This window comes from Microbacterium sp. EG9 (assembly GCF_059759475.1).
On the sequence record NZ_CM186217.1, the window covers coordinates 2200703 to 2255978 of the forward strand.

General features: G+C 71.6%; 54 protein-coding genes and 1 tRNA gene (2 of these 55 cut by a window edge). 23 read left to right on the top strand and 32 right to left on the bottom strand.

Annotated elements, in window-relative coordinates:
- The 4 genes from AC6CQV_RS10375 to AC6CQV_RS10390 all read right to left on the bottom strand — a co-directional run.
- On the bottom strand, positions 1 to 59 hold the beginning of the coding sequence (locus AC6CQV_RS10375) for an O-acetylhomoserine aminocarboxypropyltransferase/cysteine synthase family protein (RefSeq protein ID WP_205282415.1). It extends 1255 nt beyond the left edge of the window; the window shows 59 of its 1314 coding nt (coding positions 1-59); it begins with the start codon at positions 57 to 59; the stop codon falls past the left edge of the window.
- Positions 60 to 166: 107 nt separating this feature from the next.
- Positions 167 to 1132 carry a squalene cyclase gene (locus AC6CQV_RS10380; protein ID WP_498259419.1) on the bottom strand — a complete coding sequence of 322 codons (966 nt, stop codon included), beginning with the start codon at positions 1130 to 1132 and terminating at the stop codon, positions 167 to 169.
- A 15-nt stretch (positions 1133 to 1147) separates the two neighbouring features.
- A complete protein-coding gene (locus tag AC6CQV_RS10385; protein ID WP_498259420.1) occupies positions 1148 to 2224 on the bottom strand; it encodes a DNA glycosylase AlkZ-like family protein in 1077 nt (358 codons plus the stop codon).
- A gap of 45 nt (positions 2225 to 2269) precedes the next feature.
- Positions 2270 to 3220, bottom strand: coding sequence for an aldo/keto reductase (locus AC6CQV_RS10390; protein ID WP_060959975.1), 951 nt, complete (start codon positions 3218 to 3220; stop codon positions 2270 to 2272).
- A gap of 272 nt (positions 3221 to 3492) precedes the next feature.
- On the opposite strand from AC6CQV_RS10390, the gene AC6CQV_RS10395 reads away from it, so the two are divergent.
- The 3 genes from AC6CQV_RS10395 to AC6CQV_RS10405 all read left to right on the top strand — a co-directional run bounded on the left by AC6CQV_RS10395 (position 3493) and on the right by AC6CQV_RS10405 (position 5877).
- A complete protein-coding gene (locus AC6CQV_RS10395) occupies positions 3493 to 3984 on the top strand; it encodes an FBP domain-containing protein (protein ID WP_498259421.1) in 492 nt (163 codons plus the stop codon).
- A 70-nt stretch (positions 3985 to 4054) separates the two neighbouring features.
- Entirely contained in the window at positions 4055 to 5086 is a 1032-nt protein-coding gene (locus AC6CQV_RS10400; protein WP_191008022.1) for an LLM class flavin-dependent oxidoreductase, read from the top strand.
- Positions 5087 to 5223: 137 nt separating this feature from the next.
- A complete protein-coding gene (locus AC6CQV_RS10405) occupies positions 5224 to 5877 on the top strand; it encodes a dihydrofolate reductase family protein (RefSeq protein ID WP_061782334.1) in 654 nt (217 codons plus the stop codon).
- 295 nt (positions 5878 to 6172) lie between these two features.
- Here AC6CQV_RS10405 and AC6CQV_RS10410 read toward each other — a convergent pair whose 3' ends face one another.
- Positions 6173 to 7480, bottom strand: a complete 1308-nt coding sequence (locus AC6CQV_RS10410) for an alpha/beta hydrolase (RefSeq protein WP_498259422.1) — start codon at positions 7478 to 7480, stop codon at positions 6173 to 6175.
- A 124-nt stretch (positions 7481 to 7604) separates the two neighbouring features.
- Here AC6CQV_RS10410 and AC6CQV_RS10415 point away from each other — a divergent pair, with 124 nt between their 5' ends.
- From AC6CQV_RS10415 to cydC, 5 genes are all read left to right on the top strand, one after another.
- On the top strand, positions 7605 to 8228 hold the full coding sequence (locus AC6CQV_RS10415) for a helix-turn-helix transcriptional regulator (protein WP_101305774.1): 624 nt from the start codon (positions 7605 to 7607) through the stop codon (positions 8226 to 8228).
- 100 nt (positions 8229 to 8328) lie between these two features.
- Positions 8329 to 9774 (top strand): cytochrome ubiquinol oxidase subunit I, encoded by a 1446-nt coding sequence (locus AC6CQV_RS10420; protein ID WP_060959970.1) that lies wholly within the window; start codon positions 8329 to 8331, stop codon positions 9772 to 9774.
- An 8-nt stretch (positions 9775 to 9782) separates the two neighbouring features.
- Positions 9783 to 10817, top strand: a complete 1035-nt coding sequence (gene cydB / locus AC6CQV_RS10425; protein ID WP_060959969.1) for a cytochrome d ubiquinol oxidase subunit II — start codon at positions 9783 to 9785, stop codon at positions 10815 to 10817.
- A gap of 119 nt (positions 10818 to 10936) precedes the next feature.
- A complete protein-coding gene (gene cydD, locus AC6CQV_RS10430; protein WP_498259423.1) occupies positions 10937 to 12664 on the top strand; it encodes a thiol reductant ABC exporter subunit CydD in 1728 nt (575 codons plus the stop codon).
- Entirely contained in the window at positions 12661 to 14328 is a 1668-nt protein-coding gene (cydC, locus tag AC6CQV_RS10435) for a thiol reductant ABC exporter subunit CydC (RefSeq protein ID WP_498259424.1), read from the top strand. The genes cydD and cydC overlap by 4 nt, the downstream gene beginning before the upstream one ends.
- A gap of 21 nt (positions 14329 to 14349) precedes the next feature.
- Here the strand turns inward: cydC and moaA are convergent, their stop codons facing one another.
- On the bottom strand, positions 14350 to 15444 hold the full coding sequence (gene moaA / locus AC6CQV_RS10440; protein ID WP_060959966.1) for a GTP 3',8-cyclase MoaA: 1095 nt from the start codon (positions 15442 to 15444) through the stop codon (positions 14350 to 14352).
- 157 nt (positions 15445 to 15601) lie between these two features.
- Here moaA and AC6CQV_RS10445 point away from each other — a divergent pair, with 157 nt between their 5' ends.
- A complete protein-coding gene (locus tag AC6CQV_RS10445) occupies positions 15602 to 17098 on the top strand; it encodes an HNH endonuclease signature motif containing protein (protein ID WP_498259425.1) in 1497 nt (498 codons plus the stop codon).
- Positions 17099 to 17245: 147 nt separating this feature from the next.
- Here the strand turns inward: AC6CQV_RS10445 and AC6CQV_RS10450 are convergent, their stop codons facing one another.
- The 5 genes from AC6CQV_RS10450 to AC6CQV_RS10470 all read right to left on the bottom strand — a co-directional run bounded on the left by AC6CQV_RS10450 (position 17246) and on the right by AC6CQV_RS10470 (position 21380).
- Positions 17246 to 18001 carry a hypothetical protein gene (locus AC6CQV_RS10450; RefSeq protein WP_498259426.1) on the bottom strand — a complete coding sequence of 252 codons (756 nt, stop codon included), beginning with the start codon at positions 17999 to 18001 and terminating at the stop codon, positions 17246 to 17248.
- Positions 18002 to 18237: 236 nt separating this feature from the next.
- On the bottom strand, positions 18238 to 19335 hold the full coding sequence (locus AC6CQV_RS10455; RefSeq protein WP_498259427.1) for a sulfate/molybdate ABC transporter ATP-binding protein: 1098 nt from the start codon (positions 19333 to 19335) through the stop codon (positions 18238 to 18240).
- A gap of 2 nt (positions 19336 to 19337) precedes the next feature.
- Positions 19338 to 20156 carry an ABC transporter permease gene (locus AC6CQV_RS10460; RefSeq protein WP_498259428.1) on the bottom strand — a complete coding sequence of 273 codons (819 nt, stop codon included), beginning with the start codon at positions 20154 to 20156 and terminating at the stop codon, positions 19338 to 19340.
- A 19-nt stretch (positions 20157 to 20175) separates the two neighbouring features.
- Positions 20176 to 20985: a molybdate ABC transporter substrate-binding protein gene (gene modA, locus AC6CQV_RS10465; protein WP_498259429.1), complete on the bottom strand. Its 810-nt coding sequence runs from the start codon at positions 20983 to 20985 to the stop codon at positions 20176 to 20178.
- Positions 20985 to 21380: a TOBE domain-containing protein gene (locus tag AC6CQV_RS10470; protein WP_061782578.1), complete on the bottom strand. Its 396-nt coding sequence runs from the start codon at positions 21378 to 21380 to the stop codon at positions 20985 to 20987. The genes modA and AC6CQV_RS10470 overlap by 1 nt, the downstream gene beginning before the upstream one ends.
- Positions 21381 to 21501: 121 nt before the next feature.
- On the opposite strand from AC6CQV_RS10470, the gene AC6CQV_RS10475 reads away from it, so the two are divergent.
- Genes AC6CQV_RS10475 through AC6CQV_RS10490 form a run of 4 tightly spaced genes read left to right on the top strand, consistent with a single transcriptional unit; the run spans position 21502 to position 24573 of the window.
- The gene (locus tag AC6CQV_RS10475; protein WP_498259430.1) at positions 21502 to 22596 is read left to right on the top strand and encodes a ThiF family adenylyltransferase; all 1095 of its coding nucleotides are present in this window, start codon (positions 21502 to 21504) and stop codon (positions 22594 to 22596) included.
- On the top strand, positions 22593 to 23873 hold the full coding sequence (locus tag AC6CQV_RS10480) for a molybdopterin molybdotransferase MoeA (protein ID WP_498259431.1): 1281 nt from the start codon (positions 22593 to 22595) through the stop codon (positions 23871 to 23873). The genes AC6CQV_RS10475 and AC6CQV_RS10480 overlap by 4 nt, the downstream gene beginning before the upstream one ends.
- Complete coding sequence (moaC, locus tag AC6CQV_RS10485) at positions 23870 to 24340, top strand: cyclic pyranopterin monophosphate synthase MoaC (RefSeq protein WP_060959193.1); 471 nt, start codon at positions 23870 to 23872, stop codon at positions 24338 to 24340. Before AC6CQV_RS10480 ends, moaC begins: the two co-directional genes overlap by 4 nt.
- Positions 24340 to 24573, top strand: coding sequence for a MoaD/ThiS family protein (locus tag AC6CQV_RS10490; protein ID WP_101305768.1), 234 nt, complete (start codon positions 24340 to 24342; stop codon positions 24571 to 24573). The genes moaC and AC6CQV_RS10490 overlap by 1 nt, the downstream gene beginning before the upstream one ends.
- A 34-nt stretch (positions 24574 to 24607) precedes the next feature.
- Here AC6CQV_RS10490 and AC6CQV_RS10495 read toward each other — a convergent pair whose 3' ends face one another.
- The 7 genes from AC6CQV_RS10495 to AC6CQV_RS10525 form a co-directional block, all read right to left on the bottom strand.
- On the bottom strand, positions 24608 to 25036 hold the full coding sequence (locus tag AC6CQV_RS10495; protein WP_101305767.1) for a molybdenum cofactor biosynthesis protein MoaE: 429 nt from the start codon (positions 25034 to 25036) through the stop codon (positions 24608 to 24610).
- Positions 25033 to 25503 carry a MogA/MoaB family molybdenum cofactor biosynthesis protein gene (locus AC6CQV_RS10500; protein ID WP_191008012.1) on the bottom strand — a complete coding sequence of 157 codons (471 nt, stop codon included), beginning with the start codon at positions 25501 to 25503 and terminating at the stop codon, positions 25033 to 25035. The genes AC6CQV_RS10495 and AC6CQV_RS10500 overlap by 4 nt, the downstream gene beginning before the upstream one ends.
- A gap of 58 nt (positions 25504 to 25561) precedes the next feature.
- Positions 25562 to 26173 (bottom strand): GNAT family N-acetyltransferase, encoded by a 612-nt coding sequence (locus AC6CQV_RS10505; RefSeq protein WP_498259432.1) that lies wholly within the window; start codon positions 26171 to 26173, stop codon positions 25562 to 25564.
- Positions 26174 to 26182: 9 nt separating this feature from the next.
- Positions 26183 to 27724: an SDR family oxidoreductase gene (locus AC6CQV_RS10510; RefSeq protein WP_498259433.1), complete on the bottom strand. Its 1542-nt coding sequence runs from the start codon at positions 27722 to 27724 to the stop codon at positions 26183 to 26185.
- 113 nt (positions 27725 to 27837) lie between these two features.
- A complete protein-coding gene (locus AC6CQV_RS10515) occupies positions 27838 to 29724 on the bottom strand; it encodes a helicase HerA-like domain-containing protein (RefSeq protein ID WP_498259434.1) in 1887 nt (628 codons plus the stop codon).
- A 5-nt stretch (positions 29725 to 29729) separates the two neighbouring features.
- Entirely contained in the window at positions 29730 to 30374 is a 645-nt protein-coding gene (locus AC6CQV_RS10520) for a phosphatase PAP2 family protein (protein WP_498259435.1), read from the bottom strand.
- Between the two features lie 26 nt (positions 30375 to 30400).
- A complete protein-coding gene (locus tag AC6CQV_RS10525; RefSeq protein WP_374198328.1) occupies positions 30401 to 31741 on the bottom strand; it encodes a multidrug effflux MFS transporter in 1341 nt (446 codons plus the stop codon).
- A gap of 240 nt (positions 31742 to 31981) precedes the next feature.
- Here AC6CQV_RS10525 and AC6CQV_RS10530 point away from each other — a divergent pair, with 240 nt between their 5' ends.
- Both AC6CQV_RS10530 and AC6CQV_RS10535 read left to right on the top strand, forming a co-directional pair.
- The gene (locus AC6CQV_RS10530) at positions 31982 to 32698 is read left to right on the top strand and encodes a thioredoxin-like domain-containing protein (protein ID WP_060959198.1); all 717 of its coding nucleotides are present in this window, start codon (positions 31982 to 31984) and stop codon (positions 32696 to 32698) included.
- A complete protein-coding gene (locus AC6CQV_RS10535) occupies positions 32695 to 33369 on the top strand; it encodes a DUF305 domain-containing protein (protein WP_498259436.1) in 675 nt (224 codons plus the stop codon). Before AC6CQV_RS10530 ends, AC6CQV_RS10535 begins: the two co-directional genes overlap by 4 nt.
- A gap of 4 nt (positions 33370 to 33373) precedes the next feature.
- Here the strand turns inward: AC6CQV_RS10535 and AC6CQV_RS10540 are convergent, their stop codons facing one another.
- The 5 genes from AC6CQV_RS10540 to AC6CQV_RS10560 all read right to left on the bottom strand — a co-directional run bounded on the left by AC6CQV_RS10540 (position 33374) and on the right by AC6CQV_RS10560 (position 41775).
- Positions 33374 to 35044, bottom strand: coding sequence for an amidohydrolase (locus AC6CQV_RS10540; protein ID WP_498259437.1), 1671 nt, complete (start codon positions 35042 to 35044; stop codon positions 33374 to 33376).
- A 12-nt stretch (positions 35045 to 35056) separates the two neighbouring features.
- Entirely contained in the window at positions 35057 to 37924 is a 2868-nt protein-coding gene (locus AC6CQV_RS10545; RefSeq protein WP_498259438.1) for an HAD-IC family P-type ATPase, read from the bottom strand.
- 78 nt (positions 37925 to 38002) lie between these two features.
- A complete protein-coding gene (locus tag AC6CQV_RS10550; RefSeq protein WP_060959201.1) occupies positions 38003 to 38980 on the bottom strand; it encodes a carbohydrate ABC transporter permease in 978 nt (325 codons plus the stop codon).
- Complete coding sequence (locus tag AC6CQV_RS10555; RefSeq protein ID WP_060959202.1) at positions 38977 to 40323, bottom strand: carbohydrate ABC transporter permease; 1347 nt, start codon at positions 40321 to 40323, stop codon at positions 38977 to 38979. The genes AC6CQV_RS10550 and AC6CQV_RS10555 overlap by 4 nt, the downstream gene beginning before the upstream one ends.
- A gap of 117 nt (positions 40324 to 40440) precedes the next feature.
- A complete protein-coding gene (locus AC6CQV_RS10560; RefSeq protein WP_060959203.1) occupies positions 40441 to 41775 on the bottom strand; it encodes an ABC transporter substrate-binding protein in 1335 nt (444 codons plus the stop codon).
- A gap of 225 nt (positions 41776 to 42000) precedes the next feature.
- On the opposite strand from AC6CQV_RS10560, the gene AC6CQV_RS10565 reads away from it, so the two are divergent.
- Positions 42001 to 43020 carry a LacI family DNA-binding transcriptional regulator gene (locus AC6CQV_RS10565; RefSeq protein ID WP_101305757.1) on the top strand — a complete coding sequence of 340 codons (1020 nt, stop codon included), beginning with the start codon at positions 42001 to 42003 and terminating at the stop codon, positions 43018 to 43020.
- Positions 43021 to 43094: 74 nt separating this feature from the next.
- Here AC6CQV_RS10565 and rplL read toward each other — a convergent pair whose 3' ends face one another.
- Both rplL and rplJ read right to left on the bottom strand, forming a co-directional pair.
- Positions 43095 to 43478: a 50S ribosomal protein L7/L12 gene (gene rplL / locus AC6CQV_RS10570; RefSeq protein ID WP_060959205.1), complete on the bottom strand. Its 384-nt coding sequence runs from the start codon at positions 43476 to 43478 to the stop codon at positions 43095 to 43097.
- 50 nt (positions 43479 to 43528) lie between these two features.
- Entirely contained in the window at positions 43529 to 44017 is a 489-nt protein-coding gene (gene rplJ, locus AC6CQV_RS10575; RefSeq protein WP_060959206.1) for a 50S ribosomal protein L10, read from the bottom strand.
- A 321-nt stretch (positions 44018 to 44338) separates the two neighbouring features.
- Between rplJ and AC6CQV_RS10580 the strand changes: the two genes are divergently transcribed.
- The 4 genes from AC6CQV_RS10580 (at position 44339) to AC6CQV_RS10595 (ending at position 48545) form a co-directional block, all read left to right on the top strand.
- Positions 44339 to 45028: a YqaJ viral recombinase family protein gene (locus tag AC6CQV_RS10580; protein WP_198553677.1), complete on the top strand. Its 690-nt coding sequence runs from the start codon at positions 44339 to 44341 to the stop codon at positions 45026 to 45028.
- 168 nt (positions 45029 to 45196) lie between these two features.
- Positions 45197 to 46900 carry an MDR family MFS transporter gene (locus AC6CQV_RS10585; RefSeq protein WP_498259439.1) on the top strand — a complete coding sequence of 568 codons (1704 nt, stop codon included), beginning with the start codon at positions 45197 to 45199 and terminating at the stop codon, positions 46898 to 46900.
- A complete protein-coding gene (locus AC6CQV_RS10590; protein ID WP_060959208.1) occupies positions 46893 to 47357 on the top strand; it encodes a MarR family winged helix-turn-helix transcriptional regulator in 465 nt (154 codons plus the stop codon). Before AC6CQV_RS10585 ends, AC6CQV_RS10590 begins: the two co-directional genes overlap by 8 nt.
- Before the next feature lie 135 nt (positions 47358 to 47492).
- Positions 47493 to 48545, top strand: a complete 1053-nt coding sequence (locus AC6CQV_RS10595; RefSeq protein ID WP_060959209.1) for an NADP-dependent oxidoreductase — start codon at positions 47493 to 47495, stop codon at positions 48543 to 48545.
- A gap of 1 nt (position 48546) precedes the next feature.
- On the opposite strand, the gene AC6CQV_RS10600 is transcribed toward AC6CQV_RS10595, so the two are convergent.
- Complete coding sequence (locus AC6CQV_RS10600; protein WP_191008001.1) at positions 48547 to 49437, bottom strand: LysR family transcriptional regulator ArgP; 891 nt, start codon at positions 49435 to 49437, stop codon at positions 48547 to 48549.
- Positions 49438 to 49506: 69 nt separating this feature from the next.
- On the opposite strand from AC6CQV_RS10600, the gene AC6CQV_RS10605 reads away from it, so the two are divergent.
- Both AC6CQV_RS10605 and AC6CQV_RS10610 read left to right on the top strand, forming a co-directional pair.
- Entirely contained in the window at positions 49507 to 50133 is a 627-nt protein-coding gene (locus tag AC6CQV_RS10605) for a LysE/ArgO family amino acid transporter (RefSeq protein WP_082808076.1), read from the top strand.
- Positions 50134 to 50156: 23 nt separating this feature from the next.
- Complete coding sequence (locus tag AC6CQV_RS10610; RefSeq protein ID WP_060959211.1) at positions 50157 to 50432, top strand: acylphosphatase; 276 nt, start codon at positions 50157 to 50159, stop codon at positions 50430 to 50432.
- A gap of 56 nt (positions 50433 to 50488) precedes the next feature.
- Here the strand turns inward: AC6CQV_RS10610 and rplA are convergent, their stop codons facing one another.
- The 6 genes from rplA to AC6CQV_RS10640 all read right to left on the bottom strand — a co-directional run bounded on the left by rplA (position 50489) and on the right by AC6CQV_RS10640 (position 53907).
- Positions 50489 to 51178, bottom strand: a complete 690-nt coding sequence (gene rplA / locus AC6CQV_RS10615) for a 50S ribosomal protein L1 (protein WP_005050012.1) — start codon at positions 51176 to 51178, stop codon at positions 50489 to 50491.
- A 13-nt stretch (positions 51179 to 51191) separates the two neighbouring features.
- Positions 51192 to 51623 (bottom strand): 50S ribosomal protein L11, encoded by a 432-nt coding sequence (gene rplK, locus AC6CQV_RS10620; RefSeq protein ID WP_005050009.1) that lies wholly within the window; start codon positions 51621 to 51623, stop codon positions 51192 to 51194.
- A gap of 143 nt (positions 51624 to 51766) precedes the next feature.
- Complete coding sequence (gene nusG, locus AC6CQV_RS10625; protein WP_498259440.1) at positions 51767 to 52852, bottom strand: transcription termination/antitermination protein NusG; 1086 nt, start codon at positions 52850 to 52852, stop codon at positions 51767 to 51769.
- A 53-nt stretch (positions 52853 to 52905) separates the two neighbouring features.
- Positions 52906 to 53169: a preprotein translocase subunit SecE gene (gene secE / locus AC6CQV_RS10630; RefSeq protein ID WP_167626531.1), complete on the bottom strand. Its 264-nt coding sequence runs from the start codon at positions 53167 to 53169 to the stop codon at positions 52906 to 52908.
- Between the two features lie 94 nt (positions 53170 to 53263).
- Positions 53264 to 53336, bottom strand: a tRNA-Trp gene (locus tag AC6CQV_RS10635).
- Positions 53337 to 53472: 136 nt separating this feature from the next.
- Entirely contained in the window at positions 53473 to 53907 is a 435-nt protein-coding gene (locus tag AC6CQV_RS10640) for a pyridoxamine 5'-phosphate oxidase family protein (protein ID WP_060959214.1), read from the bottom strand.
- Between the two features lie 98 nt (positions 53908 to 54005).
- On the opposite strand from AC6CQV_RS10640, the gene AC6CQV_RS10645 reads away from it, so the two are divergent.
- Positions 54006 to 55276: the 5' portion of an HSP90 family protein gene (locus AC6CQV_RS10645; RefSeq protein ID WP_498259441.1), read on the top strand. It continues 562 nt past the right edge of the window; only the first 1271 of its 1833 coding nucleotides appear in the window; the start codon lies at positions 54006 to 54008; its stop codon lies off the right edge, out of view.

Consider the following 55276-nt stretch of genomic DNA (forward strand, 5'->3'; position numbering starts at 1 on the left):
TCGCCGTCGCGGCGTGCGCGCTCGTGCACCTGTCGGGTCGCGAATCCTCGCCTGCTCATGGCGTCCTCCTGTCCGCGCCGACGGCTCGGGACGCGTCGACGTCCCCATCGTCTCGGGACGGCGCGGTCACGGGCGAATCGCGTTTCGTCGTGTGACGCGTCGCGCGTCAGCCGTACGCGGCATCCCAGCGTCGCAGCGCACGCAGCGCGAGGAAGGTGACCCACTTCGACGGCTCGCCCACGGCGACGTCGAGCGGGAACCAGACGTCGCCGGCGAAGTGATGGCCCTGGAGCCACGTGCCGTCGGGGCGGCGGGCGGCGCGCACGATCGCGATGCTGTCGGCGGCGCGGGGATCGGGCGGGATGCCGTCGTGCATCGCAGCGGCCGTCACGTGGTCGATCGCCTTGAGCGCGGTGAAGGGCGCCCGGTAAGGATGGACGATGACGTCGGTCCACGGCCCGACCTGCTCCCCCGTCGACAGGCGGGTGCGCAGGCGGCGTGCGAGCAGGTACTCCTCGCCCCGCCGGCGCGAGGCCGCGAGGGAGGCGTCACCGGTGAGCTGCTCGTAGGCGAGGAGTCCGCGGACGGCGTTGATCGTCGAGTGGAACGACGACCGCACCGAACCGTCGACCCATTCGCAGTTCCACCCGCCGTCGGCGAGCTGGTGCGCGGGAAACCACGCCGCCAGCGCCGACATGTCGCGCCCCAGCCACGCGCCGTTGGCGAGCGTCATGGCGTTGATGCACACGTCGACCTCACCGTCCCAGTAGGGCAGATCGTCGTACTCCCACCGGGCGCTGCGTTCCAGCCGATCGGCGGTGTCTCCGAGCGCGCCCGCATCGGTGCCCCACTCGCGGAGGGTCGTCAGGGTCCAGGTGGTCGCGGTGTACGGCTGGCCGGGCGTCTGACCCTGCGTGTCGACGTCGAAGTCGGCGGGAAAGAACGCTCCCCCCGCCCACCGGCCGTCGGCATCCTGGTGCGCGAGCAGGCGCGCACCGTCGCCCTCGACGGCGATCCGCGACCGCGTGCGCGCCCACACGTCCTCCGGCAGATCGAGCAGGTCGCGCTGCACCTGCCATCGCAACGTGGGGTCTGAATCCAGCAGCCAGTCACGGACGGCGTCGTCGATCATGCGGCCCCGCTCCTCTCACCGCGCCCGCTGCACGGGCACACCCAGCCATCCGGCGAGGTCGTCGATCTCGGCATCCACCATCTCGCGCTCCTCCGGCTCCAGCGGCGTGAACTCGTGCACGGCGGTGACGACGAGGTTCTCCTTCTTCTTGTCGAGCTCGGCGTCGAGCAGCCCCACGAAACCGTCGCCGATGAGGATGGGATGCGCGAAGTATCCGTACCGGCGCTGCGCCTTCGGCTTGAACTGCTCGAGCACGAACTCGAACGCGAAGAGCTCGGTCAGGCGCGGACGGTCGAAGAGCATGCCGTCGTAGGGGTTGAGGATCGCGACGCGACCGCCGGCGTCGTCGTCGAGAGCCGCCAGCGCCGCCGGATCGACGCGCCACGACCACGACGAGCCCTCGACGGTCGCGGGCTCCCCCGCCATCCCCACCGGGGTCCACCGGGACTTCTGGCGGGCGATGCCGGCCGCCTGCAGCCGGCGCTCCTCGAGCAGCGCCGTCGCCTCGTCGGGGTCGATCACAGGGACGTCGGCGTACACGCGTTCGCCGAGGTCCCACACGCGCTGGCGGCCCTCCCGACGGACGACCGCGGTCTCGCCGATGTACGACAGCAGGTCGAGCATCCTGGGCACCTGGTTCGAGCCGTACCAGCCGGCCTCGTCTTTGTGTGCGACCTGGCTGGTGTCGTCGATCTGACCGGCCAGCAGCGGGCCGTCGGCGCGGAGGCGCGCGATCACGTCGGCGCGGAAGCGCGCGTTGGCCTCCAGCCAGCCCGCCGCCTGCGCGCGGAAGACCCGAGCGCGCATCCGCGCGAGCATCGCGGGCAGCAGGGATGCCGCGTGGAACTGGCCGTCGAATTCGAACAGCGCCCGGTCGTCCTCGACCGCCTTCACGAGCTGACCGGGCTCGTAGCCCCAGCCGATGCGGCTGAACGGGATCGTCTGCTCGGCGGGCGCGATCGTGGCCGTCGGGTCGATCTTGATGGACCCGAGCTGCTCGCCGACCTCGACCACGTCTCCGGGACGATCGGCGTCGAGCAGCTGCGCCCGCACGGCGATGCGGCGCGCCTGCTCCCGGCTCAGGTGATGCATGCCGCCACGGTACCCGCCGCATCCGACACCGCGCAGCCCGGGGGCTCACATGTCGGTGGGCGTCCACTCCGAGACCTCGTCGAGCTCGGCGACCTCGTCGGCCGTGAGCTCCACACGACCGCCGTCGAGCAGATCGGCGACCTGCGACAGCTTCGACGCCGACGCGATCGGGGCGACGACGGTCGGCTTCGCGCGCAGCCAGCCGAGGGCGGTCGCGGCGATCGAGACGTCGTGGGCCGTGCCGATGCGCTCCAGCACCTGGATGATCTGCAGGCCCTGCGGGGTCGCGTACACCGCGGCGCCCTGCGCGCGCGGGGTGTCGTGGGCCGCGGCATCCGTCGAGCGGTACTTGCCCGTCAGGAAGCCCTTCGCGAGCGAGAAGTAGGGCACCAGCGACAGGCCGAACTCCTCGGCGACCGGCACGATGTCGTCCTCGGTCTCGCGGTGCACGAGGTTGTAGTGCGGCTGGATCGCGACCGGCTCGGCGACGCCCAGCTCACGGGCGATGCGCACCCACTCGCGGATGCGGTCGGCCGAGTAGTTCGACACGGCGGTGTAGCGGACGAGGCCGTCGGACACCAGCTGGCCGAAGGCCGCGACCGTCTCTTCCAACGGCGTCTCGGCGTCGTCGAAGTGGGCGTAATAGAGGTCGATCGACTCGACGCCGAGCCGCTCGAGCGACGCCTCCGCGGCGGCGCGCACGGTGGATGCCGCGAGCCCTTTGAACTGCGGATGCTGGCTGACCTTCGTCGCGACGGTGACGTCGCCGTGGCCGCGCTCGGCCAGCCAGGCACCGATGATCGTCTCGCTCTCGCCGCCGCTGTGGCCGGGAGCCCAGGCGCTGTAGGAGTCGGCGGTGTCGATGAAGGTGCCGCCGCCGGCGTGGAACGCGTCGAGGATGCGGAAGGACTCCTCGCGGTCGGCCGTCCAGCCGAACACGTTGCCGCCGAGGGCGAGGGGGAAGACGTCGATGTCGGTGTGCGCGATGCGGGTCATACATCGATCCAACCACCGCCGTGGCGGACGTGTTCCGCGCATTCCGATCTGTTGCAGGGCCGGACGCGTACGCTGGAGGGGTGAGTATCGGGAACGGCCCCCGCCGTGCGGGCCAGAGGGAGGTCATCGGCGAGCTCTTCGCCGATGAGAGGTGACGTCGCCCCGGCGCCGTGAGCCGCGTCTCGCACGCGGCCGGCGCTGATCGTCGACCTTCCGTCACGGATGCCGCCGCGGCATCCGCCTTCGCACGACTCTCACCGAAGGGCATGCTCATGCACGCACTCACCGAAGCGCAGATCCGCGCCTCGCTCATCAACGTCACCCAGTCCGAACGCCGCAGCCTCACCCTGCCGTCCGACTTCCCGGACACGGACTGGGACTCCCGGCAGTTCTACGGCACCCGCGACCGCAAGCTGGCGCTGGTCGGCTACGTCGTCGTCGAGCTCGACGGCGAGCCCACCGGCCTGCTGCTGCGCCAGGCCGACACCCGGCCGAAGAGCCGCGCGCAATGCTCGTGGTGCGCCGACATCCACCTGCCGAACGACGTGCTGCTGTTCACCGCGAAGCGCGTGGGTGACGCCGGACGCCGCGGCGACACGGTCGGCACGCTCGCGTGCGACCGCTTCCAGTGCAACGACAACGCGCGCCGTCGTCCCGCGTCGGCCTACGTCGGGTTCGACGTGGAAGCCGCGCGCGCGGCGCGCATCGCCGCGCTGCGCGCGAACGTCGAGGCGTTCGTCCGCAGCGTGCGCGACGGGCGATAGAGGCGGACCTACGGCGGCCGCGACATCCATTCAGTGGAATGGATGCGGGAAGCGTAACGTTGCCCCCATCATGCAACGCTTCGGAACCCTCTCCTTCGGCCACTACGGCCCGCTCGGCGGCGGGCGCGAGCTCACCGCCGGCGACATGCTGCACCAGGCGATCGACCTCGCGCAGGGCATGGACGACCTCGGCGTCAACGGCGTCGCGGTGCGCGTGCACCACTTCGCGCGCCAGCAGGCCGCCCCCATGCCGCTGCTGTCGGCGATGGCCGCCAAGACGAAGCGGATCGAGGTGGGCACCGGCGTCATCGACATGCGCTACGAGAACCCGCTCTACCTCGCCGAGGAGGCCGCCGCCGTCGACCTCATCTCCGACGGGCGCCTGGCGCTCGGCGTGAGCCGCGGCTCACCCGAGACGGTCGTGCGCGGCTACGAGAAGTTCGGCTACACCGGGGCAGACCCCCGCGGGGCCGACCTCGCCCGCGAGCACATGGACCTCTTCCTCCGCGCGATCGACGGCGAGGGCCTCGCCGAGCGCGACGCGAACTCCCCGTTCGGCGGCGGCCACGGCCTGCAGCGCATCGAGCCGCATTCGCCCGGGCTGCGCTCGCGCGTGTGGTGGGGCGCGGGCTCGCGTGACACGGCCGAGTGGGCGGGGCGCACGGGCCTCAACCTCATGTCCTCGACCCTCGTCACCGAGGCGGACGGCCGCCCCTTCGACATCCTGCAGGCCGAGCAGATCGACCGCTTCCGCGCCGCCTGGGCCGAGGCCGGGCACGCCGGCACGCCCCGCGTCTCGGTGAGCCGCTCCGTGTTCCCGATCACGACCGCGGAGGACGAGCTGTACTTCGGCCACAGCCAGGAGGGCGACGGCATCGGCTACATCGACGGCTTCCGCTCGACCTTCGGCAAGACCTACGCCGCGGCGCCCGACGTGCTCGTCGAGCAGCTGCGACAGGATGCCGCGGTCATGTCCGCCGACACCCTCATGCTCACCATCCCCAGCCAGCTGGGTGTGGAGTTCAACCTGCGGATCATCGAGTCCTTCGCCCGCCACGTCGCCCCGGCGCTCGGCTGGCAGTCCACCCTCGCCTCCGCGTAGGGAGCGGATGCGGAGGAACGCATCGGATTCGGACGGCGGATGCCACGGCATCCGAATCCGGTGCGCGTCTCCGCAGACGGGCATGACGTCCGGATCGGCGATTGACGCCGCGACGGGGATGATCGACGCTGGTGACCATGAGCCGCGTCCGCCTCGACCTGAACATCTCCCTCGACGGTTTCGCCACCACCACCGACCAGACGCCCGAGAACCCGTTCGGTGAGGACTGGATGCGGCTGACGCGGGACTACACGGCGACCCGCACCTTCCGCGAGCGCGTGCTGCACGACTCGTCGGGCGCCGGCACGACCGGCGTCGACGACCGCTACGCGATGCGCTACTTCGCCGACCTGGGCGCGGAGATCATGGGCGCCGGCATGTTCGGTCTGCACGAGCACGGCGACGACCCCGAGTGGCGCGGCTGGTGGGGCGAGGAGCCGCCCTTCCGCATCCCCGTGTTCGTCCTCACCCACACACCCCGGGCATCGATCGAGATGGCCAACGGCACGAGCTTCCACTTCCTCGACGCGAGCCCGCACGACGCCCTGGCCCGGGCGCGCGCCGTCGCCGGCGGCGGCGACATCCGCATCGGCGGTGGGGCCACCACGGCGCGCGACTTCCTCGACGAAGGGCTCGTGGACGACATCCACGTGGCGGTCGTGCCGATCCTGCTGGGCCGCGGCATCCGCCTGTGGGACGACCTCCGCGGGCTGGAGAACGGCTACCGCGTGACGTCGGAAGCGGCCGAGAGCGGCGTGACCCACATCACCTTCAGCCGACCGCCGGAGTGACCTCGCGCCGCCGTCGGTGCCGGACGGACGATGAAGGCGACCGCCGTATCCCCCCAGACCGGCGATCGCCCTCATCGATGCGCTGGCCGACTTCGGGCGCCGGCTCGCGTACTGACGACGCTACGTGGTTCGACTCGTACGAGACAGCGATCGGCGCGAATCTTGCGGCATCCTCAACATTCACGCGCATACGACCCGGGAACGCCGTCCGAGGCGCTCTCGGCCTGCGGAAATCTTGCGCAGATCTTGAGGTCGCCGATCTTGACGCGACGCCGACGCGAAGGTAAAAGCGTCATCACCCGCCGGGCGTGACGGAGAGCCCGAGCACGGGATACAGCACCGCGAACCCCTCCACGAGTCCCAGCTTCAACGCGTCGCCGGTGTGACCGGCGCCGGGGATGTCGTAGCGCGTCACGGTCATCCCGGCCTTCTGCGCGGCGGCCGCGACGGCGTCGGCATGGGCGCGATAGGTCGGATCGTCCGCTCCCGCGGTGAACACCGCGGTCATGCCGGCATACGTCCCCGCCGGCGCGGCGGCCAGGACGTTGACCGGCTTGGACGCCTCGAACGCGGCCGCGTCGCCGCCGAAGATCGTCTTCGTGATGTTCGCCACCTGCTCGGAGCCCGGGAACGGCTCCCCCGAGACGTCCAGGATGTTCTTCCAGAGTCCGGGGTAGTCGGCGCCGAACGACAGCGCACAGCCGCCACCGTTGGAGTACCCCGCGATCGTCCAGTAGGCGGGGTCCTGGATGATGTTCAGGTTCGCCTTGGCCCACGCCACCACGTCCTGCGTGACGTAGGTGCGGGCGCGGCCGTAGGCGCTCGAATCGGCGCACGCGGTGTCGTTGACCGCCGAGCCCACCTGGTCCGCGACGATCACGATCGGCGCCAGGCCGTGGTTGCGCGCCGCGAAGTCGTCCAGCACGTCGCTGATCGCCGTCGGGTCGGGGTTGCCGGGGTGGCCCATCATCATGATCACCAACGGCAGCGCCGGCGCATTCGGGACGAGGGCGGCGGGCGGGAGGTAGATGCCCGCCGGACGCGCGTCGAACCCGGATGCCGTGGCGGGGATGTTCTGGGTTCCGCGCGTGCCTTTCTGCGGCATCCCCGCGGGCGGGACGAACGACTGCGCGAGCGGGACGGTGGGTGCCGCCCCCTTCGTGGCGTCGGCGTGCGGAAGGTCGATGCTGTTGTCGACCGCGATGCCGAACAGGGTGCCGAGCGTCGGGTTGAGCCCGAAGGAGGCGTTGACCCCGATCGTCGCGGAGACGAGGAAGCTGAGGACGGCCACCGCCGACACGATCCGCCGCCACGGACGGGCACCGACCATCGCCCCGATCGCCCATCCGGATGCCGCGAGCGCACCGGCCGCCCACTGGAGCACGAACGCGGGGAGCGGGTCGGCGCCGAACATCTGCGAGCGGTCCACGAGGTGCACCGCGAGCACCGCGAGGCCGGCCCCGGCGACCGCGCCGATCACCGCCCACAGGAGGGCGCGTCGATCCCACCGGCGCACGAGGACGACGGCGAGGAACACGGCGGCCACGGCGTGGACCACGATCGGAACGGCACCACCGATGATCGGCAACTGCCAGATCTGCATGCTCCGACTCTAGGGGCGCAGACCTGAGGTCGCGCTGAGCGGATGCGGAGCTTCCGCGGGACCGGAAGAAAGCGCCGGATTTCGGGGGTGGCGGTGGGGGGCGTCACCGTGAATAATGTGAGGTATGACCACAGGTCGCCCGGTTGGGTACAGCGCCATTTCCAGCTATTCACGTGTCGAGATCCTGCACCTCGTGCAGGAGCAGCCGCGTCGCACGATCACCGAGATCGTCGATGCGACGGGGCTGCATCCGAACACCGTGCGCGAGCATCTGCAGCGCCTGATCGACGAGGGATACGTCGTCTCGGCAGCGGAGCACCGCACGACCCGCGGGCGTCCGCGCGTGCTCTACAGCGCGGCCGACGGCGTGCGCGCCTCGAGCCCGATCCAGCGGCGCAAGGTGCGCGCCGCCGCCGAACGCGGCGACCTCATGCGGCGGGTGCTCCCCGGCGCGGCGCCCGAGCTCGACACCGACGCGCTGCACCAGGTCGACGCCCTGGTCGAGGACCTCATCGACGCCGGCTTCGACCCGCTCGTCGACGAGCGGGAGCTGACGGTCGACCTGACCCCGTGCGCGCACGCCTCGTCTCAGGCGGAGCACCGCGAGATGCTCTGCCAGGTGCACCTGGGCCTCATGCAGAGCGTGCTCGCCGCCGCCGGCGGACCGCTCGCGGTCGACGAGATGCGCCCCTCCTGCGACCCGCGCGAGTGCGTCGTCCAGCTGATGTTCGCCCCGGCCACGGCCTGATCAGAACCCTTTTCTTTTTCACGGCCCAGCGCCTCCAAGGCTGGGAAAACCCTGTGTAGCTTCAGTCTCGAAGAAGACTCCCGCCCTCGGAAGGATGACGATGGACTTCCTGGATCCGCTGCTGCTCGCACGATGGCAGTTCGGTCTCACGACCCTGTACCACTTCATCTTCGTGCCGCTCACGCTCGGCATGTCGCTGTTCGTCGCCATCTTCCAGACGGTCTGGCACCGCACGGGAGACGTGAAGTGGCTGCACCTCACGCGCTTCTTCGGGAAGATCTTCCTGATCAACTTCGCGATGGGCATCGTCACCGGCATCGTGCAGGAGTTCCAGTTCGGCATGAACTGGTCGAGCTACTCCCGCTTCGTCGGTGACGTCTTCGGCGCCCCGCTCGCCTTCGAGGGCCTCATGGCCTTCTTCTTCGAGGCCACGTTCATCGGTCTGTGGATCTTCGGGTGGAACAAGCTGCCCCGCCGCATCCACCTGCTCACCATCTGGATGACGGTCGTCGGCACCTGGCTGTCGGCCTACTTCATCCTCGCGGCCAACGCGTTCATGCAGAACCCCAAGGGCTACCAGATGTCGGCCGCGGGCCACCGCGCCGAGATGGCCGACTTCTGGCAGGTGCTGACCAACCCGGTCGCCCTGACGCAGTTCCCCCACACGATCTCGTCGGCCATCATGTTCTCCGCCGGCGTCGTGATCGCGGCATCCGCGTGGCACCTCGCCCGCAAGCAGAACGTCGAGATGCTGCGCCCGGCGCTGAAGTTCGGACTGTGGGCGATGATCGCCGGCTTCGTGGCCGTGTTCCTCTCGGGCGACCAGCTGGGCCTGGTGATGGTGCAGACCCAGCCCATGAAGATGGCGGCCGCGGAGGCGATGTTCAACACCGCGTGCGGTGCGGACGCCTCGTTCTCGATCTTCTCGATCGGCACGCCCGACGGCACCGGCGAGGTGTGGTCGCTGCGCGTCCCCTACGTGCTCGCCTTCCTCTCGACCCACGACTTCAACGGCTGCGTCGAGGGCATCAACGACCTCAACCAGCTCTACACGACGCAGCTGTTCCCGCAGTTCGCGGATCAGGTCGACGGCAACTTCGCCCCCGTCCTGTGGGTCACCTACTGGGCCTTCCGCTGGATGATGGGCTTCGGCCTGCTCGCCACGGCGATCGCCGTCGCCGGTCTGTGGGTGACGCGCAAGAAGGCGAAGCGCCCCGTCGCCGGCTGGATGTGGAAGCTGGCCATCTGGCAGGCTCCGCTGGCCCTGCTCGGCATCCTCGTCGGCTGGATCTTCACCGAGATGGGACGCCAGCCCTGGATCGTCTTCGGCCTCATGCTCACCGAGGACGGCGTCTCGCCCAACGTGCCCGGCTGGACCGTGCTGATCTCGCTCATCGCCTTCACCGCGATCTACGCGATCCTCGCGGTGGTCGAGTTCGGCCTCATCTTCAAGACGGTCAAGGAGGGCCCGCAGCCGCTGCCCGAGCCCGGTGACCCCGATCCGTCCGACGTCCCGGTCGATCAGACCCCGTCCACGGTCTACTAGGAGCTGACATGGACCTCGCCTATCTCTGGTTCTTCATCGTCGGAGTGCTGTTCGTCGGCTACTTCGTGCTCGACGGCTTCGACTTCGGTGTCGGCATGTCGCTGCCCTTCCTCGGCAAGGACGAGGTGTCGCGCCGCCAGGTGATCAACACGATCGGCCCCGTGTGGGACCTCAACGAGACCTGGGTCATCGTCGCCGGCGCCTGTCTGTTCGCGGCGTTCCCGGAGTGGTACGCGACGCTGTTCAGCGGGTTCTACCTGCCGCTGCTGCTGATCCTGCTGGCGCTCATCGCGCGCGGCGTCTCGTTCGAGTACCGCCACCAGCGCGACGACCTGCGGTGGAAGCGCCGCTTCGACGCGATGATCGTGGTCGGCTCGGCCGTGCCCGCCCTGCTGTGGGGCGTCGCGGTCGCGAACATCGTGCAGGGTGTGCCGATCGACGCCGACAAGAACTTCACCGGTTCGCTGTTCACGCTCCTCAACCCGTATGGGCTGTGGGTGGGCGTGACGACGCTGCTGCTGTTCTTCCTGCACGGCGTGTACTTCGTCGGCCTGAAGACCGACGGGCAGGTGCACCACGACGCGCAGGCGCTCGGCAAGAAGCTCGCGATCCCCACCGTGATCTTCGCCGCGGGCACGGTCGTCTGGACGATCTTCATCGCCGCGGGCCGCGAGGCGCCGCTGCTGTGGGCCGTCATCGCGTGCGGCGTCATCGCCGCGGTCGCGCTGCTGCTGTCGGTGTGGCTCAACATCGCCGACCGCGACGGCAAGGCCTTCGCCGCCGGCGCCGTGACGATCGTCTTCGCGGTGCTCACGCTGTGGCTGGCCCTGTTCCCGTACGTGATGCCGTCGACGACCGACGACGCGTTCAGCCTGACGATCTCCAACGCCTCCAGCACGACCATGACGCTGCAGATCATGTCGTGGGCCGCGCTGATCTTCCTGCCGCTGGTGCTCGCCTACCAGGCGTGGACCTACTGGGTGTTCCGCAAGCGCATCACCCGCTCGACGATCGAGAAGGCCGAGCTGGCCGAAGCGCACTGACACTCACCGCCGAGCCGCCACGTTCTGTTCGAGCCGACATGCTTCGGCCGGCCGGAACGTGGCGGCTCGGCCGTGTGATGGCGGCTCGCGGGGGATGAAGGATGAGGCAGGATCGAAGGATGGCAGACACACGCGTGCGACCCGTCGACCCGCGCCTGCTGCGGTACGCGTCGGCATCCCGCGCGTTCTTCGTCGCGATCGCCCTGATCGGAGCGGCGCAGACGGCCGTCGTCGTCGCGTTCGCCTGGCTGCTCACCCACGCGATCACCCGCGCGATCGAGGGGATGCCGTGGGCCGAGCTCACCGCGACGCTCCTGGCCCTCGGCGGCGTCGTGGCGGTGCGGGCACTGCTGCTGTGGGCGCGCGAGGTGCTGTCCGCGCGGGCCGCCGCGCGCGTGCAGGCCCAGCTGCGGGCGCAGCTGGTGGATGCCGTCGGCATCCTCGGCCCGGGCTGGCTCGCGGGACGCAACACGGCCCGCCTGGCCGTGACCGCGGGACGGGGGCTGGAGGCGCTCGACGCCTACTTCGGGCGCTACCTGCCGCAGCTCGTCCTCACGGCCATCGCGACGCCCGTCCTGCTGGCCGTCATGTGGTGGCAGGACTGGATCTCGGGGCTGACCGTCCTGCTGACCCTCCCCCTCATCCCCCTGTTCATGGTGCTCATCGGGCTCGCGACGCGCACCGTCCAGCAGCGGCAGTGGCGCACGCTCGGGCGGCTCGCCGCACGCTTCGCCGACACCGTCCAGGGGCTGTCGACCCTCACGGTGTTCGGCCGCCAGCACCGCGCGGCCGGCTCGATCGAGAAGGTCACCGACACCTACCGCACCGAGACGATGCGCGTGCTGCGCGTGTCGTTCCTGTCCGGCTTCGCGCTCGAGCTTTTGGCCTCGATCTCGGTGGCGATCGTCGCCGTGTCCATCGGCTTCCGCCTCATCGACGGGACGATCACGCTCGCCGTCGGCCTGTTCGTGCTGCTGCTCGCCCCCGAGGCCTACCTGCCGCTGCGCCAGGTCGGCGTGCAGTTCCACGCCGCCGCCGAGGGCGTGGCCGCGACGGAGGACGTGTTCGCGGTGCTCGACGAGGCCCGCGCGTCGGCGGCATCCGGCGGAGAGGCCGCGCGCGCCGCGGCGCCCGCGCTCCCTCCCGGGCCGCGGGGGCACCTCGTGGTCCGCGAGCTCCGCGTGCGCCGCGGGGAATCGACGCTGGCACCGGTCGACTTCGACGCCGCGCCGGGAACGGTCACGCTTCTGGAAGGGCCGAGCGGCGCGGGAAAGTCGAGCGTGTTCGCGGCGCTGCTCGGCGCCGCCAGGTTCGACGGCACGGCCGAGCTCGACGGGATGCCGGTGAGCGCGCTGCCGTCGGCGACCTGGCTCGCGTGGGCGGGGCAGCGTCCCGGACTCGTCGCCGGCACGATCGCCGCGAACGTCGCGCTCGGTGACGAGGATGCCGATGCGGCCGCCCGACACGACCTCGTCGTCCGCGCCCTGCGGATCGCGCAGGCGCACGAGCTCGACCCGGACCTCGATCTCGGAGTCCAGGGCGCGGGTCTGTCCGGAGGACAGGCCCAGCGGGTCGCCGTCGCACGCGCCGCGTACCGGCACCTGCGCGGCCACGCGTCGGTGCTGGCCCTCGACGAGCCCAGTTCGGCCCTGGATGCCGCGACGGAGGCCGCCCTCTGGCGCGGCATCCGCGAGCTCGCCGACGCCGGCGCGACGGTGCTGCTCATCTCCCACCGCCGCAGTGCACGCGAGATCGCCGACCGCGTGGTCGCCGTCACCGGCGCCGAGGTCACCCGCGCCGCCGTCCCCGCCGTTCCCGCCGTCTCCGCCGAGGAGGTGACGAGGTGACCACGACGACCGACGTGCTCCGGCGCGCGATGCCGTCGCTGCGACGGTTCTGGCCGGGCGCGGCCGCCGGCTTCCTGTCCGAGGCTTCCGCGGTCGCACTCCTCGCCTGCAGCGCGTGGCTGATCGTCCGCGCCAGCGAGCAGCCCCCCGTGATGTACCTGTCGGCCGCCGTCGTCGGCGTGCGGGCGTTCGCCCTCAGCCGCGCGGCCTTCCGCTACACCGAACGGCTCGCGAGCCACGATGCGGCCCTGCGCCAGCTCGCGGTCACGCGCACCGATCTCGTGCGACGGCTGATCCCGCTGGCCCCGGACGGCCTCACCCGCACCCGCCGCGGGTCGGTGCTGGGCGCTCTCGTCGACGACGTCGACGAGCTGCAGAACCTGCCGCTGCGGGTGGTGCTGCCACTCGTGTCGTCGGCGGCCGTCGCCCTCGGCGCCGTCGTGCTCGTCGCGGTCGTCTGGTGGCCGGCTGCGCTCACCCTCCTGGCCTGCCTGGTCGTCGCGGCGCTCGTCGCGGTCGGCTGGGGATGGCTCGCCGGCTCGCGGGCCGAGCGGTCGATCGCCCCGCTGCGGGCCCGGCTCGCCGACGCCGTCCTCGACCATCTCGCGAGCCTCGACGTGCTGACCGCGTACGGCGCGGCCGGGCGCAGCGCGGCACGGATCGCCGCCGCCGACGCGGAGCTGCGCCGCGCGGTCACCCGCCGCGCCGGCGCGCAGGCGGGCTCGACGGCTCTCGTGTCGGTGCTGGCCGGTGCCGCGTCGCTGCTCGCCGTGCTCGCGACGGTGGGCGCCGTCGGAGACGGCACGATCACCGGTCCCGCCTTCGCGGTCGTCGTGCTCGTGCCGATGGCCGTGTTCGAGGTCTTCACCGCCGTTCCCGCCGCGGCATCCGCCTGGCGTCAGGTGCGCGCGGCGGCCGCACGCATCGCCGAGGCGGTGCCCGACACGGTGCCGGCCGGCATCCCGATCGCCACCGTCCCGGCGGTCGGCACGGGCCCCGATCTGGGCGACGGCATCGTGCTCCACGGCGTGTCGGCGCGCTGGCCGTCGGCGCAGGAGGACGCGCTGCACGACCTCGACCTGTCGATCGCCCCGGGCGAGCGCGTGCTCGTGGTGGGCTCCAGCGGCGCGGGCAAGACGACCGTGGCGCACGTGCTGGTCCGCTTCCTCGACACCGTGCGCGGGCGCTACACGATCGGCGGCGTCGACGTCGCCGATCTCGATCCCGACGACGTACGGGAGACGGTCGGACTGTGCGAACAGCAGCCGATGCTCTTCGACGAGGACATCCGGCAGAATCTTCTCTTCGCCCACGACACCGCGACGGATGCCGAGCTGGAGGCCGTGCTGGAGCGGGTCGGTCTGGGCGACTGGCTGCACGAGCGCGGCGGACTGGACGCGCGCGTCGGGGAGCGCGGCGCGCTCGTGTCGGGAGGGCAGGCCCAGCGCATCGCCCTGGCGCGGGCGCTGCTGCACGGCTTCCCCGTGCTGGTGCTCGACGAGCCCACCGCCGGTGTCGACGTCGACGCCTCGGATGCGCTGCTCACCGACCTGCTGTCGGCCGTCGGTCCCGATCGAGCCGTCGTCCTGATCTCGCACGTCGAGGTGCCGGCCGGACTCGTCGACCGCACGGTGCGCCTCGCCGGAGGTCGCATCGAGGCCTGACCCGGGCGCGCCGGATGCGGCTCAGCCGCCGATCGCGTTCATCCCGCGATGCGGCTGCAGGAACGACGGATCGTCGATCGCGTGGCCGGGGAGCTTGCCCGCGACGCAGTCGTGCAGCACGGCGTCGATCGCGGCGTCGTCGGAGCCGGCCGCGCGCAGCACGGGCAGCAGGTCGTACTCGTCGTTCGAGAACAGGCAGTTGCGCAGCTGCCCGTCGGCGGTCAGCCGCAGCCGGTCGCACGCGCCGCAGAAGGGGGCCGTCACCGAGGCGATGACGCCGACCGTCGCGGGACCGCCGTCGAGGAGGAAGCGCTCCGCGGGCGCTCCGCCCCGCCCGGGGATCGGATCGAGGGTCCACCGGGCGGCGAGAGCGGCGAGGATCTCGTCGCGGGTGACCATCTGCGAGCGGTCCCACGTGTGCCCGGCATCCAAGGGCATCTGCTCGATGAAGCGCATCTCGGCGCCGTGGTCGAGCGCGAAGGCGACCAGGTCGGCGAGCTCGTCCTCGTTCACGCCGCGCATGGCGACGGCGTTGAGCTTGAGCGGTCGCAGACCCGACGCCGCGGCGGCGGCGATCCCCGCGCGCACCTCGTCCAGCCGGTCCCGCCGGGTGAGCTCGCGGAACCGCTCGCGGTCGAGCGTGTCGATCGAGATGTTGAGCCGCTGCAGTCCCGCCGCGACGAGGTCGGGCAGCACCTCCCCCAGCCGGATGCCGTTGGTCGTCAGGGCGATCTCGACGGGGCCGCTCGGACCCTCGATCGCCGCAAGGCGCCGCACGACGTCGACGATGTCGGCGCGCAGGAGCGGCTCGCCACCGGTGAGGCGGAACGTCGTGATCCCGGATGCCGCGGCCACCGCGGCCACGCGGACGATCTCGTCGGTGGAGAGGATGCTGGTGCGCGCGAGCCACTCGTTGCCCTGCTCGGGCATGCAGTAGGTGCAGCGGAGCGAGCAGCGGTCGGTGAGTGAGATGCGCAGGTCACGGTGCACCCGGCCGAAGCGGTCGACGAGCGGGGCGCCGGGCGCTGCCGGCGACGTCGACCGGGGCGCGGAAACGGCGCCGTCCTGTCGCGCGGCGTGCGTCGTTGCGCGCAGCGTGAGCGGGACGGCGACCATGCTCCGAGGCTACCCGCCCGATGGACGGCGCGGGCCGAGGGGAATGTTCTCTTGCGCTCTTCGAAGCTTTGTTCTATTATGGAGGGAAGAAACCCCGCGCGTGCCCACCTTCTGTTGCGGGTCCTGTCCTCCGGTCGTGGCCGGGTCAGGGGTGATGATGCACGCGCTGACGAGTACCCGTGAGGGTGATACGACCTGGCCCGGGTTGGATGCCGTGGTGACCGGTGTCGTGGATGCGCGGCGTCGTGCGGCTGCCGCGCAGGCCGCGGAGGCGAGGTTCCTGGCCGATGCCGTGGGACTGGTCGCGGAACGTGCCGCGGTACTCAGGCAGGAGGCGCAGCAGCGGGGTGGGTCGGTGCGGTCGTCGGATGCGGATCTGCCGTTGCGGGAAGTCGCTCTCGAGCTCGCGATGGCATTGCGGGTGTCGGATCGGGGTGTGCAACGGCGGATGTCGGAGGCCTACCTGCTGACGACCCTGTTCCCGCGGACGCTTGAGGTGTGGGCGTGCGGGGAGATCGATGCCGCTCATGCGTGGGCGATCAGCCGCACCGGCACGATGTTGACGACCGAGGAGGACCGGTCACGGTACGAAACCCTCGCTCTGCAGGCGGCCCGGTCGGAGTCGCCTGCGCGGATGAGCGCGGCGGCGAAGGCGATCGCGGCGACTATTGACCCTGCCGCGTTCACTGAGGCTGCGCAGCGAGCGTATGACGAACGCTCCGTCCGCTTGTTCCCCCTCGACGACGGGATGGCCCGGTTGATCGCGGATCTTCCCGCGCCGCTCGCCCACGCGATCCACGACACCCTGACCGCCCGGGGTCGGGCGATCCTCGATCAGACCGACGAGGACAGCGACGGTGCCGCGGATGCCGCCGACGCGGATGCCTTCGGCGGTGTCGACACCGATGTGAACACGTGCGTCGCGCGGGGCACGAGCGACACCCGGTGTGACGAGACGCTCATCACCGGCCCCACCCCCGCCACCGGCCCCGCTCGCGCCACCGACGTGACCTGCACGACCACGCCCACGGTCACGACCGCCGTGAAGGACTCCCGCACGCTCGCGCAGGTGCGCGCGGACATCCTCACCGACCTGCTCCTGACCGCTACTCCCTCCACCCGCGCCACTGGCGCCGGAGTGGAAGCGGTGACGGCGCAGATCCAGGTGACGGTCCCTGCCCTCACCCTCGCCGGTGACCCCGACGGAGGCCCGCCCCTGCTCGCCGGGTACGGGCCCATCGACCCCGCGATCGCCCGACGGTTGGCCGCCCTGGCCCCCGGGTGGGATCGGGTGTTCATCGACTCGGCCACCGGCGTCCCCGTCGCCGTCGACCGGTACCGGCCGTCCGCCGAGATCCGCCGTTACCTCGCTGCGAGGGATGAACGCTGCCGCACCCCCGGCTGCACCCGCCCCGCCCACCGGTGCGACCACGACCACACCACCGCAGCCGCAGACGGCGGCCCCACAGCACCCGACAACCTCGCCCACCTGTGCCGCCGCCACCACACCGTCAAACACCACACCGCCTGGCAGGTCCGACACCTCGGCCACGGAACCCTCCAATGGACCTCACCGGCCGGACGACACTACGAAGACCACCCACCCAGCCTCGTCCGATTCGTCCCGCACACCGACGACCCACCACCGTTCTGAGCACCACGCACGGGAAGCGTCAGCGGGGATGAGTACCGACGACACATCCTCCGACACCACCCGATCGGACAGACGGGAGTCTGCGGACGGCTGAGCCGTGAGAGTGGATCGACGACGGCCGCTTTGCCACGCGCCTGAACAGCGTTGTCAGGGCGCGAGATCGCAGTTCCGCTGAGTAACCTCCCAGCCCCCTTCTACGTAGTCGAGAGAGTCGCGCACGAGCCCGAACGACAGAAGAGTGCTGAGGACTTCGGGGTAAACCCCCTCGAGCCCCTGCTTCCAGTGCTCCGTTCGAGCAATCCCGCTGTTGTCCGCGTTCGGAAGATCCATCCGGTAGGTCTCCCAGTAGACCGGCAACTCATACTGCACCCGGCCCTGCGCGTCGGCCACGAATGTCTCACTGGGGCGCGAATCGACGTACACCGTCGGAGAAATCCCGACGGCAGGCACCCGCACGCCATTGCACGTCACCGCGACTGCGTACGCCTCGACCGACCGCGGCGCTGCAACGAGATCTATGGCGGCCAGCGGAACTGCCAACCCGCCGAGCGCACCGAGGACAACCGAAGCCGCCGCGGCGATCCAATCGAGGCGCGCATTCTTGGGCAGGCGCCTCATGACGAGTCGCTCCAGCGTCCTCGAACTCGCAAGGCCGAACGTCGCCCAGCTCACTAAGAGCATCAGCTTCATGCCGACCTCTGCGGGAATCGCCGACTTCGCGAACAGCAACAGCACCAATGGAACGACGAAGGTCGTTGCCAACCACCAGCCCCACAGCGGCCAGAGACTGACCCGGTCTTGCATCGAACGCATGAACTCTGCGGTCGCCGCGGCGACGAGGACGCCGAAAGCCAACACAGCCCAATGCCACTGCGCGACGATCACCGCCACCACGACGAACACCAGTCCAGCCCCGACCGCTGCGCCGAGCCGGATCGTGACAGGGGGTGCGCTCCGCTCGAGCAGCCGACGACGCACCCGCCGCGAGTCATATGGCATCATCGGCGCGCCCCTCCCTCGTGGGATCAGCGTGCCGTATCAGGAGACGATCACGCAAAAGCCACAAACACCGTGGGAGAGAACCCCGGCGCGCACACGTCGGCGCCTCCGCGTACCGGAACGCGTTCGAGCTGCTGAGATCACCGGGCAGCGACCCGCACGTCGGTCGCGCCGATCGACAGACGCACCTCGTCACCCTCGGCGACGTCGGCGGCGGCGAACTCGGCGATCGCGAGCTCGCAGACGACGGCGGGCTCGCGGGTGTGCAGGCGGACACCCGCGGCGGTCGCCTCGATCCGCACCACCCTGGCGTTCCAGCGGATGCCGGGTGCCGAGGCGCCCACGGCCGCCACCTCAGCCGAATCCCTCTCCCCTGCCCCCCGCGCGGACCGCACCCGGACCGCGCCGGTCGGGATCAGCGCCACGGCGTCGCCGTCGGAGAGGCCGGGCGCGGGAAGGCGCACCGCACCGGCCGTCCACACCCCCGCCTGCACCCGACCCGGCACGCGGTTGACCCCGCCGAGCGCCGCGACGAAGTCGGTCGCGGGCGTCGTGAGCACCTCGCGGGCGGGTCCCTGCTGCGACACCCGGCCGTCCTCGATCACGACGAGGCGGTCGGCGAGGGTGACGGCATCCACGACGTCATGCGTCACGAACAGCGTCGTCGTGCCGGAAGCGCGCAGATGCGCGGCGAGCACACGGCGGATATCGGCGACCGTCACCGGGTCGAGCGCGGTGAAGGGCTCGTCGAGCAGGAGCAGCCGCGGCGCGGTCGCGAGGGCGCGGGCGAGGGCCACCCGCTGCTGCTGGCCGCCGGAGAGCTCCGCGGGCCGGCGGTGGCCGACACCCGGCAGCCCGACGTTCTCGAGCCAGCGCTGCGCCTGCGCACGGCGCGCGACCCGGGCAGCCGCCCTCCCGGCATCGTCGGAGACGCGCAGCCCGAACGCGACGTTGTCGCGCGCGGACAGATGCGGGAACAGGCGCGGATCCTGGCCGAGCAGCACGACACCCCGCCGCTGCGGCGCCACCTGCACCGCGGGCGACGAGACGACCTCACCTCCGACACGCACCTCCCCGGCGCTCGCGCGCATCAGTCCCGACACGACATCCAGCAGGGTCGACTTGCCCGCGCCGCTCGGTCCCATGACGGCGACGATCTCCCCCACGGCCGCGGAAATCGCGACATCCAGCACGAACGCGTCGCGGCGCACGACGACGTGCGCGTCGAGCGCGGCCACGGTCACCGCCCCGCCCCCGGCATCGGCCGCCAGGCTCGGACGAGAAGCAGCACGCCCACCGCCGTCACCAGTAGCAGCAACGACAGGGCGACGGCGGTGCCCTGCGAGACACCCGCCCCGTTGAAGGCGGTGTAGATCGCGAGCGGCATCGTCTGCGTCACGCCCGGCGCGTTGCCCGCGAACAGCGCCGTGGCCCCGAACTCTCCGATGGCCCGCGCGAAGCACAGCACGACCCCGGCGAGCAGGCCGGGCGCGGCCAGGGGCAGCGTGATCCGCCAGAGGATCCGCCACCGTCCCGCCCCCAGCGCCGCCGCGGCATGCTCGTAGCCCACGCCGGTCGCGCGCAGGGCTCCCTCGAGCGCCAGCACGAGGAACGGGAGTGCGACGAACGTCTGCGCGATCACGACCGCGGTCGTCGTGAACGGGATGCGCAGCCCCGCCCCCGCGAGCAGCTGTCCCAGCCAGCCGTTGCGGCCGAGGAGGAACAGCAGCGCGACGCCGCCGACCATCGGCGGGAGCACGAGCGGAACCGTCACGACCGCGCGCAGCACTCCCGCCAGCCGCGGCCCCGACCGGGCGATCACGAGCGCGAGCGGCACGCCCAGCACGACGCACGCCGCCGTCGCCACGGCACCCGTTCCGAGCGAGAGGCCGAGCGCCGACACGGCGGCAGGCGAGGTGACGTCCGCCCACAGTGTGGACGGATCGACGCGACCGACGAGCGCGGTCAGCGGAAGCACGAGGAAGGCGACCCCGACAACGGCCGGCACGAGCAGCGCCTGCGGCACGAACCCGCGCGATGCGCGCTGCCCGGCGATCATCGCGGCTGCCCGGCGATCATCACGGCTGCCCGAAGCCGAGCCCGGCGAGCACCGCGCGGCCGTCGTCGGACAGCACGAAGGCGACGAACGCCTCGGCCGCCGCCGGGTTCGCGGCGCCGGCGAGGGCGACGATCGGATACGTGTTGACGACGGCGTCGGCCCCCGCGGTCGTCACGGTCTGGACGTCGGTCGTGGTCTTCGCGTCGGTGACGTAGACGAGGCCGGCATCCGCCTCGCCGCTGGCGACCTTGGTCAGCACCGCCGTCACGTTCTGCTCGTAGCTGTCGACGGACGCGGTGACGCCCGCGTCGGCCAGCAGAGTGGCGGATGCGGCGCCGCACGGCACCTCGGCGGCGCACAGCACGACCGACAGGTCGGGCGTCGCGAGATCGGCCAGCCCCGTCACGCCGCCCGGGTTGCCCTTCGGCACGACCAGCGTCAGCACGTTCGTCGCGAACGGCTGCGGCGCCGCCGCGAGCCCGGCGTCGACGACCTTCTGCATGTTCTTCTGATCGGCCGAGGCGAAGACGTCGGCCGCCGCCCCCTCGACGAGCTGGGTGGCGAGAGTGGACGAACCGTCGTAGCTGATCGGCCGGATGCTCACGCCGGGATGGGCGGCTTCGAACGCCTCGGCGAGCTGGGTGAACGCGGCCTTCAGCGACGCCGCCGCGAAGACCGTGAGCTCGCCCGACAGCGCGTCGGCCGACGCGGATGCCGGGGCGGTCGCCGCCGGCGCGGCATCCGTGGCCGCGCCGGCGGCGCCGCATCCGGCCAGCGCGAGGGCCGCCGCGGCGAGGAGGGCGAGGGCGGGACCGCGTCGCGTGCGCATCAGTGCTCCTGGGGGGTTTCGACGATGACGTTCGTGGCTTTGACGATCGCGACGGCGAGCGCACCGGCTTCGAGGCCCAGGTCGCGCACGGCCTCGGCCGACATGAGCGACACGACGCGGTGCGGCCCGGACTGGATGTCGACCTGCGCCATGACCCCGTCCATCTGCACCCGGGTGACCAGGCCCACGAAGCGGTTGCGCGCGCTCGAGAGCGCGTCGCCGGGATCCGCGGCGGCGCGGGCGGTCTCCACGGCCCGCGCGGCGAGCGCGTCGCCCGGCACGCGCGCGGGCGACTCGCCCGTCGTCGGCAGGACGCCGTGGTCGATCCAGCGACGCACGGTGTCGTCGCTCACGCCCAGCAGACGGGCGGCTTCGGTGATGCGATACGAGCGCATACGGCGACGATATCGCTCATCTGCGGAGAAAGTGACACGTACTCCCCGCATCCGCGGAAATCGCCGGGTCCGTGACACCCGTACCGGCCCCGCCGTCGATGCCGCGGTTTACGCTGACACCGTGCCCCTCGCTCCCCTCGTCGACCCTGTCCCCGCGCTGACCACGGCCGAGCGCGCGCGCACGCAGCGCCACCTCGTCCTCACCGGCATCGGCGATCTCGGTCAGCGCCGCCTCGCCGCCGCGCGCATCGCCGTCGTCGGCGCGGGCGGACTCGGCTCCCCCGTGATCATGGCCCTCGCGGCAGCCGGGGTCGGCGGTCTCACCGTGATCGACGACGACGACGTGGATCAGACCAACCTGCAGCGACAGCTCCTGCACCGCCACGCCGACATCGGCGCCCCCAAGACCGACTCGGCCGTGCGGGTGGCCGCGGACCTCTCGCCCGAGACCGTCGTCACGGCGGTGCGGGAGCGCCTGACCGCCGACAACGCCGAGCGCCTGCTCGCCGACGTCGACCTCGTCGTGGACGGCAGCGACACGTTCGCCACGCGCACCGCGGTCGCGGCGGCCTGCGAGGCCCGCGGCATCCCGCTCGTCTGGGGCGTGGTGCAGGAGTTCCACGCCCAGGTGACCGTCTTCTGGAGCGCACCGCCCGCGGGGACGGAGGCCGTCCGCCTGTCGGACCTGCACCCCGCCGACGCCGCGGGCGAGCCGCCCACTTGCGCCGAGGTGGGCGTGCTGGGCGCGCTGTGCCTGCAGGTCGGCGGCATCCTCGCGACCGAGGCGATCAAGCTCGTCGTGGGCGTCGGCGAGCCGCTGCTGGGTCGCGTGCTCGTCATCGACGCCCTTCGCGCCACCCAGACCGAGGTCGCCCTGCACGCGGCGGCGGAGCGCACCTCCGCGCCCGTGCCGCCGGCGCCCGCGACGGACGGGATCCGTGAGCTGACGGCATCCGAGATGCTCTCCGCACAGGATGCCGGGGCCACCCTCCTCGACGTGCGGGAGCCGTGGGAGACCCAGGGCGGCATCGTGGCGGGGTCGGTCCTGATCCCCCTCGGCGACCTGCTCGATGACCCGGACCGGGTCGAGGACGATCGTGTCGTGGTCATCTGCGCCCACGGCGTGCGCGCCCGCCACGCCGCCGAGGTCCTCCGCGCCCGCGGGGTCGAGGCCGACATCCTCGTCGGCGGTCTCGCCGCCTGGCAGCAGGCATGAGCGCCGCCGACACGACGCCGCCGGCGCTGCGGACCGTCGAGGAGCAGCTCGGCGATGTGCTCGCCGCGGTGCGGCCGCTCGCGGCGGCCACCGTGGCGCTGGAGGAGGCGGCGGGCCGCACGCTGCGCGCGCCGCTGCGGGCGGCCCTCGACATCCCCGTCTTCGACAACTCGGCGATGGACGGCTTCGCGGTGCGTTTCGCCGACGTCGCCGCCGCGACCGGCGACGCCCCCGCCGTGCTCCGCGTCGTCGCCGATCTGCCGGCCGGCACCAGCGACGACCCCCGTCTGGGTGCGGGCGAGGCCGCGCGCATCATGACCGGCTCCCCCGTGCCGGCGGATGCCGACGCCATCGTCCCCTTCGAGGACACCGCCGGCGGCCTGGCGGACTCGCTGCACACCGCCCGGGTGCTGCGCGCACCCGCCCGTCCGGGCGTCTTCGTCCGCCGTGCCGGCGACGACGTGCACGCCGGCGACATCCTCCTCGAGGAGGGCACCGTCCTCGGGCCGTTGCAGATCGCCGCCGCGACCGCGGCCGGGGTGACGGAGGCGTTCGTGTCGGCGCGCCCCCGCGTCGCGATCGTGTCCACCGGCAGCGAGCTGACCCCCGCCGGGACGCCCCTGCGCCGCGGCCAGATCCCCGAGTCCAACGGCGTCCTGCTCGCGGGCCTCGCCGCCGCGGCCGGTGCGGATGTCGTCGCGCGCCTCAGCGTCGACGACGAGGGCGCCGCGCTGCGCGACGCGGTGTCGGCGGCGCGTGCGGCATCCGTCGACGCCGTCGTCTTCTCGGGCGGCGTCAGTGCCGGCGCGTTCGAGGTCGTGCGCGCCGAGCTGTCCGGCGCGATGACGTTCAGCCGCATCGCCATGCAGCCCGGCAAGCCCCAGGGCTTCGGCACGCTGCCGACACCGGCCGGTGCGGCCCTGCTGTTCGGGTTGCCGGGTAACCCCGTCAGCGCGGCGGTGTCGTTCGAGGTCTTCGTCCGGCCGGCGCTGCTGGCGCTGCAGGGTCGCCGCGCGATCCACCGGCCGATCCTGCAGCTGCCCGCCGGAACGCCCTGGCGCACGCCGGAGGGACGCCGGCAGTACCTGCCCGCGGTCGTCGACACCGACCGTGACGGCTCGTGGACCGTCCGCCCGGCGACGGCGGGCGGCTCCGGGTCGCATCTCGCCGGCGGACTCGGCCGTGCCCGCGCCCTCGCGGTCGTTCCGGCCGAGGTCGTCGAGGTGCGCACCGGCGACCCGGTCGCCGTCATGCTGCTGGAAGGATGGGACGCATGAGCTTCACCCATCTGGATGCCGCCGGTCACGCACGAATGGTCGATGTGACCGAGAAGCAGCCGACGGTGCGTGCCGCGACCGCCCGCGGATTCGTCCGCTGCGCCGCGCCGGTCGTCGCCGCCCTCCGCGACGGCTCCGTCCCCAAGGGCGACGTGCTGGCCGTCGCGCGCATCGCCGGCATCCAGGCGGCCAAGCGCACGCCCGAGCTGCTGCCGCTCGCCCACGTCATCGGCGTGCACGGCGCCGTCGTCGATGCGATCGTCACGGACGAGGGCGTCGAGGTCACCGCGACCGTGCGGACGGCCGACCGCACCGGCGTCGAGATGGAGGCGCTGACGGCCGTCGCCGTCGCCGCCCTCGCGATCGTCGACATGGTCAAGGGCATGGACAAGGCGACCGCCATCGAGAACGTGCGTCTGATCGCGAAGACCGGCGGCAAGTCGGGCGACTGGACGCGGGAGGCCTGATGGCGAGGGTGCGTTACTTCGCCGCCGCCGCCGAGTTCGCGGGGCGCGACGAGGAGGTCCGCGGCGAGCACGACCTCGAGGCCCTGCGCGCCGCGTGGGCGGCGGAGTACCCCGGCCTCGGGCGCATCCTGCCGCGCTGCGCCGTGCTCGTCGACGGGCGGCGCACCGACGGCGACGCCGCGCTCGGCGACGACACCCTGATCGACGTGCTCCCGCCCTTCGCCGGAGGCTGAGCGCGGGTCGCGGAACCCCGGCGCACCGCCGCGTTCAGCCGCCGAGCCCCTTCCACGCCGCCGACCCGTCGTCGGCCAGCTGACGCTTCCACACCGGCAGCTCGCGCTTGATCGCCTCGATGATCTCCCGGCACACCTCGAACGCCTCCGCGCGGTGCGGTGTGGCCACGGCGATCGCGACCGCGATGTCGCCGACCTCGAGCCGTCCGATGCGGTGGCTCACCGCCACGATCGCGCGGCGGTCGCCGACCGCGGTGACCGCGATGTCGTGCAGCGTCGCCTCGGCGTCGGGATGGGCCGAGTATTCGAGCGCGACGACCGCCCCGTGCGCGTCGGGGTCGTGGTCGCGCACCGTGCCGATGAAGCTGGCCACGGCGCCGGCGGCGGCATCCTCGACCGCGGCGATGTGGACGGCGAGATCGAGCGGTTCGTCGGTGATGCGGGCGATGCGCACGGCCATCAGTGGTCGCCTCCGTCGAGCTGGTGGCGGACGTGGTCCGCGATGGAGAGGATCACCGGCATCCCGGATGCCACGGCGGCGGGAGAGCCGGGCAGATTGACGATGAGGGCGGTGCCGGCGACGCCGGCGAGCCCGCGCGACAGCATCCCCGCGGGCTTCTCGGCGACCGACCGGCGGCGCAGCTCCTCGGCGATGCCGGGGAGCTCCCGATCGATCACGCGAGCCGTGCCCTCGGGGGTGCGGTCGCGCCGCGCCACGCCGGTGCCGCCGGTCGTGACGACGAGGCGGGCGCCGGCGGCGATCGCCTCCCGCAGCGCGGCCTCGACGCTGTCGGCGCCGTCGGCCACCACGCGCGCGTCGGCGCACGCGAAGCCCGCCTCGCGCAGCACGCGCACGGCGACCGGGCCGCTCACGTCGTCGCGCGCCCCCGCCGCGCTCCGGTCGGACACGGTGATCACAGCGGCAGGCATCGACACGCCGCCAGCCTACGCCCCGCCCTCCCGCGGCGCGCGGGCGGACGAGCCGATGTCACAGCACGAGGCCGAACGCGGCGACGTCGGTCGGGCCGTCCAGACGCGAGAAGCAGATGCGCTCGTAGAACGCGATCGCGCCGGCGTTGCCGCCCGCGGCGACGAGGTGCAGGCCCGCGACGCCGCGGGCGCGCAGCGCGTCGACGAGCGCGGCGATGAGCCGCCGTCCCCATCCCTGACCCTGCAGCTCGGGCAGGAGGTCGATGTGCAGGTGCGCCGGATGGGTCGCGGCGTACGGTTCCGCGCCGGGGCGCCGGCTGTCGGCATACGCCAGGACGGCATCCTGCCGGGTGCCCTCCCCCTCCTCGCCACCCGCGGCGCGCCGCGGCCAGCGCGCGCCGACCCGCGGCCACCAGTCGGAGCGGAACCATTCCTCGAAGGCGTCCGTGTCATCGGTGCCGACGACGTAGCCGGCCACGCGGCCGTCGTCGGTCTCCACGACGAAGGCGAGGTCGGGATGGCGAGCCGCGTACGGCAGCACGAAGACGGCGCCCCAGATGTCGTCGTCGTCCAGGATGCCGGTGCCGTCCGCACCGGCATCCGCGGTCCGCAGGCAGACCTCGGCGAGCGCGGCCTCGTCGCCGGCGCGGAACGGTCGCAGGTGCGGCATCCCGCGATTCTATGCCGCCGGCTGCGCGGCCTCGGCGGCCGCGGTGATCCGGTTGGCCATCCCGCGGAAGATGAACCCGTGGAACGGCAGCACGGCCAGCCAGTACAGCCGCCCCGACAGCCCCGACGGGAAGAAGACCGCGCGCTGACGGTACACCGCGCCGCCGTCCGCGCCCGGCTCGCAGCCGAGGTCGAGCCAGGCCAGCCCGGGCACCTTCATCTCGGCACGCAGGCGCAGCAGCCGCCCGGGCTCCACCTTCTCGACCCGCCAGAAGTCGATCACGTCGCCGACCGCGACGCGCGTACGGTTGCGGCGACCCCGGACGAGGCCGACGCCCCCGACGAGGCGGTCCATCCACCCCCGCAGCGCCCACAGCAGGGGCGCCGAGTACCAGCCGTTCTCCCCGCCGATGCCCTCGATGACGTCCCAGAGCCGCTCCGGCGCCGCGGTGGTGGCCGCCGTGCGCACGTCGGTGTAGACCGTGCGCCCCGCCCACTCCGGGTCGGACGGCAGCGGATCCGACGGGACCCCGCTGACCTCGGCATCCTGCCAGCTCGTCTCGACGCTGTCGGCCGCGACGCGACCGAGGGCGAGTGCGACGGCGCGGCGGTACGGGGTGAGGCCGCCCTCCGGCGGCGGGATGATCGCGTCGATGTCGTGATCGTCCATGACGCACTCGTTCTGCAGCGAGGCGATGAGCGGGCGCGCGATCGAGCGCGGCACGGGTGTGACGACGTTGACCCAGTGCGAGGCGAGACCCGGGGTGAGCACCGGCAGCGGGGCGATCGGGCGTTGCGGGAGCCCGGCTTCGACCGCGTAGCCGTTCATCATCTGCCCGTAGCGCAGCACGTCGGGACCGCCGATGTCGACCGCGCGGTTGACCTCGGGGGCGACCCGCGCCGCGCCCAGGAGGTAGTACATGACGTCGCGCACCGCGATCGGCTGGATGAAGTTGCGCACCCACTTCGGCGCGGGCATGTAGGGCAGCACCTCGGTGAGGTGGCGGATCATCTCGAACGATGCGGACCCCGAGCCGATGACGACCCCGGCCTGCAGCACGAGCGTCGGCACTCCGCTGCGCAGGAACACGTCGCCCACCTCGACCCGCGAGCGCAGGTGCGGGCTCAGGGGCACCCCGTCGGGGTGCAGGCCGCCCAGGTAGACGATCCGGCCCACGGATGCCACGGCCGCCGCGGTGGCGACGGCCCGGGCGGCGGCGAGGTCGGCCTCCTCGAACCCCGCGCCCGCCGACATCGAGTGGATGAGGTAGAAGAGCACGTCGACGTCGTCGCAGGCCCGGGCGAGCGCGGGGCGATCGACCGCCGCACCGGCTACGACCTCGACCTCGTCCCCCCAGTCGAACGCCGCGAGGCGGGCGGGATCGCGCGCGAGGACCCGCACGCGGTACCCGGCCGCGATCAGCCGCGGCACGAGCCGGCCGCCGATGTAGCCGGTGGCGCCGAGCACGAGGGCGCGCGGTGCGCTGCCGTCGGCGCGCGGCACGGCCCGCAGGGCTTCTTCGCGGCCGGTGGGCGTGGACAGTTCGCTCATGCCCGCCACGCTAGCCCGCCTTCCCCCGAGCCGCCATGACGCGGCCGAGCCGCTACCGCGCGGGCGGGCCGGCGGGTAGCGGCTCGGCCGGGGGGGTAGCGGCTCGAGAAGGGCTAGCGGCGGCCGGTGCCGAAGATGCCGCGGATGACCGAGGTCAGGATGGTCTGGGTGGACTTCGCGTTCAGGACCTGTTCCAGCGGGGACTTCTGCGCGGCCCGCGAGGTGCGCGACGTGCGCGAGGCGCCCGTGCCGCCGGTGGAGCGCAGGATGCGGTCGTACTCCTTCTGCCGCTCGCGCGCGGCGGCGGCATCCGCCTTGGCCTGGGCGGCCTGCGCGGCGGCTCTCTCTGCGGCGGCATCCGCCTCCGCGGCCGCGTTCATCTTCGCGGTCAGGATCTCTCGTGCGGACTCACGGTCGATGGGCGTCCCGTACTGCGCGAGCAGGGGCGACGCGTGCACGGCCCGCTCGATGTCGGGGACGGGCGTGGGCGACATGAGCCCCTGCGGCGCGCGCAGCCGTGTCCAGGCGACGGGGGTCGGTGCCCCCTTCTCGCTCATGACGGTCACGATCGCCTCGCCCGTGCCGAGCTCCTGCAGCACGCGCTCGAGGTCGTACCCGCTCTTCGGGTAGGTGCCGACCGTGGCCCGCAGCGCCTTCGCATCGTCGGGCGTGAAGGCGCGCAGCGCATGCTGCACGCGGGAGCCGAGCTGGCCGAGCACGTCCGACGGCACGTCCTTGGGCGTCTGGGTGACGAAGAACACGCCGACGCCCTTGGAGCGGATGAGCCGCACCGTCTGCGTGATGGCCGCGAGGAACGCCTTCGACGCGTCGCGGAACAGCAGGTGCGCCTCGTCAAAGAAGAACACGAGCTTCGGCTTGTCGAGATCTCCCACCTCGGGGAGGATCTCGAACAGCTCCGCCAGCAGGTACATGAGGAACGTCGAGAACAGCGCGGGCTTGTCGGCGACGCCCGGCACCTCCAGCAGCGAGATCACGCCGCGACCGTCGGGCGCCGTGCGCAGGAAATCGCGGACGTCGAACTCCGGCTCGCCGAAGAAGACGTCGGCGCCGTCGTCGGCGAAGGTGATGAGCTTGCGGAGGATGACGCCCGCCGTCGCCGCCGACAGCCCGCCCAGCTCCTTCAGCTCGACCTTGCCCTCGTCGCTCGTGAGCCACGTGAGCACCGCCCGCAGATCGGACAGGTCGACGAGGGCGAGCCCGTTGGCGTCGGCGTAGTGGAAGACGAGGCCGAGGCTCGACTCCTGAGTCTCGTTCAGGCCGAGCACCTTGCTCAGCAGCAGCGGGCCGAACCCGGAGACGGTGGCGCGCACCGGCACGCCCATGCCCACGCCGCCGAGGGCGAAGTACTCGGTCACGGATGCCGCGGGCGCCCACTCCTGCCCGATCGCCGCCGTCCGGGCGCGCAGCTTGTCGCTGGGCTCGCCCGGCGTCGCGACACCGGACAGGTCGCCCTTCATGTCGGCCGCGAAGACGGGCACGCCCTTTGCGGCGAGCTGCTCGGCGAGCCCCTGGAGGGTGCGCGTCTTGCCCGTGCCGGTGGCACCGGCGACCAGGCCGTGGCGGTTCATCATCGCGAGCGGGATCCGGATCTGCGCCGCGGGCACCGGCTCGGTGTTCATCAGCGCGCCGAGGTCGAGCGTGAGCCCCTCGAACGTGTACCCCTTCGCGATGGCGGCGACCTGGTCGGCGTCGAGGGGGCCGGATGCCGCGGCATCCACCTCCGACGGCGCCTGCGCCGCCTGCGCCGCCTGCGCCGCCTGCGCCGCCTGCGCTTCGGGAGGAGATATCACCTCGGGAGGAGCTGATGTGCCCGCAGCATCCTCCGGGGCGGAAATCTCCTCTGCTGCTGCCGGTGCGGACGCACGGGCGGCCTGCGCGGCGGCGAGCGCCGCCTTGGCCTGGGCGAGCTTCAACGCGGCCTCTGCGGCCTCCGCTTCGGCCTGCAGACGGGCGAGCTCGGCATCGTCGACAGCACTCATGGCGCTCAGCCTAGCGAGCGGACCCGCTCGCTCTCACGGTCCAGCACGCGCGTGAAGGCGGCCGCGACGACGAGGGTGGCGCCGACGCCGACGAGGGCGCCGCCGACGGTGTCGCTCAGCCAGTGGGCGTGCACCTGGGTGCGGCTGAACGCCATCGCGAACACCCACGCGCCGCCGACGACGGCGACGGCGACCCGGGGGAAGAGGATGACGGCGATCGTGGCGACCGTGGCCGCGTTGCCGGTGTGGCCGGAGGGGAACGAGCCGTGGTCGGAGAACACGATCATGTCCTCGGGACGGGCGCGGCCGAACAGCGCCTTCAGCAGCTGGACGAGGGCGACGCTGCCGACCGAGGCGACGACGACGAACAGCGCGCCGCGCGGGCGGCGCAGCACCAGCAGGAGGGCGACGCCGCCGAGCGGTACGACGAAGGTCGCGAACCAGCCCCCGCCGAGGAAGTTCATCGCCAGGGCCGCCGGATCGAGGAAGGCGAAGCGATCGACGAACACGTTCCACCACTCGTCCACGTTGACGTCGGCCTCGACGACCACCTGGATGCCGAGCCACACCGTGGCGGCGATCAGCAGCACCCCCACGACGAGGCGCTGCAGCGCGACGGTGGTGAGGTCGTCGTCGGTCGGTGCTCTCATCGCCCCATTGTGCCCGACGGCATCCGCTACGGCGTGAGGCGCGCGACCGTCCACGGCCGCACGATCGCCCACAGCGCGGTGCAGCCGATGAGCGCGCAGCCGACCATCACCGAGGCCATGGTGGTCGCGGTGATCCCGGCATCCTTGGCCACCCAGCCGACGATCGGCGAGATGAGCCCCGCGACGCCGAAGTTGGTCGCTCCGAGGATGGATGCCGCGGTGCCGGCCGCCTTGCCGTGCCGGTCGAGTGCGAGCACCTGGACGCAGGGGAAGGTGAACCCGCACGCCGTCATGAAGACGAACAGCGGCACCATCGTGCCCCAGAGTCCGAGCCCGAGCTGGTCGAGGACGATGATCGCCACGGCCGCGAGCACCAGCACGCCGGTCGAGACGGCGAGCACCCATTGCGGTCCGAAGCGCGCCGCCAGCCGTGCGGCCACCTGGACGCCGATGACCAGACCGAGCGAGTTGGCTGCGAATAGCAGGCCGTATTGCTGGGCGTCGAAGCCGTAGGTCTCCTGGAAGAGGAACGACGAGGAGGAGAGGTAGGAGAACAGACCGCTGAACGACATGCCGCCGATGATCAGCACGCCCACGAACACCCGGTCGCTGAACACGGCTCGGTAGCGCTGCAGCACCGTGGTCGCTCCGCGCTCGCGGCGTCGTGCCGCGGGCAGGGTCTCCGGCACGAGCGCGATCGCCGCCACGAGCATGACGGCGCCGTACACGGCGAGCACCACGAAGATGCCGCGCCAGGGCATGACCGTGAGCAGCGCCGATCCGATCAGCGGCGCGACGACGGGCGCCGCGCCGGAGACGAGGGCGAGCCGGCTCAGCATGACGACCAGCCGGCGCCCGCCGAACAGGTCGCGCACGATCGCCATGGCCACGACGCCGCCCGCCGCGGCGCCGACGCCCATGAACACCCGGGCGATCGCGAGCAGCGTCAGGTCGGGGGCCAGCGCGGCCGCGACGCTCGCCACGACGTGCAGCGCCGTGACGGCGAGCAGGGGCAGGCGGCGCCCGACCTTGTCGCTGAGCGGCCCGACGATCAGCTGGCCCAGCGCGAAGCCCACCATGGTGCCGGTCAGGGTCAGCTGGATCGCGGCCGCGGAGGTGCGGAAGTCGGCCTGCAGCGTCGGGAAGGCCGGCAGGTACAGGTCGATCGTGAACGGCCCGAGGGCCGTGAGAGCGCCGAGCAGGATGATGTAGACCACGCGTCGCGGCGTGGAGATCGCATCTCCCGGGTGCAGGACGACGGGCGCCGTCGCGGGATGCGGGCCCAACGTGCGGATCGCACCGGTGGCGGTGCGCTCGGCGGCGGCGGAGGCGGGGCGGGAAGCGGGGTTGTCGCGCACGGTTTCCAGACGGGTGGGGGCGAAGGGCGGGGCGGAGCGGGCGGGGGCGGGCGAGGCCCGCCGCGGCGGCCGAGGAGGTGTCGCGGCGCCGAGCGAGGCGGGACGACATCGGCGATGAGGACTCGAAACGATTCGAGCCGGTTCCGATCCTAACCTTTTCCCCAGACTCGAAGTCATGCGTGCGCATACGATCGAAAGGTCGCTCCCTCCCGGACCGGCCCCGCCCGCCCCCGAGCCGAGGACCTCTCCATGACCCCGACGCCCTCCACCCCCCGCGGCAAGCGCGCCAGCGGCAACCCCGCGACGCAGGCCAAGATCGAGCTCACCGTCAAGCAGCAGCGTGAGCAGCAGAAGCAGGAGAAGCTGGCCGAGTACCAGCGACAGCTCGCGCGACGCCGGCGCAGCCGCCTCACCTGGTGGGTCGTCGGCAGCGTCGCCGCCGTCGCGGTCGTCGCGGTGATCGCGGCCTCGATCGTCTTCGCCCCGCGCGCCGCGACCTACCAGGCCGGTGGGACGGGCGCGACGATCGAGGGCGTCGAGACCTTCACCAACGAGACGCAGCACGTCGCGGGCACCGTCGACTATCCCCAGAACCCGCCCGCCGGCGGCCCCCACAACCAGTACTGGCTCAACTGCGGCATCTACGACCAGCCGCAGACCAACGAGAACGCGGTGCACTCGCTCGAGCACGGCGCGGTCTGGGTCACCTACGACGCCACCCAGGTCAGCGGCGCCGACCTCGACGCACTCAAGGCCCAGCTGCCGTCGACGTACGTCATCCTCTCGCCGTACGAGGGGCTGCCGACCCCCATCGTGCTCAGCGCCTGGAACGCGCAGCTGAAGCTCGACAGCGCGACCGACAGCCGCATCCCGACCTTCTTCGAGGAGTACTGGCGCAACCAGAACGTGCCCGAGCCCGGCGCCGCGTGCACCGGCGCGATCGACGGTCCCGGCAAGCGGTCGTGACCGCCCCAGCCTCGACGCGCGCCCTGCCGCCCTGGTGGGCGGTGCTCATCGTCGCCCTCGCGATCGCGGGCCTCGCCTTCGCGATCGGACGATTCTCCACGTTCGGCGCCGCGGCGGCCGCGGCGGCCCCCGCATCCGACTCGCCCGAGGCGGGGTTCGCCCGCGACATGCAGGTGCACCACGGTCAGGCCGTCGAGATGGCGATGGACATCTACCGCACGACCCGCAACGACGACGTGCGCGTGCTCGCCTACGACATCGCCACGACACAGTCGGCGCAGAAGGGCGAGTTCTACGACTGGCTCGTGAAGTGGGGGCTGCCGCAGGCGGGCGGCCCGCTGATGGGCTGGATGGATGCCGCGGACACCTCGCACCAGCACGCCGGCACGGGTGCGGCCCGCCCGTCCGAGGCCGAGCTGATGACGCAGATGGGTATGGCCAGTGCGGACGAGCTCGCCGCGCTGCGCGCGCAGACGGGCACCGCGGCGGACTGCACGTTCCTGGGGCTGATGATCCGCCACCACCAGGGGGCGCTGCCCATGGCTCAGGCGCTGCTGCAGCTCGGACACGAGCCGCGTGCGCTCACGGTGGCCCAGGGCGTGATCGACACCCAGTCCGCCGAGATCGACCTGATGACCTCGCTGCGCGCCGGCCTGGGCTGCACCGGCTGAGACCTCAGGCGCAGGCGGGACAGGCCTGCGCCGAGACGTCGGCGGAGGCGGCGCCGGAGTGCCGCCGCGCGTCGATGACGTGCCCGGCCGCGATCGTCCAAGCGTTGCGGGTACGGGCGATCTCGTCGTCGGCGCCGGCGAACGGGTCACGGTCGGCGATCGCCAGGTCGGCGGCGGCGCCGACGCGGATCCGGCCCGCCGCCCCGTCGCCGATGAGCGCGTGCGAGCCGCTCGTGTACGCCGCGAGGGCCACCGCCAGCGGCAGGGACTCGTCGGCGCCCAGCGGGTCGACGTCGGGATGGTCCGCCTCCCTCCGCGTGACGGCGACGCCGATCGCGGCCCACGGATCGGGCGCCGACACGGGCCAGTCCGATCCCATCGCCAGCGCCGCGCCCGAGCGCCACAGCGACCCGAACGGGAACTGCCACGCGCTGCGCTGCGGACCGAGCAGCGGAGCGGTGACGGTGCGCATCACCTCGCTGCGGCACGCCCAGAGCGCCTGCGCGTTGACGGTCGTCCCGGTCGCGGCGAACCGCGGGACGTCGGCGGGATCGATGACCTGCACGTGCGCGACGTGGTTGCGCACGCCGTGGGGTGCGGGCCCCGCCGCGGCGAAGGCGTCCAGCGCCTGGGCGACCGCGGCGTCGCCGATGGCGTGCACGTGCACCGGGATGCCGGCCGCGTTCACCTGCGCGACGACGGCGTGGACGACCGCGTCGGGGAAGTAGCTGAGCCCGCGCGATCCGTCCGGGTAGCCCCCGCGAAGTGCGGCCGTCTTCGACTCGACGATGCCGTCGAGCATGAGCTTGGCCGTGCGGGTGGAGAAACCCGTGGCATCCGCTCGATCGGCGCGCTCCCGCAGGCCGGCGACGAATTCCGCGACGGCGTCGACCGTCAGGTCCCGCGGCACCCAGACCGCACCGGTGGGGCGCCCGCGCATGCCCGCGGCGAGCGCGAGGAGGTACGCGTCGGTGAAGTCCGGGATGCTGCCGAACGAGGCGAGCGCCGCCTCCTGCCAGCCCGTCACGCCGAGGGAGAGCAGATGGTCGGCGGCCGTCCGGATGCCGGGGGCGAGCGCGTCGGGACCCGGCTGCGGGGCGATGCGGCCCACCAGGTCGACGGCGCCCTCTCTCAGGGTGCCCTGCGGCTCGCCGTCGGCATCCCGCACGATGCGCCCGTCGGGCGGGTCGGGCGTGGTCCGGTCGATCCCGGCGAGGGCGAGGGCGCGCGAGTTGGCCCACGCGCCGTGCCGGTCGCTGTCGAGCAGCAGCACCGGACGGTCGGGCACGACGGCGTCCAGCGCCGCGCGCGAGGGCGTGCCGCCGGCGAACCACTCGGCGCGCCAGCCGCCTCCGCGCACCCACGCCTGCGGGTCGGCGAGCGCCTCGGCGTGCGCGCGGATGCGTTCGAGGCATCCCCGCTCCGAGCCGGTGTCGTCGAGGGTGCAGTCGAGGCCCTCCAGGGCGACGAGGCCGAGGTGCACGTGCGCATCGGCGAAGGAGGGCGCGATGAGACCGCCCGCGGCATCCAGCTCGTCGGCGTGCGGCAGCCCGCGGCGCACCTCGTCGCGCGCGCCGACGGCGACGATGACGCCATCGCGCACGCCCACGGCCTCTGCGTCGATGCGCTCCACGCCGTCGAACACCGCTCCGCCGGTCACGATGAGCTCGCTCATGTCGATCCTCTCTCAGCTCGCGTGGAGCACGGGCCGGAAGAAGCGGTGCGCGGGAGGCGCCCACAGCGCGGCGAGCACGAGCGCGTGGACGGCGATCTGGGCGAGCGACCACCCGTCCCAGTCGTGGTCGACCGCGAGGCTCCACGCCTGCAGCGCGATCAGCGCCAGGGCGAGCACGCTCACGAACAGCCGCGACAGCCCGCTGCCCCGGGCCAGTCCCGACGCGGCGGCCACGGACAGCAGGCCGAACAGCACGATCCCGACGCCGATCAGCGACACGCTCATCACCATCGACCCCGGCACGTCGTAGCGGCTGAGCAGGAACAGGATGCCGAACATGGCGCTGGCCAGACCACCGAGGTAGACCAGCGCGACGGCGATCGTGACCGGCACCGGACGCGAGACCTCCCGCGTGTGCGAGACGGCATGCGCCGGAGCCGCATCGGCGAGGGCGCGCGCGACGTAGCGGCGCTGGATCGCGCGCACGACCTCGATCAGCACGATCGCGGCCACGCACGCGCCGGTCACCACGACCGCGGTGACCTGGCCGGGATCGACCAGCAGGAAGAACGACCGCGACAGCGCGACGGAGAAGATGACGACGAGGGCGACGAACATCCCCCCGACGACGGCGCCCTTGTAGCGGTTGAGCGGGCGGCTGAGCACGGCGAGGATCCAGATGCCGACGACGGCGAGGATGATGGTGGCGCCCGTGCGCAGCTCGTCGACCTCGATGCCCGCGCCGCGGACGACGAGCGTGTACGCGGTGAGGGTCAGCGCCACGATGACCCCGGTCGGGATCGCGAAGCTCAGCGAGCGACGCAGGAACCCGGGGATGTAGCGCTGCGCGTTCGGCATCAGGGCGAGGAAGAAGGCGGGGATGCCGATCGTCAGCCCATCGGTGATGGACAGCTGGCGCGGCAGGAAGGGGAACTCGAGCAGCAGGAGCCCGAAGAGCAGCGCCAGCAGCGTCGCGTACGTGGTCTTGGTCAGGAACAGCATCGAGACGCGCTCGATGTTCGCGATCACCTGCCGCCCCTCGGCGACGACGTCGGGAAGGTGCGAGAAGCGCCCGTCGAGCAGCACGAGGCGGGCGACGGCCTTCGTGGCCGCGGCGCCCGAGTTCATCGCGATGCCGATGTCGGCCGTCTTGATCGCGAGCGCGTCGTTGACCCCGTCGCCGGTCATGGCGACGGTGTGCCCGTTCGACTGCAGCGCGACGACCATCCGCTTCTTCTGATCGGGGCTCACCCGACCGAAGACGGTGTGCTGCTCCAGCACCTCGGCGAGCGCGGCGTCGTCGTCGGGGAGCTCGCGGGCGTCGTAACCCTCCGCGGCATCCACGCCGACCTCGCGCGCGATAGCCGCGACCGTGCGCGGGTTGTCGCCGGAGATGATGCGGATGCCGACCCCCTGGGCGCGGAAGTACTCGAGCGTCTGGGCGGCGTCGGCGCGCACCTTCTCGCGGAAGGTCAGCACCGCCACGGGCTCGAGCCCCTCGGGCAGTCGCTCGTGCTCGGCGTCGTCGGCGCTGAGCACGCTCGCCGCATACGCGAGCACGAGGGTGCGGCGGCCGGTGGAGGCGCGCGCGACCACCGCGGAGCCGAGCGGGTCGGCGACGTCGCTCGCGGCCGCGCCGAACACCATCTCCGGCGCACCGAGCACCCACGTGCCGGCGGCGTCGCCGTCGGCGTCGAACGAGACGGCGCTCCATTTGCGGGCCGACGAGAACGCGATGGTCTCCGCCGCCACGCGGGGGCGCGCGGCGGCTTCGGCGGCGAACGGCTCGCGCAGGGTGCGTGCGGTCGCGTTGGCGTCGGGCGCGGCGCCGTACCAGCCCAGCGTGCGGCGCCAGCCGTCGACCTCGTCGAGCAGGAACGCGTCGTCGTAGACGATCTCGCCCTCGGTGAGCGTGCCCGTCTTGTCCAGGCAGATGACGTCGACCCGGGCGAGGCCCTCCACGGCGGGCAGCTCGTTGACGAGCACCTGTCGGGCGGCCAAGCGTGCGGCGCCCACCGCGAAGGTGATCGACGTCATCAGCACGAGCCCGAGCGGGATCATCGCGGTGAGCGAGGCGATCGTGTTCACCACCGCCTGCACCCACGAGCCGGTCTCCCACGCGACGCGCCAGCCGCCCGCGACCTGCATCTGGGCGTTCAACACGAGCAGTCCGATCGGGCCGATCCCCCACCCGACCCAGGTGAGCACGCGGTTGATCGAGTCGCGCAGTTCGGAGCCCACCAGCGAGAACCGCTTCGCCTCGTCGGCGAACGCGTTCGCGTAGGCGTCGGCCCCGACGCGGATGACCTGCGCGTCGCCGTCGCCGCCGACGACGATCGACCCGGACAGCGCTTCGTCGCCGAGGCGCTTGTCCACGGCATCCGACTCGCCGGTCAGCATCGACTCGTCGATCTGCAGGCCGCGCGAGCCCACGATCCGGGCATCGGCCGGCACCTGGTCGCCGGCGCGCAGCACCAGGATGTCGCCCAGCACCACCTCCGTCTGCGCCACCTCCTGCTCGGTCCCGTCGCGGCGCACGCGCGCGGCGGCGGCGTTGAGCAGTGCGAGCTTGTCGAGCGCGGCCTTCGCGCGGAACTCCTGCACCGAGCCGATGACGGCGTTGGCCACCGCCGCGAAGCCGAAGAGGGCGTCCTGCCAGCGGCCGAGGGCGAACAGGATGCCGAAGCACGCGAAGACGATGCCGTTGAAGAGGGTGAACACGTTCGCGCGCACGATGCTGGCGGCGCTGCGGCTCGTCTCGGCCCGATAGGCGTTGGAGCGCCCGTCCGCGATGCGCGCGGCGACCTCGTCGGCGCGGAGGCCGACGGCCGGATCCACCTCTTCGAGCTCGACGCCGACGTCCTGCGCGGGGCTGGTCATGGCTTCACACTAAAGGAGCGGCGCGGCTCGTGTCCCCACGAGTTCCGCGCCGCTCCCCCGAAGGGCGGTGCCGAACGATCAGCCCTTCGTCGCCCCCGCGAGGAGCCCCCGCACGAAGAAGCGCTGCAGGGCGAAGAACACGACCAGCGGCACGATGATCGAGATGAACGTACCGGCGGCCTGCAGGAACCACTGGTCGCCCCACGTGCCCGACAGCGAGTTCAACGACTGGGTGATCGGCAGCGACGACGACGGCGCGAAGATCGTCGCGACGAGCAGGTCGTTCCACACCCAGATGAACTCGAGGACCGCGAAGGACGCCAGCGCGGGCGCGGCCAGCGGCAGGATCATCCGGAAGAAGATCTGCCCGTGTCCGGCGCCGTCCACCCGCGCCGCCTCGATGACCTCGCTGGGGATCTCCGCGATGAAGTTGTGCAGCAGGAACACCGCCAGCGGCAGGGCGAAGATCGTGTGCGCGATCCAGACCGTCGCGAAGCTGTGCTCGAGCCCGCGGAGGTCGAGGGCCGGGAAGACGGTCACGTCGCCGATCGTCATGCCGCGGGAGAACAGGCTCAGCAGCGGCACGAGAGCCATCTGCAGCGGCACGATCTGCAACGCGAACACCGCGATGAAGGCGAGGTTGCGACCCTTGAAGTCGATCCACGCGAACGCGTAGGCCAGCAGCGAGGCGACCGCGAGGGCGAAGAAGACGACCGGGATCGTGATCGCCAGCGAGTTGAGGAACGACTCCCCCAGCGTCAGCGCGGTGCCGCCGGAGGTCAGCGCCTTCTGGTAGTTCTCCAGCGTGAACGACGGGTCGGTGAACACCGTCCACCAGCCGGTGCTCTGCACGTCCGATCCGGGGCGGAACGACGTGACGAACAGGCCGAACGTGGGGATGGTCCAGAAGATCGCGATGATGAGTGCCGCGATCGTCGCGCCCTTCGACGACAGGCGCTTGCGCGCCATCGCCTCGTGCTTGCGCGTGTCGCGGGAGACCTGCCGTGCCGAACGGGTGTCGGTGACGGGCTCGATGACGTCGACGCCGGTGCTCATCGGATCTCCCTCTGCTTGCGGATCTGGATGATGTTGAAGACGATCAGCGGCGTGACGAAGATGAACAGCACGACCGCCAGCGCCGCCGCGTGGCCGTAGCTCTGGAAGCGCTGCTGCTGGTTGACCATCTCGAAGGCGAGCACCGAGGTGTTGGCGCGACCGCCGGTCATGACCGCGACGATGTCGTAGATCTTCAGCGCCGCGATGGCCACGGTGGTCACCACGACGACGATCGACGAGCGGATGCCGGGCACCGTGACGTTGCGGAACCTGTCCCAGGCGTTCGCGCCGTCGAGCTCGGCGGCTTCCATCTGCTCCGGCGGGACCGCCTTGATGGCCGCCGACAGGATGACCATGGCGAGGCCCGTCTGACTCCAGATGAACACCACCATCAGCAGCAGGCTGTTGATCAGGGGCGTCACGCTCAGCCAGGCGACGGGGTCGCCCCCGAAAGCCGTGATGATCGCGTTGAGCAGACCCAGCTGATCGCCCTGCCGGTAGTCGTACATGAACTTCCAGATGATGCCGGCGCCCACGAACGAGATGGCGAACGGCATGAAGATGAGCACCTTCAGGAACCGCTCCCCCGCGGCACGGTCGATGAACACCGCGTAGGCGAGCCCGACGATCGTGGCGATGGTGGGGCAGATCAGCACCCAGATGACGGTGTTGATCACCGACCACGTGCCTTCCGGCTGCGTGAACACCCACACGTAGTTCTCGAAGCCCACGAACTCGGCGCCCGTCTTGTCGTAGAACGACTGCACGAACGTGGCGATGAACGGGTAGATGAGACCGATCAGCAGCAGCACCGCCGCGGGAGCGGCGAACAGCACGAGCTGGAAGAGGTAGCCGGCGCCCTTGCGCGCACGGTAGTCCAGCACGAACAGCGCGCCGCCGGAGACGAGGGCGATGCCGAGCACGTAGATGAACGCGTTCGCGTAGGGCCGCAGCAGCATCAGCGCGATCACCGGGATGGCGAAGCACGCGACGAGGCGGATCCAGAAGTAGAGGCGACCGGGGCGCGGCGCGTACTCGATCAGCAGCAGGAGCACGCCGACGACCGCACCGAAGACGATCAGGATGATCGGGATCTGGACGATCGGCCCCATGACGCCGAGCCACTGGAAGAACGCGGTGAGCGAGACGCCCGGGATGACGATCTTGGCGGGATCCTCGACGGGTGCGCTCAGCAGCAGCAGGACGACGAGCGCGAGGACGACGACGAGCGCGCCGGTCGCGATACCCGCGGTGACGCGGGGAGAGAAGGCGCGGCGCCGGCCCGGCGGAGGCTTCGGGGCATCCGTCTGGGATCGCGCGGGCGCGGTGGTTGTTGCGGACATCGATGAGCCTCCGTGTGCTTCGGCGGACGCGGGACGTGGGTGACGACGAGGGCGGGCACCGCGGGCGGGATGCCGAGGCCTCGGCATCCCGCCCGCGGTGTCACGCGGTGGGTGTGACTAGTTGTTGTAGCCGGCCTGGATGTCGCTGAGGACCGTGGCCTGGTCCTTGCCGTCGATCCAGTCGACCATGCCCTTCCAGAACGAGCCGGAGCCGACAGTGGCGGGCATGAGGTCCGACGCGTCGAAGCGGACCGTGGTGTTCGGGTCCTGCAGCAGCTTCATCGCCTCGGTGAGGAACTCGCTCGAAGCCTTGCTCGGGTCCGCCTTGAGGTTGGCCGAGATGGCGCCGCCCTCGCTGACGCGGGCGTCGGCGAACTCGGGGCTGGACATGAACTCGAGCACCTTCTGCGTGGCCTCGCTGTCGGAGAAGCCGGCGACGAACTCGCCACCGACCTCGATCGTGGCCGAGCCCTCCTTGTAGCCGGGGAGCACGAAGGCGTAGACGTCACCGTCGGGCGCGACCTTCGGGGTCTCACCCGATGCCGTCTTCACGGTCAGGAAGTTGGCCGTGAGGAACGACGCCTGGTGGGTCATCGGGCAGGAGCCGTCCGCCACCTTCGCCGCGACGTCACCGAACGCGGTGCTGTTGATGCTCTTGACGTCGCCGTAGCCGGCGTTGACGTACGACGGGTTCAGCAGGATGTCGCCGACCGCGGTGAACGCGTCGGAGATCGGCTTGTCCGTGAACTTCACGGTGCCGTCGACCCACTGGTCGTACACGTCGGGACCCGACTGGCGCAGCACGAGGTCCTCGACCCAGTCGGTGCCGGGCCAGCCCGACGCGCCGCCGGACTCGAAGCCGGCGCACCAGGGCGCCGCCCCGGTCTTCTCCTGGATCGTCTTGGTCAGCGTGAGCAGCTCGTCCCACGTCTTCGGGATCTCGACGCCCCACTCCTTGAACTTCGCCGGCGAGTACCAGACGTAGCCCTTGATGTTGGCGAGCATCGGCGCCGAGTAGAACGTGCCGTCGATCGTGCCGTACTTCTTCCAGTCGGGCGACCAGTTGGCGTCGACGTTGTCTTCGACGGCCTTCGGTGCCGCCTTCACGTCGCCCGTGCCGACGAGGGTCTTCAGCAGACCCGGCTGCGGCACGATCGCGATGTCGGGAGCATCGCCACCGGTCACCTTCGTGACGATGTTGGCCTCGAAGCTCTTGTCGCCCGTGTACTCCACGGTGACCCCGCTGGTCTTGCTCCAGTCGTCGAAGACCTTCTGGAGGGCGTCGGCCTCAGAGCCGGTGATACCGCCCGCGATCCGCACGGTGCCCCCGGCCGCTGCCGATCCCCCTGTGCTGCCGCCGCTGCTGCCGCCTTCGGCGCAGCCGGCGAGAGCGAACGCCGCCACGCCCATGACGGCAAGAGGCGCAATCCAGCGCCGCCGTGACATCCCCATGTGATTCCTCCTCATTGAGTGCTCGGATGATTCCTGTGCACACGGTTCCTTCCCGGAACCGATTCCAGGCAAAGCTATTGGACACGCTCCCACGACACAAGGCAGCGATTGTCACAACCCGATAACGACAACTATCGCGCGGAACGCGCCGCCACGAAGATGAGAGCAACCGGTTCCATACTGAACCGTGAGAAAGACGATCGATCAGCTCGAGGAGGAGCGCCGATGGCGGGCATAGCGGAGGTCGCCGCCCACGCGGGCGTTTCGAAGGCCACCGCCAGTCGTGCCCTGAGCGGCGCCGGCTACGTATCCGAGAGCACGAAGTCGCGGGTGCGCGCGGCGGCCGCCGAGCTGGGCTACGTCCCGTCCGCCGGGGCCGTCGGACTCGCGACGGGCCGCACGCAGAACGTCGGCGTCGTCATGCCCTACGTCAACCGCTGGTTCTTCGCCGAGGTGCTCGAGGGCATCCAGCAGGCGCTGCTGGAACGCGGCCTCGACCTCACCCTGTACGACGCGAAGCCCGGCACCGACGGGCGCGCCCGGATCTTCGACGACTTCCTGGCGCGCAAGAGGTTCGACGGTCTGATCGCGGTGGGCCTGGAACCGGTGGACCACGAGCTCGAGCGTCTGACGCGCATCGACCGCCCGATCGTCAGCGTCGTCGGCTCGAGCGAGCTGACCAGCGTCGTCGCGGTGGACGACGCGGATGCGGCGCGGCGGGCCACCGAGCACCTCATCGCCCTCGGCCATCGCGACATCGCGTTCGTGGGCGGCGCTCCCGAGAGCCACTGGGCGCACGTCGACCAGGAGCGGCTCGCCGGCTACCGCCACGCGATGCGCGAGGCGGGCCTGTCGCAGTTCGCCCGGCACGCGCACTCCGAGGTGACGCTGCCCGACGGCTACGCCGCCTCCGCCGATCTGCTCAGCGACACGCGCCGCCGCCCGACCGCCATCGTGGGCGTCTGCGACGAGGTGGCGATCGGCGCGATCATCGCGGCCCGTCGCCTCGGCATCCAGGTGCCGTCGGCGCTGAGCGTCGTGGGGATCGACGACCACGAGTTCGCCGACATGTTCGCCCTCACCACGCTCCAGCAGGTGCCGCGGGAACAGGGCCGGGCCGCCGTGGGCGTGCTGCTGTCCGAGATCGCCGAGCCGGGCCGCGCGCGCACCGAGCTGCGTCTTCCCGCCCGGCTCGTCGTGCGCAGCTCCACGGCCCCGATCAGCGACGGCGTCGAGCGGGTCTGAGCGCGCCGCGCGGACGCGGAAGACCCCCGGGCCGAGCCCGGGGGTCTTCGCTGCAGTTCTTCGAGAAGAGCTGATTACTTGATGGTCACCGAAGCGCCGGCCTCCTCGAGGGCAGCCTTCGCCTTCTCGGCGGTCTCCTTGTTCGCGCCCTCGAGCACGGCCTTGGGGGCACCGTCGACGACGGCCTTGGCCTCGCCGAGGCCGAGCGAGGTGAGCTCGCGGACCGTCTTGATGACCTGGATCTTCTTGTCGCCGGCGGCCTCGAGGATGACGTCGAAGGAGTCCTTCTCCTCGACCTCTTCGGCGCCACCCGCGGCACCCGCGGCGCCGGCAACGGCGACGGGGGCGGCAGCGGTGACGTCGAACTTCTCCTCGAACGCCTTCACGAACTCGCTGAGCTCGACGAGGGTCAGGCCGGCAAACTGCTCGAGCAGCTCCTCAGTGGTGAGCTTCGCCATGATGTATCTCCTAGATGGGTGGGGTGTATGGGAAAGAGCTCGCCGGTCGCTTACGCGGCCTCGGCGGTCTCCAGCTTTTCGCGAAGCGCGTCGATGGTGGCCGCAGCCTTGCCCATCGTCGCCTTCATCATGCCCGCCGCCTTCGCCAGCAGAACCTCACGGCTCTCCAGGGAGGCGTACTTGTTGACCTCGTCGGCGCTCAGGGCGTTGCCCTCGAAGACGCCGCCCTTGATCACGAGAAGCGGGTTGGCCTTGGCGAAGTCACGCAGAGCCTTCGCGGTGGCGACGAAGTCGCCGTGCACGAACGCGACGGCCGAGGGGCCCTTGAGGTCCTCGTCCAGCGCCGTGATCCCCGCGTTGTTCGCGGCGATCTTGGTCAGCGTGTTCTTCACCACGGCGTAGCTCGCGTCCTGACGGATGCTGTTGCGCAGCTGCTTGAGCTGGGCGACCGTCAGACCGCGGTACTCGGTCAGCAGAACGGCAGTCGAGTTCTCGAAGTTCTTCGTGAGCTCGGCGACCGATGCATCCTTCTGCGCCATGGTCACTCCTTGATGTGAACGTGACACCCCGCGGTGGCGGAGCGTCGGCCTCGACCGGCTGTCCTGCGATACGGACCCCGCACAACGAGAAAAAGCTCCGGCGCAAGCGCACGGAGCTTCGTGTCCGGTTTCCCGGTACTGTCTGTGACACCTGCGCGGGCCCCTGCGATGCAGAGCTTCGTCGGCATCCGCTTGCGCGCACGCCGAGACCAGCGGTCTTTGGCTTCCCCCAGCATAGGCGACGCCGGCACCGTCGCCAAATCCGGGCGGCGCGGGTGTCGCGGGGCCCGGCTGTCGACGGCGCGGGTTAGCCTCGATGTCATGACTCCGGAGGCCTTCGCACGCATCGCTCCGGAACTGGCCTCCCGCATCGTCGCCGACTCGCGCGACCGCGTGGGCTGGATGCGCGCCCGCTCGCGCGGCATCACCGCGACGGATGTCGCTCAGCTGACGAGTCCCGCCGCCATCGCGCGCGCGGCCGACGCCAAGCTCGGCGCCGGGCGCGGCTTCTCGGGCAACGCGTACACCGACCACGGACGTCGCCGCGAGCCAGAGATCGCCGCCTGGGTCGCGGCGACGCACGGCATCCACCCCTCGTCGGCCCTCTTCCACGCCGTCGTCGAGAAGCGCCACCTCGCGACCCCCGACGGCATCACGGTCGATCAGGACGGTCGCGTCGTGCTCGCGGAGATCAAGACCACGAACAAGACGTGGCGCTCGATCCCCCGCACCTACCTGCGTCAGGTGTGGTGGCAGCAGCACGTGCTGGGCGCCGAGCGCACCCTGGTCGTGTGGGAGGAGCACGACGGGTTCGTGCCCGTCGGCGACGAGCCCCGGTGCGCCTGGGTCGACCGCGACGAGCGGGAGATCGGCAACCTCGTGCGCCTCGCGACCGAGCTGATCGACGAGCTCTACCGCCGCACCACCGCGCGCCGGGCCGGTGCGGCGCCGGCCGATGCCGCCGCACCGCGCGCCCGCGAGCCGTTCCGCGCCCTCGCCCTCGCCGACTGACCGCCCGCCGGATGCCGGGGCCTCGGCACGGGCAGAGCCGGGTCGGGAATAGTTGACGCAGGTCAACGTTGCTCATATAGTTGACCCAGCTCAAACGTTGACTGAGATCAACCATCCCGTCGCCCCCGGCGACTCCTCCGCATCGCCGCACCTCCAGGAAGCACCCCTATGTCAGAAACCCTCACCGACGGCGCACCGCGCATGACCCATCGGCAGGTGCTCGAAGCCCTGTCCGGTCTGCTGCTGGGCATGTTCGTGTCCATGCTGGCCTCGACCGTCGTCTCCAGCTCGCTGCCCGTGATCATCCACGACCTCGACGGCAACCAGGCCGCCTTCACGTGGGTCGTCACGGCGACCCTGCTCACGACGGCGATCTCGACCCCCATCTGGGGCAAGCTCGCCGACCTCACCAACCGCAAGGTGCTCTACCAGCTCGCGATCGTGATCTTCGTGCTCGCGACCGCCGCCGCGGGATTCTCGCAGAGCCCCGAGATGCTCATCGCGTTCCGCGCCGTGCAGGGCATCGGCGCCGGCGGCCTCGCCGCGCTCAGCCAGGTGCTCATGGCCGACATCATCAGCCCGCGCGAGCGCGGCCGCTACATGGGCCTGTTCGGCGCGGTGATGGCACTCGCCACGATCGGCGGGCCGCTGCTGGGCGGTGTGATCACCGATGCCTGGGGCTGGCGCTGGAACTTCTTCGTCTCGCTTCCGGTCGCCGTCGTCGCCCTCGTGCTCGTCCAGGCGACCCTGCACGTGCCGGCCCGCCCGAAGAAGAAGACGACGATCGACTACCTCGGCATCGTGCTGCTGTCGGCCGCCGTCTCGCTGCTGCTGGTCTGGGTCACCAACGCCGGCACGACCAAGACCGGCGACTGGTGGGATCTCGGCAACAACGACTGGTGGAGCCTCACGACGGCGCTGATGGTCGGCGGCGCGATCCTCGCCGCGATCCTGTTCGTCATCGTCGAGCTGCGCTCGCGCGAGCCGCTCGTGCCGCTGACGCTGTTCCGCAACCGCACGTTCACGCTGTCGGTCATCGCCTCCATCGCCACCGGCATCGCCATGTTCGGCGCCTCGGTGTTCCTCAGCCAGTACATGCAGCTGGCGCGCGGGGCGACCCCGACCGAGGCCGGGCTCATGACGATCCCGATGATCGGTGGCCTCCTGGTCGCCTCGGTCGGCGTCGGCACGCTGGTGACCCGCTACGGCACGTGGAAGCCGTACCTCATCGTCGGCGCCGTGCTGCTGATCGCCGGCTCGTCGCTGCTGTCGACGATCCACTACGACACGGACTTCTTCCTCGTCTCGGTGTACATGTTCCTGCTCGGTGCGGGCGTGGGCATGACGATGCAGAACCTCGTGCTGGTCGTGCAGAACACGACCCGTCCGGAGGAGATCGGTGTCGCGAGCTCCGGTGTGACGTTCTTCCGGAGCCTCGGCGGGACCATCGGCGTGTCGGTCATGGGCGCCGCCCTCGCCGCGCGCGTGGTCGACCTCGTCGCGGAGCGCAAGGAGGAGATCACCGCCGCCGTGATGGGGCTCGGCGACCAGGCCCAGTACTGGGGGCAGCAGCTGCAGTCCGGATCGCTGCCCAAGGTCTCGGCGATGCCCGATACGCTTCGTGTCGTGTTCGAGGACATCTACGCCAACGGCATCTCCCATTCCTTCCTGATCGGCGTCCCCTTCGCCGTGATCTCGCTGATCGCGATCGTCTTCCTCCCCAACAAGCCGCTCACGACGATGACCACCGTCGAGCGCCTGCAGGCGAGCGAGGCCGACCTCGCGACCGTGTCCGTCCCGGAGGCCATGGAGACGCTGACCGCGACCGGATCGGTGCGCACCGTGCGCACGGGAACCCGCGACGATGGCTGAGACCTCCGCAGCCTCCAGCTCCCGTACCGATGCGGTGCGGGAGCTGGAGGCCGAGTTCGGGGAGCTGATCACCCGCTTCCAACGGGTGATCAGCGAGATCGCGAACCGGGTGAGCCCGGGCCTGCTGCCGGGCGCGTACAAGGTGTTCACGACCATCGCCCGCCGCGACGGCGTGACCCTGTCCACGCTCGCCGATCACCTCATGATGGACAAGGGCCAGCTGAGCCGGACGATCCGTGAGCTGGAGAGCCTCGGCCTCATCTCGCGCGCCCCCGACCCCGCCGACGGCCGCTCGAGCCTGCTGTCCGCCACGGCCGAGGGCCGGGGGCGCCTCGAGGCCGCGCGGGCCCCGCAGCAGGGCCTGCTGCTGGATGCGATCGTGGACTGGCCCCTCGACGACATCCACGCGCTGACCCGCCTGCTGCACGCGCTCGGCGAGAGCGTCACGCGCCGCTGACGACGCTTAGCGGCCCGGTAGCACTCGCGTAACACGGCGGAGACATCCCCGGGGTTGACTGGTCGGCACGGGGGCACCACGCCTCCCCGGCCGCACGTGCAGCCAACGCCGACACGCACGGGAAGGAGCGACCCGATGGTCTCTCACCGTCTCACCCGATTCCGGCCTCTGCGGGGCGCCGCGGCAGCGGATGCCGCCCACACCGCCCCCGTCCCCGAGATCCCCCGGGACATGCGCGCGATGGTCTTCGACGAGGTCGGCGGCGCGGAGGTGCTGCACGAGGCCACGATCCCCGTGCCGGCTCCCGTGCTGAGCGAACTCCTCGTGCGCGTGGTCGCCGCCGGGGTCAATCCCATCGACGCCAAGACCCGCTCCGGCGCGGGGGTGTCAGGGGCCATCGACGCGTTCCCGAGCACGCTCGGCTTCGACTTCAGCGGCGTCGTCGTCTCGGCGCCCTACGAGTCGCACCCGTTCCCTCCCGGCACCGAGGTGTTCGGGATGACCCCCTTCCCCCGCTCCGGCGGATCGTACGCCGACTACGTCGTGGTGCCCACCCTCTCCGTCGCGCGCAAGCCCGCGTCGCTCTCGCACGCCGAGGCCGCGGCCGTGCCGCTGGCGGCGCTCACCGCGTGGGGACTCGTCGTCGAGACCGCGCACGCCCACGAGGGCCAGCGGGTGCTCATCCACGCCGGCGCGGGCGGTGTGGGCCACTTCGCGGTGCAGCTGGCCGCCTACTTCGGCGCACAGGTGATCGCCACCGGATCGGCCGGCAACCTCGCGTGGCTGCGCGAGCTGGGGGCATCCGTCGCCATCGACTACGCGACCACGCGCTTCGAGGACGTCGTCGGCACCGTCGACGTCGTCATCGACCTCGTCGGCAACGTGCACGACGACACGGGCACCCGGTCGCTGGGCGTGCTGCGCCCGGGCGGCCTGTACGTCCTCGTGCCCACCGGGGGCTGGCCGCAGTACGCGGATGCCGCCGCGGCCGCGGGCGTGCGGACCACCTCGTACAAGGTGGTTCCCGACGGCACCGTCCTGGCGACGCTGGCGCGTCTGCTCGACTCGGGCGCGATCCGCGTGTTCGTCGACCACGTCTACGACCTGGGCGAGGCCGCGACGGCGCACCGCGAGGTGGAGCGGGGTCACACCCGCGGGAAGATCGTCCTCGCGGTCGGCGACTGCTGACTCACCGCGACAGCACGCGGCGTCCCTCCGCGACGATCTCCCCCGCCACCGCGTCGAGCAGGGGCGAGCGCAGGTTCCACTGCTGCCAGAACAGCGCCACCGCCACCTCGGGTCCGCCCAGCGGCACGAGTGCGCCGGAGGCGAGGGCCTCGCGCGACTGCAGGCGCGGCAGCAGAGCCCATCCCAACCCGAGCTGGACGGCCGTCGCGAAGTCGTGCGACGCGGGCACGCGGTGGCGCGGCGGGGCGGTGGGGTCCACGCCCCGGGCCGTCAACCAGCGCGTCTGCAGGTCGTCGCGGCGGTCGAAGTCGATCACCGGCGCCCGCCGCAGCCCGTCGCGGTCGCCGTCGGCGTCGCCGGTCAGCCACCGATCGCGGAAGGCCGGGGTCGCGACCGCCTCGTAGACGAGCTCCCCGAGCGGGCTGACCCGGCATCCGCCGACGGGCTGCTCACGCGAGGTGACCGCCCCCATCACCGTGCCCGACTCGAGCAGGCCCGCCGTGAAGTCCTGATCGTCGCGGTGCAGGTCGAAGACCACCGGGTGGCGCGCGCTCAACCGTGCCAGCGGGGCGAGGAACCAGGTCGCCAGGGAGTCCGCGTTCACGGCGAGGGGCACGCGCGTCGTGGCGGCATCCGCGCCCAGTTCCGCGATCGCGTCGGCCTCGAGGAGCGCGAGCTGGCGGGCGTAGCGGACGACACCGTGCGCCGCCGGAGTGGCGCGCACCGGCTTCGTCCGCACGAGGAGCACCTGTCCGAGCGCGTCCTCGAGCGCCCGGATGCGTTGGCTGACGGCGGAGGGGGTGAGGTGCAGTCGGCGCGCGGCGGCTTCCAGCGTCCCCTCCTCGACGGCCGTCGCGAGGGTGAGCGCCAGCTCGGGCGAGATGCGCGACATAAGCTCAGCTTACGAGGCGTGAGAATCGTCACCTGGACTGATCACGACGATCCTCCTAGCGTCGAAGCCGTGCTCCCCACCGTCCTTGCCGGTTTCGGCCTCGGCCTGTCGCTCATCGTCGCGATCGGCGCGCAGAACCTCTTCGTGCTGCGCCAGGGCATCCGCCGCGAGCGGGTGGTGGCCGTGGCCCTCGTGTGCGCACTGTCGGATGCCGTGCTCATCGCGGTCGGCGTCTCCGGCATCGGCGCGATCCTGCACGCCGTCCCCTGGCTCATCGACGCCGTGCGGTGGGCGGGCGCCCTCTTCCTCGGCGGCTACGGGCTGCTCGCGGCGCGCCGGGCGCTGCGTCCGGCGCACGCGGCGCTGCAGGTGTCCGATGAAGGGCCCCGCGACGCCGAGCGCGCGCCGCGGCTCGCACCGATCGTCCTGACGTGCCTCGCGCTCACCTGGCTCAACCCGCACGTCTACCTCGACACCGTGTTCCTCCTCGGCTCCGTCGCGAACACGCACGGCGCGGACCGTTGGTGGTTCGCGGCGGGGGCCGCCGCGGCATCCGTCCTCTGGTTCTTCTCGCTCGCCCTCGGCGCCCGTCATCTGGGGCGCCGGCTGGCCACGCCGCGCTCCTGGCGCATCGTCGACGGCGTGATCGCGGTCGTGATGATCGCCCTCGCGGTGAGCCTCGTCTGGCCCCGCTGACGCGGTGCGGGCAGGATGGGGGGATGATGCGTGTCCACCTCGTCGCCCGCGGCGGCGTGCAGGGCGTCGGCTACCGATTCACGATGGAAGCCGTCGCCGCGCGCGCCGGGGCCACCGGATGGGTGCGCAATCGCCCCGACGGCAGCGTCGAGGCCGAGGTGGAGGGCAGCGATGCGGCCGTGGCCGACGTCGTGGACTGGGCCCGCCGCGGCCCGCGCGGCGGCTGGGTCGACGACGTGCAGGTCGAGCAGATCGCGCCCGAGGGCTCCGGCGTCTTCGAGATCCGCCGGGACGGCTGAGACGACGACGGGGCCCCACCCGAAGGTGGAGCCCCGTCGTGCGGTCGATCCGAGGATCAGACCAGGGAGTTGACGTCCAGCGGGATGCCGGGGCCGAACGTGGTCGACACGGCGCCCTTCTGGATGTAGCGGCCCTTCGAGCTCGAGGGCTTCAGGCGCACGATCTCCTCGACCGCGGCGGTGAAGTTCTCCTCCAGCTGCTCGGCCGTGAAGGAGGCCTTGCCGACGACGAAGTGCACGTTGGCGTGCTTGTCGACGCGGAACTCGATCTTGCCGCCCTTGATCTCCTCGACGGCCTTGGCCGGGTTGGGGGTCACGGTGCCGGTCTTGGGGTTCGGCATGAGGCCACGGGGACCGAGGACCTTGCCGAGGCGTCCGACCTGGCCCATGAGCTCGGGCGTGGAGACGGCCGCGTCGAACGCGGTCCAGCCGCCGGCGACCTTCTCGATGAGCTCGGCGCCGCCGACCTCGTCCGCGCCCGCGGCGATGGCGGCCTCGGCAGCCGGGCCCGTCGCGAACACGATGACGCGGGCGGTCTTGCCCGTGCCGTGCGGGAGGATGACCGTGCCGCGGACCATCTGGTCCGCCTTGCGCGGGTCGACCGCGAGCTTGAGGGCGACCTCGACGGTCGAGTCGAACTTCTTCGACCCCGTCTCCTTCGCGAGCTTCACGGCCTCGGTGGACGTGTAGAACTTGTCGCGGTCGATCTTCGCCGCGGCTGCCTCGTAAACCTTGGACTTAGCCATTGTGCGTTCCCCCTCAGTCCTCGACCGTGATGCCCATGGAGCGGGCGGTGCCGGCGATGATCAGCGAGGCGGCCTCGATGTCGTTCGCGTTCAGGTCGGGCATCTTCGTCTCGGCGATCTGACGGACCTGGTCCTTGGTGAGCTTCGCGACCTTGACGGTGTGCGGGGTCTTGGAGCCCTTCTGCACGCCGGCGGCCTTCTTGATGAGCTCCGCGGCGGGCGGGGTCTTCAGGATGAACGTGAAGCTGCGGTCCTCGTAGACGGTGATCTCCACGGGGATGACGTTGCCGCGCTGCGACTCGGTCGCGGCGTTGTACGCCTTGCAGAACTCCATGATGTTGACGCCATGCTGACCGAGCGCGGGGCCGATCGGCGGCGCCGGGTTGGCGGCACCGGCGTTGATCTGAAGCTTGATCAGGCCGGTCACCTTCTTCTTCGGTGCCATTCTCTTTCCTTCTGTCGAGCGCCCGTGGCCGGAGCATCGGGGCGCGCTTCCACGCGATCGGCGGACCCGAAAGGTGGTGGGGAGGTCGCGCGACGAGTGCGCAACCTGATGATTCTACCGGATGCCGCGGCATCCGGTGGCGATCACTGCTTGGTGACCTGGTCGAACGACAGCTCGACCGGCGTCTCGCGCTCGAAGAGGGAGACGAGCACCGTGAGCTTGCCGCTCTCCGGCTTGATCTCGCTGATCGAGCCGGGAAGACCCGCGAACGAGCCCTCCTTGATCGTGATCGTCTCGCCGATCTCGAAGTCGACCTCGGTGATGACGCTGCGCGCCTGGGTCGCGGAGCCCTTGGCCCCGCCGCCCTTGACGGGCGCCGTCTCGGTGACCTGCACGAGGGACTTCAGCATGTTGAAGGCCTCCTCGAAACGCAGCGGCGTCGGGTTGTGGGCGTTGCCCACGAAGCCCGTGACGCCGGGCGTGTGACGCACGACCGACCACGTGTCCTCGTTGAGCTCCATGCGCACGAGCACGTAGCCGGGGATCCGGACGCGCGTGACCATCTTGCGCTGACCGTTCTTGATCTCGACGACGTCCTCCATGGGGACCTCGACCTGGTAGATGTCCTCTTCGACCTCGAGCGAGTTCTTGCGCTGCTCGATGTTGGCCTTCACCTTGCGCTCGAAGCCCGCGTACGAGTGGATGACGTACCACTTGCCGGGAAGCGACCGCAGCTCGGTGCGGAACGCCTCGTAGGGGTCTTCGGGTGCGGCGTCGGCGTCGTCCTCGGCGGCATCGACCACCTCGCCGGCGGTCTCGACCTCGGCGACGAACTCCTCGTCCAGCACGGGGGCGTCGGGCTCGCCGTTGACGTCGGGACCGTCGTAGGGCGCGATCTCCTCGGCGGCGTGAGCGGCCGCGTCGGCCTCCTCCTCGGCGAGGGCGTCGGTGAGCACCTCGGCGGCGGCTTCGGCCTCGGCGGCCTCGTCGATCTCCAGTGCGTCGTTCACGATGGCGTCTGCCTCCGGGTCTTCGATGTCGATGTCGTCGTACTCGTCGTCGTCGACGGCCGCGTCCTCGTCGTCGACCACGTGGACGGCGAGGTGCTCCGCGGGCGCGGAGGCGCGCTCCTCGGCGGCGAGGATGTTGCCCTCCTGCGCCTCGTCGTCTTCACTGGACTGCTCGGCGGCGGTGGCCCAGTCGACGTCGTCGGTGTACTTCTCAGACACGTATGTCCTCTTCCCTCGGGGGTCGTGCGGTGACAGCTCGGGCGTCGGCTGGATCAGCTCGGCACGCCGAAGACGACCTGCACCACCCAGGTGAAGAGCAAGTCGAGGCTGTACACGACGGCCATCATCACGACGACGAAGCCGAGGACGACACCGGTGAACTTCAGGAGCTCCTGGCGGGTCGGCGTGACCACCTTGCGGAGTTCGCCGAAGACCTGGCGGATGAAGAGCGCGATCCGCTGGAAGAAGTTCAGCTTCTTCTCGCGGGGCGTGCCGCCTGCTGCGACGACCTCGCCGTGCGCCTCTTCCTGGACCATGTACCCACCCATGTGACGTGCTCGGACGTTCTCGGACTTGCTTCCGCGCCGGCGTGGACCGGCGCGCCTGCTGTGTCAACTGATCGCTGACGCGCAGGGCGGACAGGAATCGAACCTGCAACCTGCGGTTTTGGAGACCGCTGCTCTGCCAATTGAGCTACCGCCCTAGAGATCCGGGGATCCCAGGGTGAAATCCGCCTCCCGTGCTCGAGGACCACGCGGGAACCACGCGGGCACGGCAAAAGAATGCAGACTTCAAGTGCACTGTCCAGTGTACGTCATGCCATCTGGACGCGCGAACCGTCAGTACTCCTGCACACCGTACCGATCGGGTTCCGGCCCCCGGCGGAAGTCGCGTCCGGACAGGGATGCCGGCACGACGCGGACGTAGTTGTACTTCACCGTCGGGATCCACGGGCGCAGCCCGAGCTCGTCCGCGGCGCGCACGTCGTCGGCCGTCGTCAGGCGGTGGGCGTGGCCGCGCACCACCACGCTCCAGGCGTCGGTGTCGCTGTACTCGTCGACCTCGAAGAGCACGCCGTCGTTGATCGTGAGCTCGGTCAGCTTGCTGCCCTCGGCGGTGCGGAAGACGATGCTCTCCCCGTCGAGGATGTAGTTCACCGGGAAGATGTCCAGGACGTCGCCGACGTGGGTGACCAGGCGGCCGAGCTCCTGCTCGGCGAGCCGCTGCCAGCACTGCCGGTCATCGAGGAAGCTGACCGCATCCGAGGTGTCCATGGCCTCATCCTGCTCCGCCGGCGCGCGCGGCGCCACCCCCGCGCGCCGGGCAAATTCTCGAATAGCCTGGAGGTATCCCCGACGCTCCACCCCGAGGTATGACGCTGAACGAGAACGCCGCCCATCAGTTCCAGGTCGACCTGCGCGGAGTCATCGATCTGCTCAGCCGGCACATCTACTCCGGCCCCCGCGTGTATCTGCGCGAGCTCCTGCAGAACGCGGTCGACGCGATCGCCGCGCGCCGCGGCGTCGACGGCGGGGGCGGGCGCGTGCGGATCACGCCGGTGAGTGCGGCATCCGACGAGTTCGTCCTCCGCGACGACGGCGTCGGCCTCACCGCCGCCGAGGTCGCCGATCTGCTGGCGACCGTCGGGCGCAGCTCCAAGCGCGACATCTTCGACCTGCCGCGCGGCGACTACCTGGGCCAGTTCGGCATCGGGATGCTGTCGTGCTTCATGGTCTGCGACACCATCGTCATCCGCTCGCGCAGCGCCGCCGCCGGCGAGGCCGTCGAGTGGGTGGGCCGCTCCGACGGCACCTTCACCGTCGGCCCCGGCGCGCCGGAGACCCCCGTCGGCACCAGCGTGCACCTCTCCCCCCGCGCCGAGACGCGCGCCCTCGTGGAGACCGCGACGGTGCTCGAGCTCGCCGAGACCTTCGCCGCCTACCTGCCCGTGACGATCGCGGTCGACCTGCCCGCCGGCGGCGAGACGACGATCACCACCGCGCCGCCGTTCCTGTCCGCCGACCGCGAGACGCGGCTGGCATACGGCCGCGACCTCCTCGGTGCGGAACCGCTGGACGTCATCGCGCTGACGGTGCCGGCGACGCAGACCCGCGGTGTCGCCTACGTGCTGCCGTTCGCGCCGCCGCCGTCGGCGCGGCAGAGCACCCGCGTGTACCTGCGCCGGATGCTGCTGACCGAGCGCGCCGACGACATCCTCCCCGACTGGGCGTTCTTCGCGCGCGCCGTCATCGACTCGGAGGGACTGCACCCGACCGCGAGCCGGGAGGCGCTGGTCGACGACGACGCGCTGGAGCAGACCCGTCGGGAACTGGGCGACGGTATCCGTCGGTGGATCCTCGACCTCGCGCTGAGCGATCCCGCCCGTCTCGCGCAGTTCGTCGCGATCCACGAGGTCGCCCTCAAGGCGCTCGTCCGTCACGACGACGAGCTCGCCCGCTTCATCGTCCGCTGGCTGTCGGTGGAGACCACGCAGGGCCGGCTGCGGATCGAGGAGCTCGTGCGCCGCTTCCCGCACGTGCGCTACGCCGAGACCGTCGACGAGTTCCGCCAGGTGGCGAGCGTCATCGACGACGGCGGGGTGCTCGTCGACGGCGGCTACGTCTACGACGCCGATCTGATCCG

Excerpts from the sequence above, each read along its gene's own strand:
- AC6CQV_RS10380 (WP_498259419.1), bottom strand. The coding sequence starts at position 1,132 with ATGATCGACGACGCCGTCCGTGACTGGCTGCTGGATTCAGACCCCACG.
- AC6CQV_RS10385 (WP_498259420.1), bottom strand. The coding sequence starts at position 2,224 with ATGCATCACCTGAGCCGGGAGCAGGCGCGCCGCATCGCCGTGCGGGCG.
- AC6CQV_RS10390 (WP_060959975.1), bottom strand. The coding sequence starts at position 3,220 with ATGACCCGCATCGCGCACACCGACATCGACGTCTTCCCCCTCGCCCTC.
- AC6CQV_RS10395 (WP_498259421.1), top strand. The coding sequence starts at position 3,493 with ATGCACGCACTCACCGAAGCGCAGATCCGCGCCTCGCTCATCAACGTC.
- AC6CQV_RS10400 (WP_191008022.1), top strand. The coding sequence starts at position 4,055 with ATGCAACGCTTCGGAACCCTCTCCTTCGGCCACTACGGCCCGCTCGGC.
- AC6CQV_RS10405 (WP_061782334.1), top strand. The coding sequence starts at position 5,224 with ATGAGCCGCGTCCGCCTCGACCTGAACATCTCCCTCGACGGTTTCGCC.
- AC6CQV_RS10410 (WP_498259422.1), bottom strand. The coding sequence starts at position 7,480 with ATGCAGATCTGGCAGTTGCCGATCATCGGTGGTGCCGTTCCGATCGTG.
- AC6CQV_RS10415 (WP_101305774.1), top strand. The coding sequence starts at position 7,605 with ATGACCACAGGTCGCCCGGTTGGGTACAGCGCCATTTCCAGCTATTCA.
- AC6CQV_RS10420 (WP_060959970.1), top strand. The coding sequence starts at position 8,329 with ATGGACTTCCTGGATCCGCTGCTGCTCGCACGATGGCAGTTCGGTCTC.
- cydB (WP_060959969.1), top strand. The coding sequence starts at position 9,783 with ATGGACCTCGCCTATCTCTGGTTCTTCATCGTCGGAGTGCTGTTCGTC.
- cydD (WP_498259423.1), top strand. The coding sequence starts at position 10,937 with ATGGCAGACACACGCGTGCGACCCGTCGACCCGCGCCTGCTGCGGTAC.
- moaA (WP_060959966.1), bottom strand. The coding sequence starts at position 15,444 with ATGGTCGCCGTCCCGCTCACGCTGCGCGCAACGACGCACGCCGCGCGA.
- AC6CQV_RS10445 (WP_498259425.1), top strand. The coding sequence starts at position 15,602 with ATGCACGCGCTGACGAGTACCCGTGAGGGTGATACGACCTGGCCCGGG.
- AC6CQV_RS10460 (WP_498259428.1), bottom strand. The coding sequence starts at position 20,156 with ATGATCGCCGGGCAGCGCGCATCGCGCGGGTTCGTGCCGCAGGCGCTG.
- modA (WP_498259429.1), bottom strand. The coding sequence starts at position 20,985 with ATGCGCACGCGACGCGGTCCCGCCCTCGCCCTCCTCGCCGCGGCGGCC.
- AC6CQV_RS10470 (WP_061782578.1), bottom strand. The coding sequence starts at position 21,380 with ATGCGCTCGTATCGCATCACCGAAGCCGCCCGTCTGCTGGGCGTGAGC.
- AC6CQV_RS10480 (WP_498259431.1), top strand. The coding sequence starts at position 22,593 with ATGAGCGCCGCCGACACGACGCCGCCGGCGCTGCGGACCGTCGAGGAG.
- moaC (WP_060959193.1), top strand. The coding sequence starts at position 23,870 with ATGAGCTTCACCCATCTGGATGCCGCCGGTCACGCACGAATGGTCGAT.
- AC6CQV_RS10490 (WP_101305768.1), top strand. The coding sequence starts at position 24,340 with ATGGCGAGGGTGCGTTACTTCGCCGCCGCCGCCGAGTTCGCGGGGCGC.
- AC6CQV_RS10500 (WP_191008012.1), bottom strand. The coding sequence starts at position 25,503 with ATGCCTGCCGCTGTGATCACCGTGTCCGACCGGAGCGCGGCGGGGGCG.
- AC6CQV_RS10505 (WP_498259432.1), bottom strand. The coding sequence starts at position 26,173 with ATGCCGCACCTGCGACCGTTCCGCGCCGGCGACGAGGCCGCGCTCGCC.
- AC6CQV_RS10510 (WP_498259433.1), bottom strand. The coding sequence starts at position 27,724 with ATGAGCGAACTGTCCACGCCCACCGGCCGCGAAGAAGCCCTGCGGGCC.
- AC6CQV_RS10515 (WP_498259434.1), bottom strand. The coding sequence starts at position 29,724 with ATGAGTGCTGTCGACGATGCCGAGCTCGCCCGTCTGCAGGCCGAAGCG.
- AC6CQV_RS10520 (WP_498259435.1), bottom strand. The coding sequence starts at position 30,374 with ATGAGAGCACCGACCGACGACGACCTCACCACCGTCGCGCTGCAGCGC.
- AC6CQV_RS10530 (WP_060959198.1), top strand. The coding sequence starts at position 31,982 with ATGACCCCGACGCCCTCCACCCCCCGCGGCAAGCGCGCCAGCGGCAAC.
- AC6CQV_RS10540 (WP_498259437.1), bottom strand. The coding sequence starts at position 35,044 with ATGAGCGAGCTCATCGTGACCGGCGGAGCGGTGTTCGACGGCGTGGAG.
- AC6CQV_RS10545 (WP_498259438.1), bottom strand. The coding sequence starts at position 37,924 with ATGACCAGCCCCGCGCAGGACGTCGGCGTCGAGCTCGAAGAGGTGGAT.
- AC6CQV_RS10550 (WP_060959201.1), bottom strand. The coding sequence starts at position 38,980 with ATGAGCACCGGCGTCGACGTCATCGAGCCCGTCACCGACACCCGTTCG.
- AC6CQV_RS10555 (WP_060959202.1), bottom strand. The coding sequence starts at position 40,323 with ATGTCCGCAACAACCACCGCGCCCGCGCGATCCCAGACGGATGCCCCG.
- AC6CQV_RS10560 (WP_060959203.1), bottom strand. The coding sequence starts at position 41,775 with ATGGGGATGTCACGGCGGCGCTGGATTGCGCCTCTTGCCGTCATGGGC.
- AC6CQV_RS10565 (WP_101305757.1), top strand. The coding sequence starts at position 42,001 with ATGGCGGGCATAGCGGAGGTCGCCGCCCACGCGGGCGTTTCGAAGGCC.
- rplL (WP_060959205.1), bottom strand. The coding sequence starts at position 43,478 with ATGGCGAAGCTCACCACTGAGGAGCTGCTCGAGCAGTTTGCCGGCCTG.
- rplJ (WP_060959206.1), bottom strand. The coding sequence starts at position 44,017 with ATGGCGCAGAAGGATGCATCGGTCGCCGAGCTCACGAAGAACTTCGAG.
- AC6CQV_RS10580 (WP_198553677.1), top strand. The coding sequence starts at position 44,339 with ATGACTCCGGAGGCCTTCGCACGCATCGCTCCGGAACTGGCCTCCCGC.
- AC6CQV_RS10585 (WP_498259439.1), top strand. The coding sequence starts at position 45,197 with ATGTCAGAAACCCTCACCGACGGCGCACCGCGCATGACCCATCGGCAG.
- AC6CQV_RS10590 (WP_060959208.1), top strand. The coding sequence starts at position 46,893 with ATGGCTGAGACCTCCGCAGCCTCCAGCTCCCGTACCGATGCGGTGCGG.
- AC6CQV_RS10595 (WP_060959209.1), top strand. The coding sequence starts at position 47,493 with ATGGTCTCTCACCGTCTCACCCGATTCCGGCCTCTGCGGGGCGCCGCG.
- AC6CQV_RS10600 (WP_191008001.1), bottom strand. The coding sequence starts at position 49,437 with ATGTCGCGCATCTCGCCCGAGCTGGCGCTCACCCTCGCGACGGCCGTC.
- AC6CQV_RS10610 (WP_060959211.1), top strand. The coding sequence starts at position 50,157 with ATGATGCGTGTCCACCTCGTCGCCCGCGGCGGCGTGCAGGGCGTCGGC.
- rplA (WP_005050012.1), bottom strand. The coding sequence starts at position 51,178 with ATGGCTAAGTCCAAGGTTTACGAGGCAGCCGCGGCGAAGATCGACCGC.
- rplK (WP_005050009.1), bottom strand. The coding sequence starts at position 51,623 with ATGGCACCGAAGAAGAAGGTGACCGGCCTGATCAAGCTTCAGATCAAC.
- secE (WP_167626531.1), bottom strand. The coding sequence starts at position 53,169 with ATGGTCCAGGAAGAGGCGCACGGCGAGGTCGTCGCAGCAGGCGGCACG.
- AC6CQV_RS10640 (WP_060959214.1), bottom strand. The coding sequence starts at position 53,907 with ATGGACACCTCGGATGCGGTCAGCTTCCTCGATGACCGGCAGTGCTGG.